This is a genomic window from Rhodanobacter geophilus (assembly GCF_040812275.1).
GTDB lineage: Bacteria > Pseudomonadota > Gammaproteobacteria > Xanthomonadales > Rhodanobacteraceae > Rhodanobacter_A > Rhodanobacter_A geophilus.
Genome location: NZ_JBFOHL010000013.1, coordinates 1 through 57,671 on the forward strand (window position 1 = coordinate 1; position 57,671 = coordinate 57,671).

Sequence of the window (57,671 nt, forward strand, 5' to 3'; positions counted from 1 at the left end):
GAACTCGGAAGTGAAACGCAGCCGCGCCGATGGTAGTGTGCACCTCGCATGCAAGAGTAGGTCACCGCCAGGGGCTTTATCCCTCAAACGCCCTCACCTTCCCCGGTGAGGGCGTTTGCTTTTCCTGGATCGCCGCTGCCATCGATGCAAGACCGGGATCGACGCGGGAACAACCAGGCAATGGCCTATCATCCACAGGCAGCCGATGACGGCGGCAGCGGAGCGCGATCTTGTTCGTACACGTCGAGACACGCCGGCGCCGGCAGCTGCAATGGGCCACGTTGCTGATTGTCAGCGTGTGCGTGCTGTGCTTTGTGTGGCTGGCCCTGCTGCCATTGCCGCGGCGGATCGCCGTGCTGCAGGAATGGGGCACCGTGCCGGCCAGCATCTTCAATGCGCACGAGCCGCTATGGCCGCAGCTGACCGATCCCTCGTTGCTGCGCTTGTTCACCGCGCTGTTCATCCACATCACCTGGTTGCACCTGCTCAGCAATCTGCTGTTCCTGGTGATCTTCGGGTTGCCAGGCGAGCGCACGCTGGGCTCGCTGCGCTTTCTGCTGTTGTTTGTGGTCGGCGGGATCGTGGCGAACCTGATCGGTGCGCTTTCGCTGGCTGGCGTGCGCCTGCCGATCATCGGCTGCAGCGGCGCGGTGTCGGCGGTGGTGGGCACTTATATGGCGTTGTTCCCGCGCGCGCGCCTGGGATTGGTGCTGCCGCTGGGCCTGTACTTGGAGTTCGTGCGGGTGCCGGCGTTCCTGCTGATCGGCATCTGGGTGCTGCTGCAACTGCTCTTCAGCTACGCCGGCCCCAGCTATGGGGCCTACGTGTGGTGGGCGCACATCGGCGGATTCGTGTTCGGCCTGGTATTCGCCCTGTTCTCGCGCGACGCGATCGCGCGGCGCCTGCGCCGCTGACTGTCAGTGACGATCGACGCCGGGCGACAGCCCATGACGGTGGGCGAAGCGGTATAGCAATCCACGCGCTATCGGCGTGGCCGCCACCTCGCGGAAGCAGTGCTGCGGATCGGACCCCTCGCGCCGCATGTCCGCGCGCTTGCGCTGGATGTAGGCGCGCATCACGTCGGCACTGAACTCCGGATGGAACTGCGTGCTGAGCGCATGCGGACCGTAGCGCAGCAGCTGATGCGGGTCGCGCGCGGAACGCGCCAGCACGATGGTGCCAGGCGGCGTTTCCAGCACGCTCTGCTCGTGCGTGGTATGGGCGCGGAAACTCGACGGCAGCCGGTCGGCCAGCGGATCGCTGGCGGCGGCGTCCAGTCGCTCGATCGATTGCGTGCCGATCTCGCGGCCGCCGTGGAGATAGTCGACGCGGCCGCCCAGCGCATGCGCCATCAATTGATGGCCGAAGCAGACGCCGAACAGCGGCAGGTCCGCGTCCATCGCATCGCGGATCCAGCCGGCCGCGCGTTCGCTCCAGGGCGCGCGTTCGGTGACCATCGCCGCCGAGCCGGTGATGATGGCCCCGGCCGCGGCCCGCGGTGGAGGCAATGCGTCGCCGGCAGCCACATCGACGACCTGCACGCGCTGCGGCGGCAACCGCGCGCCGAGCCGGAACCAGTGCGGGAAATCGCCGTGACGGGCACGGATCGCATCCGGCGCGCGGCCGGTGCGGATGATCAGGACGGGTTTCATGCGTTGCCGGATGGCTGGGGTTGGACGGGATCGTCGGGCGCTTCGATCGGTGGCAGTACCGCGAGCACTTCCTGCACCGTGGTAAGCCCGCGCGCCACCTGTTCGGCGGCGGAAATGCGCAGCGGACGCATGCCTTCGGCCAGCGCGGTCTGGCCGAAGTTGCCCAGTTCCAGCTGCGCCGCGATCAACCCGCGCAAGCGCGGGCTGATCGGCATCATCTCGTAGATGCCGGTACGGCCCATGAAGCCGGTGTTGCGGCATTCCAGGCAACCAACCGGTGCGCACACGGTTTCCGGCACGGGCAGCGGCCAGCCGTGGGTGAGCGCGGCCCATTCGTGCGGATCCTGCGCGGCTTCCCGCTTGCAGTAGGGGCACAGGGTGCGCACCAGTCGCTGCGCCACCACGCCGGTAAGGGTGGACTGGATCAGGTAGTGCGGTACGCCGAGGTCGAGCAGCCGCGTCACCGCACTGGGGGCGTCGTTGGTGTGCAGGGTGGAAAGCACCAGGTGGCCGGTGAGCGAGGCCTGCACCGCCATCTGCGCAGTCTCCAGGTCACGGATCTCGCCCACCATGATGATGTCCGGGTCCTGCCGCAGCAGGGTGCGCACGCCGGCGGCGAAATCGAGGTCGATCGAACTCTGCACCTGCATCTGGTTGAATTCGGGGGAGACCATCTCGATCGGGTCTTCCACCGTGCACACGTTCATCGCCGGCGTGGCGAGGTGCTTGAGCGTGGAGTACAGCGTGGTGGTCTTGCCCGAGCCGGTGGGGCCGGTGACCAGCACGATGCCGTGCGGCCGCTCCACCATGCGCCGCCACTGCACCGCCTCGCCCGGGGAGAAGCCGAGCTGGGCGAAGTCCTTCACCACCAGGTCGGGATCGAAGATGCGCAGCACCATCTTCTCCCCGAACGCCGTGGGCATGCTGGACACGCGCAATTCCACTTCGCGTCCGGTGCTGGAACGGGTCTTGATGCGACCGTCCTGCGGGCGGCGCTTCTCCGCCACGTCCATGCGCGCGAGGATCTTGATGCGCGCGGTCACCGCACTCATCACCGGCGGCGGCAGCTCGAACACCTTGTGCATCACGCCGTCGATGCGGAAGCGCATCTGCCCGGCCTCGCGGCGCGGTTCAAGGTGGATGTCCGAGGCGCGCTGCTCGAAGGCGTACTGCAGCAGCCAGTCGACGATGTGCACCACGTGGCGGTCGTCGGCACCGACCTCGCCGCTCTTGCCGAGCTCCACCAGCTGCTCGAAGTTGAGGATCGCCGAGGTGTCGTAGCCGCCGTTGGCCTTCGCGTCCTGCGCCAGCTGGATCGAGCGCTGTACGCCGTAGAACTCCTGCAGGTAGCGGTTGATGTCGATGGGACTCGACACCACGCGATGCACGTCCCGGCGCAGCATGTGCGAGAGATCGGCGGCCCAGGCCGCGTCGAACGGTTCGGCGGTGGCGAAGGTCACCTCGCCGGTTGCGGCCGCCACCGGCAGGATGCGGTGCCGCTGCGCATAGGCGTGGCTCACCACCTGGGTGACCGCGGCGACGTTGACCTTCATCGGATCGATCTTGAGATAGGGCAGGTCGGCGTGGCCGGCCAGCCATTCAACCAGGGCTTCCAGACTCAGCGGGCGCCCCGGCTCGCGCTGGTTCGGCAGCTTCGCGTTGGCGATCAGCACCAGCGGATGCAGCTCCACCGCGCTGCGGCCGGAACGCGAGCCCATGCGCACCTGCTTGGCATCGTCGGCCGTCACGTAACCGTCGACCACCAGCGCGGCCAGCAACTCGTCCAGTTCCAGCCGGCCGCGGCGGCCGAGCAGGCTTGCGATTTGAGGTGATGCGGCCATCCTCACGACTCCCCGGGGGGCGCGGTGCAACGGCGAAAAACCGCGCTGCGGCTATACTAACGCGCTTTGCTCACGGTCACGGAAAGCCATGTCCGCACGTACCTTCCAGGATGTGATCCAGACCCTCAACCGCTATTGGGCGGAACAGGGCTGCGTGCTGCTGCAGCCGCTCGACACCGAAGTCGGCGCAGGCACCTTCCATCCCGCCACCTTCCTGCGTTCGCTGGGCCCCGAGCCATGGGCCGCCGCCTACGTGCAGCCTTCACGGCGCCCTACCGACGGCCGCTACGGCGAGAACCCGAACCGCCTGCAGCACTACTACCAGTACCAGGTGGTGATGAAGCCGAACCCGGAGAACATCCTGGACCTCTATATCGGCTCGCTGAAGGAACTGGGCCTGGATCCGCTGGTGCACGACCTGCGCTTCGTCGAGGACAACTGGGAATCGCCCACGCTGGGTGCCTGGGGCCTGGGCTGGGAAATCTGGCTCAACGGCATGGAAGTCACCCAGTTCACCTACTTCCAGCAGGCCGGCGGCCTGGAGTGCCGCCCGGTGACCGGCGAGATCACCTACGGCCTGGAGCGCCTGGCGATGTACCTGCAGAACGTGGACAACGTCTATGACCTGGTGTGGACGGAAGGTCCGCACGGCAAGGTCACCTACGGTGACGTGTTCCACCAGAACGAAGTGGAGCAGAGCACCTACAACTTCGAGCACGCGAACGTGCCGGAACTGCTGCGCTGGTTCGATGTGTGCGAGGCCACCGCCAACCAGCTGATCGCCGCCAACCTGCCGTTGCCGGCCTACGAGCAGGTGATGAAGGCCAGCCACACCTTCAACCTGCTCGACGCGCGCCGTGCGATCAGCGTCACCGAACGCCAGCGCTACATCCTGCGCGTGCGTACGCTGGCACGCAGCGTGGCCGAGACCTACGTGGCGCAGCGCGAGAAGCTCGGCTTCCCGGGCCTGAAGAAGAACACCAGGGAGCAGGCCGCATGAGCGCCGCCAAGTCGCTGCTGATCGAACTCGGCACCGAGGAACTGCCGCCGAAGGCGCTGGACGAATTGTCCGCCGCCTTCCTGCGCGGCATCTGCGACGGGCTGGCCAAGCGCGGCATCACGGCCGCAATCGGTGAGGCGAAGGCGTACTGCTCGCCGCGGCGTTTGGCCATCCATGTGCCGCGCGTCGCCGCAATGCAGCCGGAACAGTCCGTCGAGCGCCGCGGCCCGGCGGTCAATGCCGCGCTGGATGCGCAGGGTCAGCCGTCCAAGGCGCTTGTGGGCTTCGCGCAGTCCTGCGGCGTGGATGTCGCGCAGCTGGAAAAGCTCGAGACCGACAAGGGTGCGTGGTTCGTGTTCCGTGCAGTGAAGCCGGGCCAGTCGCTCGCGTCGCTGCTGCCGGAAATCGTGGACGAGGCGCTCAAGGCCCTGCCGATTCCGCGTCCGATGCGCTGGGCCGACCATGACTACGCCTTCGTGCGGCCCGCGCACTGGCTGGTGATGTTGCATGGTGCGGACATCGTCGACGGCGAAGTGCTGGGGCTGGCCAGCGGCCGCAAGTCGCGCGGCCACCGTTTCATGCATCCGCAACCGGTGCACGTGGCCGACGCCGACGGCTGGCTTGATGCCATGCGCAGCGCAAAGGTGCTGGCCGACCCGGCCGAACGGCGTGAGCGCGTGCGTAATGAAGTGGCGCGCGTGGCGAAAGAAACCGGCGGCGTGCCGCGGCTGGACGATGCCCTGCTCGACGAGATCACGAACCTCACCGAGTGGCCGGTGGCGATCGCCTGCGATTTCGAGCGTGGCTTCCTTACCGTGCCGCCGGAAGCGCTGGTCACCACCATGGAGACCAACCAGAAATTCGTGCCGGTGTTCGACGCGGACGGCAGGCTCACCGAGCATTTCATCGGCCTCGCCAACATCGAATCGAGGCAGCCCGGCGAGATCCGCAAGGGCTACGAGCGGGTGATCCGCCCGCGCTTCGCCGACGCGAAGTTCTTCTGGGACGAGGACCTGAAGACGCCGCTGGCGAGTCATCAGGAGCAGCTCAAGAGCGTCACCTACCAGCAGGCACTGGGCAGCCTGTGGGACAAGAGCGTGCGCGTGGCCGAACTGGCGCGCATCATTGCCAATCGTGTCGGCATCGATGCGGGCGCCGCCACGCGCGCGGCCTCGCTATCCAAGTGCGATCTGTTGACCCGCATGGTGGGTGAATTCCCCGAGCTGCAGGGCGTGATGGGTCGCTATTACGCCAGCCATGACGGCGAACCGGCCGAGGTGGCCGTGGCGCTGGACAGCTACTACCAGCCGCGCTTTGCGCGTGACGGCATCGCGGCCGACAGACTCGGCCAGGTGCTGGCCGTGGCCGAGCGCCTCGACACGCTGACCGGCATCTTCGCGGTCGGGATGAAGCCCAGCGGCAACAAGGATCCGTTCGCCCTGCGGCGTGCCGCGCTGGGCCTGGCGCGCACCCTGATCGAGGGGCGGCTGGAGCTGGATCTGCGCGCGATGTTCGTCGAAGCGCTGGAGTTGCTGCCCGAGGCTGCCTTCGCGGCAGGCGTGAAGCCCGGCAAGGACGGCAAGCCGCCCGTGATCGATGTCGGCCAGCGGCGCGCCGCCCTGGCGAACGAGCTGGGCGACTTTCTGCTGGAACGCCTGCGCGGCTATTACGCGGAGCAGGCCTGCCCGGCCGAGGCCTACGAGGCCGTGCTCGCGGTACGGCCGGACACATTGCCCGACTTCGACCGCCGCCTGCACGCCGTGGTCGAGTTCGGCCGGCTGCCGGAAGCGGCAAGCCTGGCTGCCGCGAACAAGCGCGTGGCGAACATCCTGCGCAAGCAGGCCGAGGAGGGCGGGGCGCCGTTGCCGGACCAGGATGTGGATCCGGCACATTTCGAGAGTGATGCGGAGCGTGCCCTGGCCGGTGCACTCGCGGCGGCAGGCGAGGAGACCGTCGAGGCGCTGCGGCGTGGCGACTACACCAGCGTGCTGAAACGGCTCGCGCAGCTGCAGGCCCCCGTGGACACGTTCTTCGAGCAGGTGCTGGTGAATGCCGAGAATCCGGCGGTGCGCCGCAACCGTCTTGCCCTGCTGGGGCGGCTCAAGGGCGCGTTCGGCGCGGTGGCCGACATCGCGCTGTTGCGCGACTGAACGGTACAAACAAACGCGGCGGCCCGTTGGGGCTGCCGCGTCATGAAGCGTGCGCTGCAGCTCAGGCGATTTCGCACGATGACTTGGTCTGGCGGATGCGCTCGGCCAGCTGACGATTGAACTTCAGCATGGCAGTGGCATCCACGCTCGTACCATCGGCGCCCAGGATCTCGTAGAGGCTGCTGAGCATGTCGGTGTTGTCGGCCAGCGTCATCGGGCTGCTCGCCAACTCCAGCTCCGATTGCAGGATCTGCATGGCGGTATTCAGCCGGCGCGGGTCGACCGAGGCATCCGCATGCATGGGCAGGCGGGTGGTGTAGCCGATGCGGCCGCGTGCGCGATGCGGCGAGACGGTCTCGGAATTGTATTGCGGATCATCCCCGCCGTTGGCGCCCGGGTCGACCTGCAGGGCGCCTTCACCGGCCACCAGCCAGACCAGCGAGATGCCGAGCGTGCGGGCCAGGGTGACACAGCGCGCGCGCGAGGGATCGGTGTGGCCATCGCGCCAGCTGCGCACCACGCCTTCGGAAAAGCCGCACATGCGCGCGATTTCGGTGGCGCTGCCCACGCGCTGGATCAGCAGCTTGATGCGATCGGCAAAGGTGGACTGAAGAGGATCGTGCGTGAGTTTCTGCGTGTTCATGGCGGTAGACCGTGCTGGCAAAAGGGGGCGCCGCAAAATTTCACGACCGCACGGCGCCACGAGGCGGCAACATACGGGTTGTACGTGAAATTGATGCGATTTCTTGCGGGACGGTGGGGAAGTTCCGGCGCCCGCATGCTGTACCTGGGATCCCCGGGCGAAATCTTGTTGTTTGGAAAAGCATAAACGCCGCCAAGAAGTTCCGGTTGACCGGGACATAGGGTTGTTCCGCGTGTGTTCACGCAAGAATGGGGACGAATCAGCTTGACTTTCCCGCGACGATGCTTTTTGGGCTATCCTCAGAGTTTCCCCCGCGATGAAACCGTAGCGGTTCAGTGCCTGCCGGTTTCCGTGTCCGATCCAATTCAGTAACGAGGCTTACCCCATGCGCAAGATGGTTTTGTCGGTGATGTCGATGGCCGTGCTGGCCTTGGCCGGCTGCGGTTCGTCGACGTCGTCGCAGACGGAGGAAGGCGCCGCCAGCGCCAGTTCGACAGCCGCTGCCGCGGCCAGTTCCGTGAGTGGCACGATCACGGTGCGTGGCCCGATCCAGCCGTCGCCGAACGCGCAGCTTGTGATCAACCTGGTGGACGTGTCCTCCGCCCAGGCCGGTGCGGCGCCGGTGGCCAGCAAGATGGTCGCCTCGGGCGCCACCTTCCCCTATTCGTTCGAGCTCAGCTTCAAGCCCGGCGAGATCAACCCGGCCGACCTGTACGTGGTGAAGGCCATCCTCACCGATGGTGCCCGCCACTACGCCATGCCGATCCAGGCGCCGGTGCTGACCAAGGGCAACAAGAACCAGGCCACGATCGAGCTGGTGGCCGAGCAGACCCCGGCCGAGAAGGACCTGGCCGACTTCAACGCGCTGATCAAGCAGATCGGTGGCATGAAGGTGACCACCGGCACCAAGCTGGATCCGAATGCTTCGCGCGGCTGGCAGGTGTTCCGCCAGAATGGCGAGACGAAGGTGATCCGCGAACTGGTGGACTACGGCGACAAGGGCTTCACCAGCACCGATTTCGCCTACCGGAACGGCGCGCCGTGGGCGGCGGTGCAGCAGAAGAAGGCCAGCAAGGACGCCAAGCCGAGTTCGATCGAGCGCGCCAGCTGGACCGAGAACGGCATGGTGGTGATGCACGAGCAGCAGAGCGGCGACAAGACCGGACCGCTGGATGCCGATGACGCCAACAGCCTGCGCCAGCAGGCGCAGACCATCTACAACCTCGCCGGCGGCAACAAGAAGAAGTAAGCCACACCGACAAACCTGATTCATGAAAAAGGCCGGCATTGCCGGCCTTTTTCATGGATGTCTTCGCATGCGAGCATCCTGATTGCGAGGGTCAAACGAGCGGCCATCCATGGCCGCACTGCTCAGAAGGCGTACTTCAAGCCCAGGTTGACGCTGTTGTACTTCTGGCTGTTGTCGCTGAAGCGGCCGCTGTAGCCCACCCAGCCGCTGAGTCGCGTGTTGAATTGCGCGGACAGGCCGAGGTCGGCGGTGCCCCAGGTCGCGTCCGGCACATAGCCGGTGAGCGCGAAACTGCCGTTCATGCTGTTGAGACCCGCGGTGATGTCGCGCGCGTCCGCCTTGCTGTCGTGGTTCCAGGCAATCTCGGCATACGGTGCCAGCACGGTGCTGCCGGCCTGCCAGTGGCCCTGCACGCGCCATCCCAGCGTGCCGATCAGCGCGTTGCGTTGCTGGCGGCCAAACCACATCGCGGTGCTGTCGTCGCCGTTCTCGTTGTAGCCGTTGACCTTGATCGTCTGCCATTCGACGTTGGCGAACGGGCCGGTGCGCACGCTGCCGAGATCGATCCACCAGCCGCCGGTGAGGCCGCCGCCCAGGTGCGAACCGTCGGCCTTGCCGCTTTCGCCACGCGTGGCGGTGCCGATCGCGATCCGGCGGTCGATGTCGTTGAAGTTGGACTGGCCGAAGTTCGCGTAGCCGCCCACGTAGCCGCCGCCCTGGTGGTAGGTGACATAACCCAGGCCGCTCACGTCCTGCAGCTTGTAGCCGCCGCCGCCGGCAGTATCGGCGTTGCTTTGGCCCACGCCCAGCGCGATACCGGCGGAGATGTTGTCACTGGCGCGCACGTCCACACCCAGCGTGAGGTTGACGCCGTTGCTGGTGGCCTTCGGCGAGTCGCTCTGGGCGTCGAAGCGCTGATGCGCGTAGTCCACGTTGACGAAGGCGCGGGTGTCGCTGCCGTTGCCGTCGGCCAGCATTTCATTGCGGATCGCGCGGGTCTGCGCGGTGCTGGCGGCCAGCGGCGCCTCGCCGAGCAGGGAGATCTGGCCCGGCGCGGCGATTTCGGACAGCACGATCTGGGCCAGCATCGCGTGCGCGGCGGTGGTCGGATGCACGCCGTCGGCAAACAGGTAGCTCTGGTTGGTGCCCGGGGCGTAGGTCACCGGCGCCCCCGAACCCTGTGGGCCGCATTGCACGGAACTGCCGCTGCCGCCGGTGCAGGCCGGCGTGGTGACGTTGGTGAAACCGTAGGCCGAGGGGTTGGCGATCACCTCGCTGATCAGGCCATAGGTGTTCACCGGGATCACGTTGAGGCCCTGGCCGCTCAGCTGCCCCAGGCCCGTGTTCAAGGTGCTGTTGAACAGCACCGAAAGCTGGGTGGCGCCGGCCGAGGCCGCTGCACCGCCGGCCATGGCTTCGGGAGTCCTGCCGATGTTCGGCAGGTTGTAGACCACCACGTACTTGGCGCCGCTCGCCTGCATCTGGCCAAGCAGGCCGAGTTCGGTCTTGGCCGCGTTGATCGTGCCGGCGGCGAGTACATTCGAATCGGTGCTGGTGTCGGTCAGGTAGAAGATGTCGTTGGCGCCGCCCCACACCTCGTACAGCGCGTTGGCGTTGGCATGACCGCCGTTGGCCGCCAGATACATCTGGAACTGCTGCGGCAGGGTCGGTACGGGGGCAACGCCCTGCACCACGCCGGCGCCACCCCAGGCGTAATCGGTGCCACCCAGCAGCGACGCCTGGATCGGATCGCCGAGCCCGGCGGCGACCAGCTCCGAAGCCGTCTGGCCCGGATTGGTGGTGAAGCGCATCGGCGTCGGCGAGCCTTGGGAAAGCGAGATGTTGCCCGCGTCGCTCAGGCTGTCGCCGAACACGATGACCTGGCTGAAATCGGTGGCACTGGCGGCAGTGCTGAACAATAGGGCGGTGGCGATGGCGCCGACCAAGTGACGGGTACGAAGCATGGAAACACTCCCCATGGCCGGGATGGCCTTGTTAGCTGGACGTTACGGTAAGGCATTCCATACGGAACCGCATGCTGCAGCGCATCGCTGCGGCATGCGGCCCGACTGCCGGGCTTTCAGCGCTTGATCGCGCGCGCCAGCGCGTCGGCGAAGGCGCTGTTGGCGGGGGCTGGTGCCTGTTTTGGCGCGGCTCCCGGACGCGGACCGCGGTTGTCGCGTGCTCCGGGGCGGGCATCGCCGCCGGCGGGCTTGCCGCGCGCCTGGCCCGGCTCGTCGTCGAGGCGCATCGAGAGGCCGATGCGCTGGCGCGGGAGGTCCACCTCCATCACCTTCACCTTGACGATGTCGCCGGCCTTCACCGCGTCACGCGGGTCCTTCACGAAGGTATGCGAAAGCGCGGAGACGTGCACCAGGCCGTCCTGGTGCACGCCGATGTCGACGAAGGCGCCGAACGCGGCGACGTTGGTGACGCGGCCTTCCAGGATCATGCCGGGCTTGAGGTCCTTCACGTCCTCCACGCCTTCGGCGAAGCTGGGCGCGATGAATTCGGGACGCGGGTCGCGGCCCGGCTTCTCCAGTTCCTTGAGGATGTCGCGCACGGTGGGCACGCCGAATTTCTCGTCGGTGTAGGCCTCGGGTTTCAGGCCGCGCAGGAAGCCGGTGTCGCCGATGATGTTGCGCACCTCGCGGCCGCACCGGGCGATGATGCGCTCGACCACCGGGTAGGCTTCCGGATGCACCGCGGAAGCGTCCAGCGGGTTGTCGCCCGCGGGTACACGCAGGAAGCCGGCGCACTGCTCGAACGCCTTGTCGCCCAGCCGTGGCACCTTGAGCAGCGCCTTGCGGTTGGCGAACGGGCCGTGGGCGTCGCGGTGCTTCACCACGTTCTCGGCGACCGAAGCGGAAAGGCCGGCCACGCGCGACAGCAGCGCGGCGGAAGCGGTGTTCACGTCCACGCCCACCGCGTTCACGCAGTCCTCGACCTTCGCGTCCAGCGCACGGGCCAGCTTCACCTGGTTCACGTCGTGCTGGTACTGGCCCACGCCGATCGCCTTGGGCTCGATCTTCACCAGCTCGGCCAGCGGGTCCTGCAGGCGGCGCGCGATGGAGACGGCGCCGCGCAGGCTCACGTCGAGGTCGGGGAATTCCCTGGCCGCGGTTTCCGAGGCGGAGTACACCGAGGCGCCGGCTTCGCTCACCACGACCTTCGATAGCTTGTGCCCGGGATGGCTTTTGGCAAGGCCCTTGATCAGCTCGCCGGCCAGCTTGTCGGTCTCGCGCGAGGCGGTGCCGTTGCCGATCGCGATCAGGTCGACACCATGCTTCTGGCACAGCCGCGCCAGCGTGGCCAGCGACTCGTTCCATTGCCGGCGCGGTTCGTGCGGGTAGATGGTGTCGGTGGCGAGCAGCTTGCCGGTGGGGTCGACCACCGCCACCTTCACGCCGGTGCGGATGCCGGGGTCCAGGCCCATCACGGTCTTCGCGCCGGCCGGCGCGGCCAGCATCAGGTCCTTGAGGTTGTCGCCGAACACGCGGATCGCCTCGTCCTCGGCGCCTTCGCGCACGCGGCCGAACAGGTCCAGCGTGAGGTGCAGGTGCAGCTTCACGCGCCAGGTGAGGCGCACGGTCTCGCGCAGCCAGGCGTCGGCGGCGCGGCCGCGGTCGTGGATGCCGGCGTGCGCGGCCACGCGGCCCTCGCCCTCGGCATGGCCCTGCTCGGCATCCAGCGCGGGTTGCAGGTCGAGTTCGATGATGCCCTCGTTGCGGGCGCGCATCAGCGCGAGCAGGCGGTGCGAGGGGATCTTGCCGATCGGCTCGACGTGGTCGAAGTAGTCGCGGAACTTCGCGCCTTCGTTCTCCTTGCCTTCCACCACCCTGGCGCGGATCTGGGCCTTGTCCCACAGCCAGTCGCGCAACTCGCCCACGAGATGCGCGTCCTCGGCGATGGACTCCATCAGGATCGCGCGCGCGCCGTCCAGCGCGGCGCGCACGTCCGGCACCCCCTTTTCCGCATCGACAAATGATGCGGCAAAGGCCTCGGGCGATTGCGTGGGATCCTCGCGCAGGCCGGTGGCCAGCGGTTCCAGCCCCGCCTCGCGGGCGATCTGCGCCTTGGTGCGGCGCCTGGGCTTGTACGGCAGGTAGAGGTCTTCCAGGGTGGCCTTGGTCTCGGCGGCGAGGATGTCGGCCTTCAACGCATCACCGAGCTTGCCCTGTTCCTCGATGCTGGCGAGGATCGCGGCGCGGCGTTCCTCCAGTTCGCGCAGGTAGCGCAGACGCTCCTCCAGCAGGCGCAACTGGGTGTCGTCCAGTCCACCGGTGACCTCCTTGCGGTAGCGCGCGATGAACGGCACGGTGGCGCCGCCGTCGAGCAGCTCGACCGCCGCGCGCACCTGCTCGGTCCTGGCGGCGATGTCGTGGGCAATGCGTTGTTCGATGCTCTGCATGGGTGGATCGGTTTCCTTGCGGTGGAACGGACCGGCGCCTGTGGCCGGGCCGACGATGATAGCAAGCGGGTCCGCGGCACCCGGAAAGCAAACGGCGCCGGAGACTTCTCCGGCGCCGCGGCTTGGCAACAGGAGATCAGGCGCTGAACGAGCCGCCGTTTGCGCTGGGCTTCGCGGGAGCGTCCTTGAATTCGCTGGCGCGGCCGTTCAGTACCAGGGTGCCTGCGATCAGGTCGTGCAGGCCCTGCTTGCGGCGGGTGAAGGCCACCATGAGGAAGCCGATGAACAGGATCAATACGCTCAGGTATTTGGCAAAGAAGCGCCCGGTGGCGCGCAGGAAGCTGATGCGCGCGCCTCGCATGTCGGTGACACGGATGCCGAGTGCCAGTTTGCCCACGGTAGCCTGCCAGGCCGAGCTTTCGCAGAAGGCGAAATACAGCCAGGTCAGTGCCGTGGTCAGCAGGTTGTACGACCACATGCTGCTGTAGAGATGCCCATAGGCCTGCATGAACGGCGTGCCGCCGAGCATCTCCTGCTTCATCGCCTCCTCGGCCGCCGAGGCACCGAAAAACGTGCCTATCACCTTGAAAACGATGGTGAGCAGGATCAAGTCGAGGATGTAGGCGGCTACGCGCTTCCAGAAGCCGGCGTGATCCTCGAGTGCCGCGGCGGTGGTCTGCGGCAGGTTCTGCATCGGCGCGGCGGGCGCCGAGTAGGGGTTGCCGGCAGCAGCGGGGGCGGTACTGCGCACCTCGTCGGGAAACAGTGCCGACAGCGGCTGCCAGTCGGCGAGGCCTTCGCGCCAGGCCAGGTCACTGCCGCTGACCTGGCCGCTGCGCAGCCATTGCCGCACGTCTTCTTCCTTGTAGGGACCGTGGCGTTCGCCGTCCCGTCCGATCCAGATTTCCATCGTGCACACTCCTCGCGCTGGTGAGTGCGGGCATCATGCCACGGGTGCACGGCCATGGAGCGCGCCGGATGGCCCGATTGCTCAGGCGGCGTGGCGCTTCAGGTGCACCAGCAGCAGCGAGATCGCGGCGGGGGTGACGCCGCTGATGCGCGCGGCCTGGCCGATGGTGGCCGGCTGCGCGCGCTTGAGCTTGAGCAGCACCTCGGCGGACAGGCCGCGCACGGTGTCGTAGTCGAAGCTGGCGGGGATCGCGGTCTGCTCATGGCGGCGCTGGCGGGCGACCTCCTCGCGCTGGCGTTCCAGGTAGCCGGCGTACTTGGCCTGCACCTCGACCTGGGTCGCCACCTCGTCGTGCTCCACGGCGGGGCCGAGTCCGGCGACGCTGGCGAGTTTCGCGTAGTCCAGTTCCGGCCGCCGCAACAGGTCCAGCGCATTCGTTTCGCGGCTCAGCGCGATGCCGAGCTGGCGTTCGATCGCTGCACCCAGCACATTCGTCGGCGCAGCCCACAGCGCGCCCAGGCGTTGGGTCTCGCGTTCCACCGCCTCGCGCTTGGTACGCAGCGCGTCGTAGCGCTCCTGCGGCACCACCCCCAGCGCATGGCCGTGCCCGGTGAGGCGCAGGTCGGCGTTGTCCTCGCGCAGGTGCAGCCGGTATTCGGCGCGCGAGGTGAACATGCGGTAGGGCTCGATCGTGCCGTTGCTGGTGAGGTCGTCGATCAGCACGCCGACGTAGGCCTCGTCGCGGCGCGGATACCACGGCGCCTTGCCTTGCGCGCCGAGTGCCGCATTGAGGCCCGCAATCAATCCCTGCGCACCGGCCTCCTCGTAGCCGGTGGTGCCGTTGATCTGGCCGGCGAAGTACAGGCCGGGAATCGCCTTGGTCTCCAGCCACGGATTGAGGCCGCGCGGATCGAAGTAGTCGTACTCGATCGCATAGCCGGGGCGGGTGATGTGCGCGTGCTCGAAGCCCTTGATCGACTGCACCAGTGCCAGCTGCACGTCGAACGGCAGCGAGGTGGAGATGCCGTTCGGGTAGATCTCGAACGTGTCCAGCCCTTCGGGCTCGATGAAGATCTGGTGCGAGGCCTTCCCGGCGAAGCGCACCACCTTGTCCTCGATCGACGGGCAGTAGCGCGGACCCACGCCCTCGATCTGGCCGGTGTACAGCGGCGAGCGGTCGAGCGCGCCGCGGATCAGCTCGTGGGTGCGCTCGGTGGTGTGGGTGATCCAGCAGCTGACCTGGCGGGGATGTTCGTCGCGCGAGCCGAGGTAGGAGAACACCGGCGCCGGATCGTCGCCGCGCTGTTCCTCCAGCCCGCTGAAGTCGATGCTGCGCCGGTCGATGCGTGGCGGGGTGCCGGTCTTCAGCCGGTCCGCCGCCAGCGGCAGTTCGCGCAACCGCGCCGCCAGCGTGCCGGCCGGCGGGTCGCCGGCGCGGCCACCGGCGTACTGGGCGGGGCCGATGTGGATCTTGCCGGCGAGGAAGGTGCCCGCCGTGAGCACAATCGACCTTGCGCGGAAGGAAACGCCCATTTGCGTCACCACGCCCACGGCACGGCCGTTCTCCACGATCAGGTCGTCCACCGCCTGCTGGAACAGGTCGAGATTGACCTGGTTTTCCACAATGTGACGTATCGCGGCACGGTACAGGGCGCGGTCGGCCTGGCAGCGGGTGGCGCGCACGGCCGGGCCCTTGGAGGCATTGAGCGTGCGCCATTGGATGCCGGCCAGGTCCGCCGCATGCGCCATCGCGCCGCCCAGCGCGTCGATCTCCTTCACCAGGTGGCCCTTGCCGATGCCGCCGATCGCCGGGTTGCAGCTCATCGCGCCCACGGTTTCGATGCTGTGGGTGAGCAGCAGGGTGCGCGCGCCGGTGCGCGCGGCCGCCAGCGCGGCCTCGGTGCCGGCGTGGCCGCCGCCGATCACGATCACGTCGTAGGGAGTGGGGTGGAGCATCGTCTAGAACTGGCTGAAAACCGAAGGGGGGCCATGGTACTGCGCCAGCCTGGGCGGGATGCTTGGCATGCAAACTGCTTTACCCATGTCGCACTTTCATGGGCAGCGGCTGTGCGGGAACGCACGCCGGGATCGGGAGGACAGGGGCCTGATCGCGTGCCGTGAGAGGAAGCAGGACGGCGCCCCTCGGGGCGCCGTCGTTTTTTGAGCAGTGCGGCCATGATGGCCGCCCATTTGATTCCCGCAGTCACGGATGATCGCAAGGATGGCCCGCCCAAAGCACGAGACCCCGCACGAATGCGGGGTCTCGTCGTTCAGATCTGGCGCCCGGCGGTCTCAGGAACAGGGGGAATCCAGGATGACCGTATTGCCGGGCGCCAGAAACCGTGAAACTCGTGGGTGCTTGGCAGGTGTTTGCTGCCAGACCGTGGGTCGATATTCACCGCAGGCACGTGAACATGCGGTGACTGAAATGGAACTTTCTGCCGAGACATGGCAGGTGCTGACGTCCCGCGTCAGTCTCCGTTCGCAGCCCAGGCGCGCAGTGTGATGAAGATCACATTCTGGCACGGCCGATGCATTACCTCCGGCAACAGAGAAAACCGGGAGGAAACGTCATGGGCATCAACATCGACTTCGAGAAATTCTTTCCGCACCACGACCTGCTGATCGAGATCGGCCGGATCGAGATGGCGATGGAAACCCTGCAGGAGCGCGCCGAGAACGAGCGTGCGATGCTGCAGCCGCGGCTGGAGTCGCGCATCGTGCGGCTGCGCACGGCGCTGAAGAGCCTGCCGGCATGAGGCGGTATCACGGGGACGTGTGACGCGTGGCCTTGCGAAAGGCCATTGCAGCGGCGGCGCAAAGCCGCCGCTTTCGTTTCAGGCTCTGAGTTTCAGGCCTTGAGCATGTTGCCCAGGATCTCGGCGAGATTGCGCGAGAGCCCGTCGTGGGCAGACAAGGTGGCAAGTACGGCATGGGCCGCCTCGCGGCGCCGCGGTTCCAGCCGTTGCCAACCGTTGAACGCGGTGGCCAGCCGGGCGGCGATCTGCGGGTTCAGCGCATCCAGCGCCAGCAGGCGCTCGGCGTACAGCCGGTAGCCCGCACCATCCGCGCGATGGAAGCCGGTGGGATTGCCGCTGGCAAACGTGCCCAGCAGGGCGCGGGCGCGGTTCGGGTTCTTCAGGGTGAAGGCAGGGTCTGCCTCCAGCGCCTGCACGCGGGCCAGCGCGCCTTCGCCTGGCAACTGCGCCTGCAGGGCGAACCACTTGTCCAGCGCCAGCGGGTCGTTCGCGTAGCGGGCGCGATAGTGCGCCAGCGACTCGGTGCCGCGCACGCCATCGTGGCGCGCCAGCACGGCGAGTGCGCCGAGGCGGTCGGTCATGCCGGGTGCATCGCGGTATTGCGTGGCGGCGTGGTCGCAGGCGCTGGCCGGGTCGAGCAGCGCCAGCAGGTGCAGCACGCGCTGCTTCAGGCGGCGGCTGGCCTGGCTGGCGGCATCGAGCGCCGCCGTGGATTGCGCGGCCAGCGCGCGGTAGCGCGCGTCGAGCTTGCCGCCACCGATGCGCGCGGCGAGGCGGCGCTGCAGTTGCTGGCGCAACGCGTGGATGCGCGCCGGGTCGACCACGGACTCGCGTTCGGCCAGCTCGATCTCGCCCGGTGGGGTGAGCAGGTCGGCGAGCAGGGCCGCATCGAGCTGCGCATCGTCGAACAGGGCGGCCAATGCGTCGCACCAGGCCGCGACGGCTTGCGGGTCCGCATCATCGCGCAACGCGTCGCAGGCGCGCAGGGCCAGCTGCTGGCCGGCCTCCCAGCGGTTGAAGCCGTCGGGATCGTGGCCCAGCAGCAGCGCGAGTTCGGCCGGCGTGTAGTCGCATTCCAGGATCACCGGTGCCGAGAAGCCGCGCAGCAGCGAGGGCACCGGGCGCTCGGCCACGTCGCGGAACACGAAATGCTGCTCGGCTTCGGTGAGCACCACCACGGCTTCGGTGGCGGCCGTCTGGCCGTCCAGATGCAGCGGCAGCATGCGACCGTCGGCACCGAACAGCGCCAGCTTCACCGGGATCGGCAAGGCTTGCTTGTGCGGCTGCCCGGCGCCGGGCGGCGTGTACTGCGCCAAGGTGAGCGCGTATTCGCGGCGCGCAGCGTCGTATTCGCCATGTGCCTTGAGTCGTGGCGTGCCGGCCTGGCCATACCAGGCGAGGTAGGGCGTGAGGTCGATGCCGTTCGCCTCGCCCAGCGCGGCGAGGAAATCCTCGATGGTGGCGGCGCGGCCGTCGTTGCGGCTGAAGTACAGGTCGGTGCCGCGGCGGAAGCCCTCCGCGCCCAGCCGGCCGGCCAGCATGCGCACCAGCTCGGCGCCCTTCTCGTACACGGTGGCGGTGTAGAAGTTGTTGATCTCGCGGTACTCGGCGGGGCGTACCGGATGCGCCAGCGGGCCGGCGTCCTCGGGGAACTGGGCGCGGCGCAGCAGCGCGACGTCCTCGATGCGCTTCAGCGGCGCCGAGTTCATGTCGGCCGAGAAACTCTGCTCGCGGAACACGGTGAAGCCTTCCTTCAGGCTCAGCTGGAACCAGTCGCGGCAGGTGACGCGGTTGCCGCTCCAGTTGTGGAAGTACTCGTGCGCGACCACCGCTTCCACGCGACGGTATTCGTCGTCGGTGCTGGAGTCGGGGTCGGCCAGCAGGCACTTCGTGTTGAAGATGTTGAGGCCCTTGTTCTCCATCGCGCCCATGTTGAAGTCGTGGGTGGCGACGACATGGAACACGTCGAGGTCATAGTTGCGGCCGTAGGCCTGCTCGTCCCAGCGCATCGAGCGTTCCAGCGCGTCCATCGCGTAGTGGCAGCTGGCGATGGCGTCGGCCTCGGCCCAGATCTTCAGCTGCACGTCGCGGCCGTCCGCGGTGCGGTAGTCGCGCTCGATCTTTTCCAGCCGCCCGGCGACCAGCGCGAACAGGTAGCTGGGCCTGGGGTGCGGGTCGGCGAAGCGCGCCCAGTGGCGGCCGCCGGGCAGTTCGCCCGCGCCGTCCGGATTGCCGCCGGCCAGCAGCACCGGGAAGCGCGCGCGGTCGGCGCGCAGGGTCACGGTGTAGCTGGACTGCACGTCGGGGCGATCCGGGAAATACGTGATGTGGCGGAAGCCCTGCGCCTCGCACTGGGTGAGCAGGAAGCCCGTCTCGCGCGGGCCGGAAAGGTACAGGCCTTCCAGCGCGGTGTTCGCGGCGGGCAGCACGCGCACGCGCGTCTCCAGCACGCTGCCGTCGCGGGCGCCGTCCACCTCCAGCCCACCCTCGATGGTGCGGTACGCCGTGGCCGGCAGCGGCTGGCCGTCCAGCGCGATCGCCAGCAGTTCGAGGTTTTCGCCGTCGAGACGCAACGGCGCGTGCTGCGCGGGGTCGCGGCGCAGCAGCAGCTTCGCGGTCACCTCGGTGGCGTCGATGCCCAGCTCGAAGTCCAGTTCCACGCGCTCCACCCGCCAGGCCGGCGCCCGGTAGTCGGCGAGACGGATCGGCAGGCTGGCGGCGTCGGGACGTGCATTCATGCGGGCGGGACATCGGAGGTGGGGACGGATCAGGCTAACATGTGGAGTCTTTCCCCCGCCTTCAACCGGAGCTTGCGATGACGCGTTTCCACGCCGCCGAGGCCATGCTGGGCACGCAACCCGTGGTGCAGCTGGAGGATCGCGCGGGCGGCCGCCGCGTGCGCATCGCACGGCTCGGCGCCGCGCTGCTGAACTTCGAGGCGGAGGAGGGCGGTGCCTGGCACGACTACGCCGACGGCTACCGCAGCGATGCCGAAATCGCCGCCCACTCCGGCTCACGCTTCGCGATCATGGTGCCGTTCGGCGGCCGCATCGCCGACGCGCGCTACACCTTTGACGGCCAGGCGCAGGATCTGCAGCCCGGCGTGACCGGCGATGCGCGCGCCAGCCGGCACGGCTTCGTGCGCGGCACCACGTTCGACGTCGCCGCGCTCGCCGCGGACGAGCAACAGGCGCGGGTGACGCTGACCACCACGGCGATCCGTCCGCAACCGGGCTACCCGCACGCGATCGATCTCGCGGTGACGTTCACGCTGGGCGCTGCCGGCCTTGCGCTGGACGTGACGATGCGCAACGTGGGCGACAGCGCGGCGCCGTGCTTCTTCGGCTGGCACCCGTACTTCCGGCTGGCCGACGCCATGGTGGACGGCTGGGAGCTGGCGATTCCCGCCGAGACCCTGGTCCGCACCGGCGCCGACCTGATCGCGTTGCCGGGCGCGGCCGCCTACGTGGCGCTGGACGACGCGCCCGCGCTGGATTTCCGCGAGCCGCGCGTGATCGGCGACCACATCATCGACCAGGGTTACACCGACCTGCAGCCCGACGCCGACGGCCGCATCCGCACGCACCTGCGCGACCCGGCCAGCGGGCGCGCGCTGGTGGTGTGGCAGGAACATGGCCTGATGCATGCCTTCACCTCCGACACGATCAGCCGCGACCGGCGTCGCGCGGTCGCGCTGGAGCCGATGGAGTGCATGGCGAACGCGTTCAACCGGCCCGAATGCGCCGGCCTGATCCGGCTGTTGCCGGGCGCGGAACGGCGCTACCGCTGCGGCGTGGAGATCGTCACGCCATGAGCGCACTGCCGGATATCGACGCCGTCCGCGATGCCGCCGCGCGCATCGCGCCATACGCCACGGTCACGCCGGTGCTGCGCAACGCGACACTGGACGCGCTGGCCGGCGCCGAGCTGCATTTCAAGTGCGAGAACCTGCAGCACGGCGGCGCGTTCAAGTTCCGCGGCGCGTGCAACGCGGTGTGGTCACTGACGGACGAAGAAGCCGCGCGCGGCGTCGTCACGCATTCCTCCGGCAACCACGGCAACGCATTGGCGCTGGCCGCCGCCACCCGCGGCATCGCCGCGCATGTGGTGGTGCCCGAAGGCGCGGTGCAGGCCAAGCTCGACGCGATCGCGCGTGCCGGCGGCACGCTGCATCGCTGTGCGCCCAGCCAGGCGGCGCGCGAGGCGATGTGCGCCGAGGTGCAGGCGCGCACCGGCGCCGCACTGGTGCATCCCTATGCCGATGCGCGGGTGATGGCCGGGCAGGGCACGATCGCGCTGGAACTGCTGCGGCAGGTACCGGCGCTGGATGCGCTGATCACCCCCGTTGGCGGCGGAGGCCTGGCCGCCGGCGTGGCGATCGCCGCGCATGCACTACGGCCGGAACTCGCCCTGTTCGGCGCCGAACCGGCTGGCGCGGACGATGCGGCGCGCTCGCTGGCCGCGGGTACGCGCGTCACCAGCGTGGCGCCGGACACCCTGTGCGATGGTTTGCGCGCACTGGTGGGCGAACCGAATCTCGCCGCGCTGCGCGCGCAGCGCGTCGAGGTCATCACGGTGAGCGACGCGGAAGCCATCGCCGCGATGCGCCTGCTGTGGAGCGAGCTGAAGCAGGTGGTGGAAGTCTCCAGCGCCACCGTGCTGGCCGCGATCCTCGGGCAGCCGGGGCGTTTCGCCGGCAGGCGCGTGGGCGTGGTGCTCACCGGCGGCAACGTCGATCTCGACGCGCTGCCGTGGTTCGCCTGACTCAGGCTGCCGCGGATTCCTCGACGGCAGCGGAGTCCGTCGCCATGGCGGCCGGCGGTGTGGCGGCGCCCGGCAGGTGGTGCGCCAGCGCGTGCAGGTCGAGCTGATCGACCGGTACCGGGCGCAGGGTCACCGGATCGAACGCCACCTCGCCCGGCCTCCAGCCGTCCAGCCGGAACACCGTGCACAGGAAGCGCTTCGTCGAAGCCCAGTGCAGGCCGAGCAGGCCGTGGTTGTTGTCCGCGTCCACCACCGGATCGCCCACGCCGGTGGGGCGCGGCGGCTCGCCGTACAGCGCGGTGCCGAACAGCACGTCCCAGATCGACAGCACCTGGCCGAAGTTGCAGTTGTGCAGCTTCGGCCGCTCCGGATCCACCAGCATGTGGTGCAGGCGATGGAACTTCGGGTCGACGAACACGCGCTCGAACAGCCGGCCGAAACCCACGCGCGTGTTGGTGTGCGAGAAGTTCTGCACCAGCTCGCCCAGCAGCATCAGCCAGGCGAACTCGTCCGGGTCCACGCCCATCGCCAGGCCCACCACGGCGAGGATCATCGACTGGATGAAGCCGTCGATCAGGTTGCCGCGGTCGTTGGTCCAGCAGCTCATCTGCCGCGTGCTGTGGTGCATGCTGTGCAGCGCCCACCACCACGGCAGCGCGTGCTGGGTGCGGTGCATCCAGTAGTACGTGAAATCGTAGGCCACGTAGTACACGCCGAACAGCACGTAGGGGTGGCCGTTGAACCACGGCGCCCAGTGCGTGATCGCCAGCGGCGAGCCGGTGCCGGAGGTGGCCACGTCGGCGCCGCCGAGCAGATGGCTGAACGGCATCAGGATCAGGTAGGTGAACAGCGGGAAGATGCCCATCAGCATCATCACCGTGTAGTTGCGGTCCACCAGGGTGAGCTTGCGGTCGCTCCACTTCTCCGCGGGGAAGAAGGTTTCCAGCGGCCGGAAGAGGAAGCCGATGATGCCGATCTGCAGCGCCGCGATCAGCAGCGAGGCGGCGATGTCGCGCGGGTCGCCGGACAGCTTGCCCAGGTGCAGCAGGTCGAGCGCGGGCGCCACGGCATGGCTGCTCAGCCAGTCGACGAGGTGGGACCACAGTTGGAGCAGGGAAGGCATCGGCATATCGGCGAGGGACGACGCGTGAATGATATCGCCGCGGCCGCGTCGTCGCGCTGAACACCGTCGCGCGAATTTGCGGGGCGCTCAGCGCCGCAGGCGCACCCCGCTCACCGCGCACAGGCCCAGCAGCACGAAGGCGATGCCCACCCACTCCATCGTGCGCGGCCGCTCGTCGAGGATCAGCCAGGCCAGCAGCACGCCGACGATGGGCACGGCGAGGCTGCTCACGCTGGCCAGCGTGGTGGGCAGCCGGCGCAGCACGATCGACCACAGCCACCATGCCAGGCTGGAAGCCATCAGCACGCTGTAGGCCAGTCCCGTCACGAAGGCGCCGCTCCATTCGATGCTCCGCTGCGGCACCGCCAGCGCCACGATGCCAAGCGCCGCGCCGCCGGCCAGCATCTGCCACGCGGTGAGGCCGAGCGCGGAGACCGCACGCTGCCGGAACAGCCGCTTGCTCAGCACCGTGCCCGCGGCCCAGGCCGCGCCGCCGGCGATCGCCAGCCCGGTGCTGGTCGCGTTGCCCAGCCCGCGCCATGGCTCGATGATGCAGACGAGGCCCAACGCCGCCAGCAGCAGCCCCAGCCAGTGCCGTCCGCTGGGCTGCTCGCGCAGGATCAGCCAGGCCAGCAGCACCGCCCAGAACGGCATGGTGTAGGCCAGCAATGCCACGTGGCCCGCGCCGCCGCCCACCAGCGCCCACTGCTCCAGTCCCTGGAACGCCGCGGTCTGGCACAGGCCGATCAGGATCGTGGGCACGAGCGGCGGCGGCTGCAGCGATTGCCGCGCCAGCAGCATCGCGGCGAACAGCACCGCCGCGCCCAGCAGGTAGCGCAGCGCCGCGAAATCGAACGGCCCGGCATAGGCCAGCACCTGCTTCATCACCACCCAGCTGTAGGCCCACAGGCCGATCGTGGCGAGCAGCGCCAGCGCGGCGCCGCGTTGGGCAGGGGAGGAAGGCATGGGCGGCAGGCGTGTGGAAAGGCGCGAGTGTAGCGGCAGCTTGCGGACAGCGGCCGGGAAGGGTTCACTACCTCTCCCCGCGCCGAGCGCGCCAGCCGGGACCACCGCATGCACCGTTGCCACTGGGCCAGCGCCGACGACGCGCTGATGTGCGCCTACCACGACGCCGAGTGGGGCGTCCCGCTGCACGACGACAACGCACTGTTCGAATTCCTGTGCCTGGAAGGCGCGCAGGCGGGCCTGTCCTGGCGCACCGTGCTCGCCAAGCGCGACAACTACCGCAAGGCCTTCCACGGCTTCGACATCGCCCGCGTGGCGGCGATGAAGGACCGCGAGCTGGAGAAGCTGCTGCTCGATCCCGGCATCATCCGCAACCGGCTCAAGGTGACGGCGGCGCGCGACAACGCCATCGCCGCGCAAAAAGTGATCGCCGAATCCGGCAGTCTCGATGCGTACCTGTGGTCCTTCGTGGACGGCAAGCCGCTGCGCAACCGCTGGAAGGACAAGGGCGAGGTGCCCGCCAGCACGCCGCTGTCCGACCGCATGAGCAAGGAACTGAAGAAGCGCGGCTTCCGCTTCGTCGGCACCACCATCTGCTACTCGCTGATGCAGGCCACCGGCATGATCAACGATCACCTGGCCAGCTGCTTCCGGCACCGGGAGTGCGCTGCCCTGGCTTGAGGCGATGTGTCGAAGCTTGGCGCGTGCAGGCTGAATCCGGTCAGGGATGCGCCCCACAAGGGCGAGCAGGCGCTTCACCGCTTCGTGGGCACGGTTCGTCGCAGGCTGCTGGCGCTACGACCGTGGCGCCGTGTGCAATGGGTTCGCCCTACCACTGCACACGGAGTCCCCATGAAGAAGAGCGGATGGTTCGCCTTGCCACTGCTGGCCGTCTTCGCCGTCGCGGCCCAGGCCGCCACCCCGGCCGTGCCGGACGCCCAGGCGCAGATCGAACAGGTGGTCGCGAAGTTCCAGACGGCGCTGCTTGCCAAGGACAAGGCGGGCCTGGAAAGCCTGTTCATGCCCGCGGGCGGCGCCTGGTTCGAGGTGCTGGGCGACGACGCCTACCGCCAGCTCAGCGCGAAGCATCCGGGGGTGCCGCGCTTCCACGGCGACAGCCACCAGCGCTTCATCGATTTCGTCACCGGCGGCAAGGGCCGCATGGAGGAGAAGTTCGCCAACGTGCGCATCGAGACCGACGGCGCGATCGCCACGGTGTATTTCGACTTCGTGTTCCTCGCCGACGGCCAGCCCAACAACCGCGGTCACGAGGCCTGGCAGCTGGTGAACACCGGCGCGGGCTGGAAGATCAGCGCGATGGTGTATTCCAGCGACCCGACACAGCTGCGCTAGAGTGACGCGGCGGCAGGCCGGGTGCCTGCCGCCGATGCCGGAAACCCTTGCGCATGAGTCTTGCAGTGCCCGCCGCCCGCCGCGGCGCCGATGTTCCGTTCTGGCTGCCGCTGCTGGCGGGCCTGCCGCTGGTGCTGTGCATGGCGGTGATGGCGCTGCCCGAGCTGGGTCGCGGCCGTGCGCTGGATTTCCGCGTGCTGTACGCGGCGACCTATCTGCTGTGGATCGTGCCGATGGCGGCGGCGCAGCGCGGGCTGCGGCGGCACGGCGTGTCATGGTGGGTGGCGATTCCGGTGCTGCTGGCGCTGAGTTACGCGATGTCGCTGGCCAACAATGCGCTGGGCGAGCTGCTGGCGATCCGGCTCGGCGCGCTGCCGCGCTTCCAGTGGAAGTTCCTGTTCCAGCAGTTGGACAGTTGCTGGCTGGCGCTGATCGCCTTCGCCGCCGTGCATGCGGTGGTGGACCATTACGCGGCGCTGCAGGCCGAACGCAAGCGCGTGCGCGGGATCGCCGCGCAGGCGCGCGACGCCGAACTGCGCGCGCTGCGCTACCAGTTGCAGCCGCATTTCCTGTTCAACACGCTCAACGCGATCTCCGCCCTGGTGGCCGAATACCGCAATCCGGAAGCGAACCGCATGCTGGCGCGGCTCGGCGACCTGCTGCGCGCCACGCTGGACAGCGGCGAGGCGCACGAGGTGACGCTGGCCGAGGAGCTGGCACTGGCCGGGCATTACCTCGACATCGAGAAGGTGCGCCTGGGCGAGCGGTTGCTGCTGGACGTGCGCATCGGCCCCGACGTGCTGCAGCTGGCCGTGCCGCCCCTGCTGCTGCAGCCGTTGCTGGAGAACGCGATCCGCCATGGCATTGCGCCACGGATCGCACCCGGTCGCGTGGCGCTGGGGGTGGCGCGCGACGGCGAGACGTTGCGGCTGTCGCTGCGCAACGACGGCGTGCCCGTGGCGCCCGATGCGACGGGCGCGGGGACAGGCCCCGCCGCGATCGGCCTGCGCAACGTGCGCGAACGGCTGGCGCGCCTCTACGGCGAGGCGCAGCGCTTCGACTTCGCGCTGGCCGACGATGGCGGCTGCACGATCGACATCGCGCTGCCCTGCCGCGTCCTCGCGGCGCCCGTGGCGGAGCCGGCATGACCCTGCGCGTGCTGGTGGTGGACGACGAGCCGCTGGCGCGCGGCGGCGTGCGCGCGCGGCTGGCGATGCAGCCGGACGTGCAGGTGATCGGCGAATGCGCCGATGGCGACGCGGCGCTGGAAGCGATGCGCACGCAGCGCCCCGACCTGGTGTTCATCGACGTGCAGATGCCCGGGCTCAACGGCCTGGATGCGCTGGAACGCCTGCCGCCACCGGAGCGACCTCTGGCGATCCTGCTCACCGCGCACGCGCAGTTCGCGCTGCGCGCCTTTGCGGTGCACGCGCTCGACTACCTGCTCAAGCCGGTCGACGAGGATCGCTTCGCCGATGCGCTAGACCGCGCGCGGCAGGTACTGGCGCTGCGCCGGCGCGAACCGGTCGCGGTTCCTGCGGCATCGGCCTGGGCCAGCCGTTTCGAGGTGCGGCTGGGTCAGCGCGTGAAGCTGGTGGACGCGGCGCAGATCGACTGGATCGAGGCGCAGGGCGACTATGCCGGCCTGCACGCGGGCGGCCGCCTGCACCTGCTGCGCGAACCGTTGCAGCGGCTCGCTGCACGGCTGGACCCGGCGCAGTTCGCGCGCATCCATCGCTCGGCCATCGTGCGGCTGGACCGGGTGGCCGAACTGCAGGCGCTGTCCAACCGCGACAGCCTGCTGCGCCTGCACGACGGCACGCCGCTGCGTGCCAGCCGCACCTACGTGGACGCGCTGCGCGCGGCCTTGCTGGCGGTGGGCGCTTCGATCTGAGCGGTCGCCGGGGCGAAGCCGCCACGGGGGAGTACACGATGGGCGCCATGGGCGGCGCGGAAGCAGAGGGGGCGTGCGACCACGGCGCATGGGGCCGGCGGGATGCGGGCGTAAGGTCTTGCACTTCGCGACACGGTAGGATGCGGCGATGGGTGGCGCGTCGCCGCCCGTGCCATGCATCGGGTCGCGGATGAAGGGAAAGGCCACATCGTTCGACATTGCCCATCTCGCCGGGGTTTCGCAGTCCACGGTGTCGCGCGCCTTGCGCGGCAGTCCGCTGGTCAGCGAGGAGACCCGGCGGCGCATCCAGTCGGCCGCCGACACGCTGAACTACAAGGTGGACAAGAACGCCTCCAACCTGCGCCGCCAGCACACCGGCACGCTGGCGCTGCTGCTGTTCGAGGATCCCACCGCCGACGACTCGCACATCAACCCGTTCTTCCTGTCCATGCTGGGCTCGATCACCCGCGCCAGCGCGCAGCAGGGCTACGACCTGCTGATCTCGTTCCAGCAGTTCTCGCGCGACTGGCACGCCGACTTCGCCGGTTGCCAGAAGGCCGACGGGCTGATCCTGCTCGGCTACGGCGACTACCAGTCGCACCGCGACAAGCTGGAGAAGCTGGTGGCGCAGGGCACCCGCTTCGTGCGCTGGGGCGCGGTGCTGCCCGGCCAGCCTGGCGTATCGATCGGCTGCGACAACTTCGAGGGTGGCCGTACGGCCACCGCGCACCTGATCGGGCAGGGCTGCCGGCGCGTTGCCTTCCTGGGCGACGCCACGCCGCACTATCCGGAATTCCACGAGCGCTACCGCGGTTATGCCGACGCGCTGCGTGCGGCTGGCCTGGAGGTGGACGAGGCGCTGCAGGCGGACGCCGAGACCACGGAGCGTGCCGGCTACGAGGCGGCCGAACTGCTGCTGGAGCGCGGCGTGTCGTTCGACGCCGTGTTCGCCGCCAGCGACCTGATCGCGATCGGCGCCTTGCGCGCCCTGGCCGAGCGCGGCCTCGCGGTGCCCGGCGACGTGGCGCTGGCCGGCTTCGACGACATTCCGATGGCCAGCTTCGTCAACCCCGCGCTCACCACGGTGCGCCAGGACACCGGCAAGGCCGGCGAGGTGCTGGTCGAGCAACTGCTGCGGCTGATCCGCGGCGACGGCGCCGAAAGCGCGATGCTGCCGGCCGAGTTGAAGGTGCGGCGTTCGAGCCTGCGCCGGTAGCGCAGTCGCGGCGCAAGATCGTGCGGTCTCTGCCTTCGCATTTTCGCATTGCGGGGCATCCGCGGCTGGCATAACCTGCCCGGGCCGTCCACGCAATCGCGCGACAGGATCGCGTATCCCATGGGGCGCAACCAGTTCGAACAGGGGTCCATGCACGTCTTCGAGCGCATCACCGATGCGTGCGTGGCGCTGGACCGCAACTGGCGTTTCACCTACCTCAATGCGCAGGCCGGCGAACTGCTCGGCCGCCGCGCGGGGGAACTGGTCGGCCGGCACATCTGGACGGAATTCCCCAAGGACGCGGACTCGCCGTTCCGGCGGGCCTGTGAGCAGGCGATGGCCGAACAGCAGCCCCGGACCATCGAGGCCTGGTACCCGCCGCACGAGCGCTGGTTCGAGAACCACATCTATCCGTCGGCCGACGGCCTGACGGTCTATTTCCAGGACATCACCGGGCGCAAGCGGACCGAGCAGCAATTGCAGCAACAGCAGCGCCTGCTGGACCAGGCCCAGCAACTGGCCCGCGTCGGCAGCTGGAGCTGGGAGATCGCCGCCAACCGGGTCAGCTGGTCGGCCGAGCTGTACCGCATCTACGGTGTCGATCCGGCAAGCCATGCAGCCACCTTCGAGGCCTACCTGGAACGCGTGCATCCGGACGATCGCGAACGCGTGCGCCGCGTCGTCGAATGCGCGCTGCAGGATGGTGGCACGTTCGAGTTCGAGGAACGCATCCTGTGGCCGGACGGCGACGAGCGCGTGCTGCACAGTCGGGGTGTGGTGGAAGCCGACGCGGACGGCCGCGCCGTGCGCATGCTGGGGGCCTGCCAGGACATCACGGCGCGCAAGCGCGAGGAGCAGATGGCCGCCGGCCAGCATGAGATCCTGCTCGGCATCGCCGCGCAGCCGCCGCTGGTGGAAAGCCTGCAGCGCATCGCCCGCCTGCACGAGTCGCTGAACCCCGGCGCACTGTGTTCGCTGCAGCTGCTCGATGCCGATGGCCGGCGCGTGCTGCACGGCGCCGCGCCCAGCCTGCCCGAGGACTACAACCAGGGCATCGACCGGCTGGAGATCGGCGCGGCGCACGGCTCCTGCGGCACGGCGGCGTGGTGCGGCGAGCGGGTGGTGGTGGACGACATCGCCACCCACCCGTACTGGGTGAACTACCGCGAGCTGGCGCTGGCGCACGGGCTGCGGGCCTGCTGGTCGACGCCGGTGCCCGGCAACCACGGCGAGGTACTGGGCACGTTCGCGGTGTATTACCGCGAGCCGCGCGCACCGCGACCGGAGGAACTGGCGAACATCGACCGCATGCTGCCGATCGCCGGCATCGCGATCGAGAGCGACCGGCTGGTCGGGCGCCTGCGCGAGCGCAACCGTTTCTTCGAGATGTCGCAGGAGATCTTCTGCATCCTCGATCCGCGCAGCGAACGCCTGGTCCAGTTCAATCCCTCGCTGCCGCGCCTCGCCGGTTATGCCGCCGACGAGTTGAAGTCGCGCAGCTACCGGGAATTCCTGCGGCCGGAGTACGACGCCGCGGCGCCGGATCCGATCCTCGGGCCGGTCGGGGCGGACCGGCACGTCCAGGAGTTCGTCAATCGCTGCGTGGCGAAGGACGGCAGCGAGCATCTGCTGGAATGGACCGCGTTCGCCACGCCGGATGGCCTGATCTACGCCGTGGCGCGCGACGTCACCGCGCGCCGCCAGGCCGAGCGGGAACTGGCGCATGCCGCCAGCCACGATGCGATCACCAGCCTGCCACGCCGGCCGCTGCTGGAACACGCGCTCGCGGCGATCCTGCAGCAGCACCCCGCCACGCCGGCCTGGGTGGTGATGGTCGGTCTCGACCGTTTCCAGGTGGTCAACGAATCGGTGGGCCACGTGATCGGCGACGACGTGCTGCGGCGCGTGGCCGGCCGCCTGCGCGCGGCACTGGACGCGCAATGGCAGATCGCCCGCATCGCCGGCGACAAGTTCGCGGTGGCGGCGGGAGGCCTGGGGCGGGAGGCGGCGCTGGAGCTGGCCGAGCGCCTGCGGGGCGTGGTGGCGCGGCCGATCGAGGGGCAGGACTACCGTCTGCTGCTCACCGCCAGCGTGGGCATCAGCCATTCGCCCGAACACGGCGACACGCCGCCGACCCTGCTGCGCAGCGCCGAGGCGGCGATGATGCAGGCCAAGCGCGACGGTCGCGACCGCGTCGGCGAGTTCAGCGTCGCGCAGAAACAGGCATTGGAAGAACGCGTGCTGCTGGGCAGCCGCCTGCGCGACGCGCTGCGCCACGACGAGCTGGAGCTCTATTACCAGCCGCAGTACAGCGCGCTCGACCACGCGCTGACCGGCTTCGAGGCGCTGCTGCGCTGGAACTGCGGCGAGCTGGGCCGGATCCTGCCGGCCCGCTTCATCCCGGTCGCCGAGGCGCTGGGCCTGATGCCCGAGATCGGCGGCTGGGTGTTCGCGCAGGCGGCGCGGCAACTGCGCGCATGGCTGGATCGCGGCCATCGCGGCTTCACGCTGGCGGTGAACGTCTCGGCGCAACAGCTGCAGCATCCGCACCTGGTCGAGCAGGTGGCCGAGGCGCTGCAGCGCCATGCCGTGCCGCCGGCGATGCTGGACATCGAGATGACCGAGAGCGCGCTGATGGAGAACGTGGCGCGGGTCCGCCGCACGCTGACCGGCCTGAAGGAGCTTGGCGTGCGGCTGTCGCTGGACGATTTCGGCACCGGCTATTCCAGCCTCGCCTACCTGAAGCAGTTCCCGATCGACAAGCTGAAGATCGACCAGAGCTTCGTGCGCGACCTGCCCGACGATGCCGACGACGGTGCGATTGCGCAGACCATCATCGAGCTGGCCCACCAGCTGCGCATGCTGGTCGCCGCCGAAGGCGTGGAAACCCAGGCCCAGGCCGCCTTCCTTGCGGGCCTGGGCTGCGACGAGCTGCAGGGCAACGGCCTGGGCGCGGCGAGGCCGGTGGTCGATGCGGAGCGCTACTTCGCCGCGGCGCGGGGTGCGTCCTCGGCGTGACCGCCGGGATTCGTCTCAGCGGCTTCCGTCGCCGTCGTCCCGGCGCAGGAACAGCGGCAGCATCTTTGCCCACGAAGCCTGCTGGTGCCGGGCGCCGGGAAGCAGGTGGACGGCGGCGTCGGCCGTGGTGGCAAGCGCGTGCAGCGGCCAGCAGGCCAGCAGCAGCGCGAGCAGGCTGCCGCGGCGCGGCGGGCGCCTCATGCCGTGGCGTCGGCGGCCGCGGCGACCGCGCGCGGTTCCTGCACGCGCAGCGTGCACAGCCCCGCCAGCAGCAGACTGGCGCCGCCCAGCGCCAGCGCCCAGACCGGCTGGTCGTGGAAGAACCATTTCAGCAGCACGCCCAGCACGCTGGCCGCCATCAGCTGCGGGATCACGATGAAGAAATTGAAGATGCCCATGTAGATGCCCATCTTCGCCGCGGGCAGGTTGTCCGACAGCATCGCGTAGGGCAGCGAGAGGATCGAGGCCCAGGCGAAGCCCACGCCGACCATGGAGGCGACCAGCCAGTGCGGGTCGCGGATGAACAGGAACGACAGCAGGCCCAGCCCGCCCAGCCACAGGTTGATCAGGTGGCTCCAGCGCAGGCCGCAGGCGCGCACCAGCAGCGGGATCAGGATCGCGGCCAGCACGCCCACACCGTTGTAGGTGCCCATCAGTACGCCGGCCCAGTTCGCGCCCTCGTTGTAGGCGACCGAGGTGGTGTCGGTGCTGCCGTAGAAGTGGCCGGCGACGGCGGGCGTGGTGTTGATCCACATCGCGAACATCGCGAACCAGGAGAAGAACTGCACCCAGTTCAACCGGCGCATCGCCCGCGGCATGCCGTACAGGTCGCCCATGATCTGGCGCAGCACGCCTTGCCGGCGCGTGGTGTGCGCCAGCCAGGTGAACAGCACGCCGGCACCGGCCAGGCCGCCGGCCAGCAGATAAAGCTCCTCGCGCAGCGCGTAATGCCGGATCAGCGCCAGCAGCACGACGCCCAGCAGCAGGAACAGCGCGCCGGGCTTCCACGCGCCGGCCACGTCCGCCGGCTCTTCCGCCACGTGGCCGTCGGCGAACGACTCCAGCTGCTCCGGCGGGTACTCGCGCGTGCTGAGGATGGTCCACAGCATCGCGCCCAGCAGCACCGCCGCGCCGGCGTAGAAGGAATACATCACCGAATGCGGCACCGTGCCGGCCGGCGCGGTGTTGGCCACGCCGCAGCGGGTGAGCAGCCAGGGCAGGAACGAGGCCACCACGGCGCCCACGCCGATGAACACGCTCTGCATCGCGTAGCCCAGCGGGCGCTGGCGCGGCGGCAGCTGGTCGCCCACGAAGGCGCGGAACGGCTCCATCGACACGTTGAACGAGGCATCCATGATCCACAGCAGGCCCGCCGCGATCCACAGCGCGGGCGAGTTCGGCATCGCCAGCAGGGCCAGCGTGGCCAGCACGGCGCCGGCGAAGAAGTACGGCCGGCGGCGGCCGAAGCGGTTCCAGGTGCGGTCGGAGCAGTAGCCGATCAGCGGCTGCACGATCAGCCCGGTGAACGGCGCGGCGATCCACAGCACCGGGATCTGGTCCACGTTCGCGCCCAGCGTCTGGAAGATGCGGCTGACGTTGGCGTTCTGCAGCGCGAAACCGAACTGGATGCCGAGGAAGCCGAAGCACATGTTCCAGATCTGCCAGAACGACAGCTCGGGCTTGCGCGTCATGGAGCGCTCTCCGCGGCCGGTAACGGCACGATGCGCAGTGCGCCGACGTCCGCCTCGTTCAAGGGGCCGCTGCTGCCGCCCGTGCCGCCGGTGTAGTGCGCGTTGTGCGCGAGGAAACTCATGTTGAAGCCCTGTTCCAGCGCGAAGCGGCAATGCGCGCCCGCGCTGGCGCTGAACTGCGCGGTGGTGGAAAGCTGCTCGCCCGTGCTGTGCGGCATCACCACCGGCACGGTCTGCACCGGGCTGCCCTCGCAGCGGATCGCCAGCTGCTTCACCGCGGCGGTGACGCCGGTGTTGATCGGGCCGTGGTCGTTGCGGTAGCTGAGCGCCACCTGGTAGCGGCCGTCGGCGGGCGCGGTCCAGGCCCGCGGCCACGCGCCTTCGATGCTGCTGACCGGGCCCTCGCATTGCGGCGGGCTCTGCAGCGATTCGAGATCGTCGGCGCCCGCCTGCGTGACGCTGAAGCATTGCAGCGCGTCGGCGGCGGGCACCGCGAGCGTGCCGGCTATCGCGCCCACGCGCCGCCCGTTGAGGTAGAGCGTGCCCGGCGCGCTGCTGCGCACCTGCCAGTTCGCGCCGTCGCGCGTCACCTCCGGCGCGGCGGGCGCCACGGGCGCGAACGGCGGCACCTTGCTGTGCAGCGGCAGCTCGGGCACCTTGACCGCCTTCAGCAGCACCACGCTGTCATTGCCGTGCTGCTCGATGCGGTCGGCCACCAGCAGGTTGCCGTCCAGCTTCTGCGGACGCTGCAGGGTGATGTGGCGGCCCGGCAGCTGCAGGCTGATCGCGTCCTTGCTGCCGAACAGCATCGGCACCAGCGAGACGGGCAGCTTGGGTTCGACGCGGTCATCGTCGGTGAGGCCGAACACGCCTTCGCTCACCATCGCCAGGTAGCCGGCCACCGACCACAGCTGGCGCGGCGAATCCACCACCGGGCCGCTGAGCTTGCCGTCGTCCACGTGGGTGGACTCGGTGGTGAGCTCGTAGTTCTCCATGTTGGAGCCGGCCAGCGCGGCGCCGCGCATCACCGAGGTGATCTCGAACGCGATGTGCGCGGGATCGTCCAGCGTGCGCGCGGCGCGCAGCGCGTAGGCGCTCACGAACGGCCAGATCGCCCGGTTGTGGTAGATCGGCTGGTCGACGCGCTCGGGCCAGACCACCGGGCTACCGGCGGGCCACACCGGGTAGTTCGCCAGCGCCTGCCGCGCGTGCCCGGCGTCGGCCACGCCGCTGGTGATCGCGAGCGCGATGCCGAGCAGGTCATAGCTGTCGTAGGGCGTGCCGTCGCCGCCGAGGTAGCTCATGTACATGCCGCGGTCGGCGCGCCAGAAGCGCGCGTTGATCGCCGCCTTCAGGGCATCGGCCTGCGCCTGGTACTCCGCCACGCGCGCATCGTGGCGTTCGCCGGCCATGCGCGCGGCGAGCTGCAGCGCCTGGTAGTGCAGCACGTTGGTGGACAGCGCGTAGGACTGCGCGATCGGCACCATGTCGTTCGCCATCCACGCGGGATAGCTCTGCTCGCGCCAGTCGAGGAAGGACGTCTCGCCGCGGTACAGGCCCATGCCGGCATCGAAGGCGTAGCGGCGGTCCTGCGCCAGGGTGGCGGTGAGCGCCTGCCAGCTGGTGTCGGCGAAGGCGGGGTCGCCCAGCAGGTGGCGCGCGCCGAGGAACCACGCCACGCGGTCGGTGCTGACCGGCCAGCTGCCGCCCGAGCCGGTGTCCTGCATCGCGAACGGGCCTCTGGGCGCCTCGGGCACGCGGCTGTCGGAGAGCTTGAAGCGCAGGCCGTTGCGCGAGCGCGCGGCATCGAAACGCCACAGGCCCAGGTCCACCGCGTAGGACAGGTCGCGCGTCCACACGTAGTGCCACTTCGCGCCGGTCTCGAAGCAGGTGCAGGGGATGGGCTGGCCGTGGTCGAAGGCGTCGTCGCGGATCGAGCCGACCGAATCCTGGCGCAGGTCGTCCTGTGCCATCGCGTACAGGCCGTCGAACAGGGGGCTGGCGGTCTGCACGGCATACGGCGACGCGGGGATCGCGCGCCTGTCGTGTGCGGCCTGCAGCAGGAAGCCGCCGCCCGGCTGCACCGTCATGCTGGCGTTCTGGCCGCGCCAGTGCAGGCTGTCGTGCCACAGCGGGCCATGCGCGGCGGCGGTCAGCGCGAGCATCAGGCTGCCGAAGATGCTCATGCGGCGGCCCTCCGCCAAAGGTGGCGCGAGGTGGCGTGCGAGACGGTCTTGCTCATGTCGATTTTCCCTTGATCCGGCCGGCGGGCAGCGGCCTCATGCGCTTGCCCGCCGCCTGCGTGTCGGCGGCCCCCGTGGCCGGACCGCCGCATGTACGGCCATGCAGTCGGGTCCGGAACCAGTGTACGCAGATGCATGCGTGCTTGTGTGAGAGCCTGTCCAACGCCTCCACGGCGCGGGTCATGCGGAGACATTGAACAGGCTTGGGGAACCCCTCCGCCACGGGACGGAAGGGCGTGGTTCATTGCGCCAGGATCGCGCCGTAGTGGCCCTCCACGCTCACCGTGACGTTGCCGCCGCTGACGGTGTACTTGTTGCCGGTGAGCAGGTCGGTGACCTGGCTGCCGTTGGTCATGCTCAGCTCGTACACCGGCACCGTCACCGTTTCGGTATTGCCGGTGCCGTTGAGCACCACCGCGATGCGGTTGCCCTGGTCGAAACGACCGAACGCGTAGATGTCGTGGGTGTCGTCGGTGAGCAGGGTCATGAACGAGCCGGTGCGCAATGCCGGGTAGTCGTTGCGGATGCGGATCAGCTGCTGCGTCAGCGCCACCGCCGTGTTGCTGGTGGTGGCCTGGCTCCAGTCGAAGGTGCGGCGGTTGTCCGGGTCGGCGCCGCCCTGCATGCCGTATTCGTCGCCGTAGTAGATGGTGGGCGTGCCGACATAGGTCATCTGGAAGATCAGGCCAAGGTAGGTCTTCCAGATGTCGCCGCCGCAACGGGTGGCGAAGCGCGAGGTGTCGTGGCTGCCCAGGAAGTTGGTCATGGTCTGCTGCACGTCGATCGGCAGGTCGGCACGCGTGCCGTGCAGCCAGCTGTCGAGCCCGCTCGGGAGCAGCGAGGCGCTGTTGCCGCTTTCGTCCACGCCGCAGATCCACTCCGAGATCGGCTGGGTGAAGCCGTTGTAGTTCATCGCGCCGTCCCACTCGGCGCCGTCGTCCAGCCAGGACGAGGCATCGCCCCAGTATTCGCCGACGATGGTGGCGTTCGGGTTCACCGATTTCACCGCCGTGCGCAGCTCCTGCATGAGCTGGTGGTTGGTGGCGTCGCTGCCGTTGTTGCCGCCGGCGTCGAGGTACTGCGCCGCGTCCAGCCGCCAGCCGTCGATGCCGTAGGGCTGCGCCAGCCAGGTCTGCACCACCGAGCCGGAGTTGGCGTAGATCTGGTTGCGCGTGGCCGAGCCGCTGGCGCCGTAGTCCAGCTTGGGCATGCTGGGGATGCCGAAGAACGTGGAGTAGCTGCCGGGCCAGGTCTGGAAGGTGTAGTAGCTGTAGTACGGGCTGGACTGCGACTGGTAGGCGCCTTGATGCGGGCAGCTCAGCGTGCCGTAGCTCTGCGCGCCGAACCAGCAGTTGCTGTCGCCGCTGTGGTTGAACACGCCGTCCAGGATCACGTAGCCGGCCGGGCCGTTGCCGGCGCTGTGCACGTCGCTGACCAGCTGCTGCAGCGTGGCGTTGCTGCCGAAGGCCGGATCGACTGTGTAGTAGTCGGCGGTGTCGTACTTGTGGTTGGTGGGCGACTTGAAGATCGGGTTGAGGTAGATGATGTCGGCGCCCAGGGTGTTCTTGATGTAGCCCAGCTTCTGGTCGACGCCGGCGAGGTCGCCGCCGAAGAACACCTCGCTGTTGCAGCCGCTGACGTTGGCGGTGACGCCCGTGCCCCAGGCGTGCTGCTCGGTGGCGCAGCCGGCGTAGGTGTACTGGCCGTTGGTGACGTCGTTGCCGGTGTTGCCGTTGTAGAAGCGGTCGGGGAAGACCTGGTACATCACGCCGTTCTTCATCCAGGCCGGCGTCTTGAAGCCGGGGATGATGAAGAAATCGCCGGACGAGGGCTCGCTGCTGGTGATGCCGGCCGCGTTGTACCAGGCGGTGGCGCTGCCGTCGTTGATCTGGAAGCGGTAGTACTTCTTCGACGAGCTGGCGGGGATGGTGCCCTGCCAGAGGTCGTAGGTGCCGGTGGCGTCGTTGGCCGCCCAGTGCATCGCCACCCAGTGGAACTGGCCGTCGGCGCTGTCGTAGTACTTGATGTTGGCGCTGGTGATGTCGCCCTTGAAGGTGCGGAACGTGAGCGTCACCGCCGTGCTCGCCGTGGGTTCGGCGGCGCTGTCGTACAGCGGGCCCTGGTCGTGGAACAGGCCGGCCCATTCCACGTTGTTGTCATTGCTGGCGGCGCGCGCGGCAGTGCTCCACAGCGAGGCGCCGGACAAGGCCAGCGCCAGGCACAGGGCAAGCGGCAGCCGGTGCAGGCCGCGCGGATCGTGCTTCATCGGATGACTCATCGAAACCCCTCCCGTTCGGACTGGGCAGATGCCGTCGCGCTCGCCGGGCCCAGGGCCGGCAGCTCCTCGCGTGGCGGTGATGGAGGCCATGCATGGCCGCGAAGCTTCCGGACTCCCCGCGCCGCGCGGTCCGGCGCGGCGCGGTTCTCCCCCTGCGTGCTTCAGTGCGTGGCCGCCTGCAGCGTCAGCGCGCGCGCGGCGCCGGCATCGAGCTTGAGCACGGTGAGCTGGCCGTAGCGGTCGCTGGCGCTGCTCCAGCCTTCGCCGTCGGCGGCGGCCAGTTCGGCTGGCGTCGCGTAATGCCGCAGCGCGGTGCCTCCCGCCGCGACGTTTCCTGCCGCGATGCCGTGCACCCGCACCAGCCAATGGCGCAGCGCGGGGCGGTAGCTGCCCTCGGGTGCCGCGGCGCTGAAGCTCACCGTGGCGCCGCTGCGTTGCGTGGCGAGGCGCTGCCTGAAGTACGCGCCATCCGCGTAGGCGTAGGTCTCGCCGTCGTCGTCGTAATAGTCGAAATGGCTGGCCTCGGCGGCGGGGAACACGTCCACGTTCACCGTGGTGACCGGGTGCTGGCTGCTCCAGTCCATCACCGGCTGGGTGGGGATGATGGCGCCGGCGCGGACGAACAGCGGGATGTCGCGCCAGGTCTTCGCGTCCACCGGATAGGCTATGGTCTGGCCGCCCGGGTAGACCTTGCCGCTGGCCCAGTCCGTCCACGTGCCCGCGGGCAGGTAGATGCGCTTCACGGTCTGGCCCTGTTCGACCACCGGCGACACCAGCAGCCAGTCGCCGAACAGCCAGGCGTCCACGTCGTTGCGCGCCTGCGGGTCCTGCGGCCAGGCGAAGGCCAGCGGCTGCACCAGGCCCACGCCGGCGACGCTGGCGCGGTGCTGGTAGCTGTAGATGTAGGGCAGCAGCGCGTAGCGCAGGCGGATCGCGCGGGTCGCCGCCGCCTCGGCCACCGCGCCGTACTTCCACGGCTGGCGCTTCTCGCCCTCGGTGCCGTGCACGCGGAACACCGGCGTGAACGCGCCGAACTCGATCCAGCGTGCGTAGTTCTCGTCGGACGGGTGGCCCACGAAGCCGCCGCCGTCCATGCCCCACTGCATCTCGCCCACGTCGATCGCGCTGAGCATGCGCGGGCGCTGCGCGGCCATGCTGGCGAAGCCGGTCCTGATGTCGCCCGACCACAGGCCGTAGGCGTAGCGCTGCGCGCCCAGCCAGAAATCGCGGTTGATCGACCACACGCGCAGCTTCGAATACGCGCGCTGGCCGTCGTAGATCGCGCGCTGCATGTCGAGGAACTGGGTATTGCTCTTGGTGGTGTCGGCCTCGTCGTTCCACCAGCCCACGATGCCGGTGTCGAAGCTGTGCTTCAGCGCGCCGTTGAAGAACCAGGCGCGCGTGGCCGGCTTGTCGAAATCGAGGTCCTTCACCGGCTTGTGCGAGAAGTAGTCGGGGCTGACCTTCTCGCCGGGCAGCCACAGCTCGTGCGCGGTGGCATAGCGGCCTTCCACGGTATCCACGTGCACGCGCGGCTTCATGATGCCGGTCATGTGCACGCCGAGCGCATCCATGTCGGCCTTCAGCTTGCCGGTGGGGCCGTCGGGGAATTTCGCGGGGTTCCAGCTGAACTCGCCCCAGTCCTTGCCCCAGTCCTTCCAGTCGAAGTCGAAGGTGAAGGCATCCAGCGGGATGTGCTTGCTGCGGTAGGTGGCGATGATCTGCCGGAACTCGTTCTCGTCGATGCCCCACTGGCTGTTGATGAAGCCGTTCGCCCATTTCGGGAACAGCGGCGCATGGCCGGACAGGTCGGCCAGTTCGCCGAACAGTTGCGGCGGCGTACCGACCAGCAGATACGCATCCACCGCGGGCTTGGAAAGCTTGTCGACGACAAGGCGCGCGTCATGCAATGCGAAGTCGGCGCCATCGCTGTCCACCAGCACGCCCCAGCCCGTGGTGCTCCACACGAACGGCGCACCGGCGTGGCCTTGCTCGCCGGCCTTGGCCACCCACGTGCCGCTGCGCAGCAGGCCGACGGAGGCATCGGCGTCCTTGTCGTAGCCGGCAATGCCGTAAAGCGCGTCCGCCGGTGCGTGGCCCAGCACCACGCGGCCCTGCGCCAGCGCGGCAAGATCCAGCGTGAGCAACGGATGGTGTTGCGCATCCTGCAACGTGAGCGTGTTGGCTTGCTTGTTCCAGCGGGCGATGAAGCGCGCATCGGCCAAGGTGGCGCCGTCGCGATCGCGCAGCACGCGCACGTCGGTCACAGTCATCGGCCTGGCGTGCGGGTCGAGTACCAGCGTGGGTGTGTCGCCCGCTCCGGCAGGCAGCGCTTGCACATGCACGACGCCGTTGCCGGCCGGTTGCACCGATATCTGCGTAGTGCCGATGCGGAACGACAGGCCTGGCGAGCCGGCCCGAGTGGCGGCGGCCGGCGTGTCGGCAAGCGATGCCGCAGGCAGGGCGAGCAGCAGGAGGGCGGCGAGAGCGAGGGAGGGTTTGCCGTATCGTGTCGTCATTGCAGCACCACGCTGGTGTAGGCCGGCACGCTCAGCGTGCTGTCGTGGATCGCCGTGCCGGGGCCGGTCTGCTTCAGCACGCGGGTGAAATGCGGTTCGCCGGGCACGTCCAGCGCCATCGTCTGCGTCGTGCCGGAAAGGTTGTGCACCACCAGCACGGTGTCGCGGCCGTCGGTGCGTTCCCACGCGGCAAGGTGGTCGCTGGCCTCGGGGTAGGCGCGGAAGCCGCCGTCGTGCAGCGCAGGTACCTCGCTGCGCCAGTGGATCAGCCGCGTGTAGAAATGCAGCAGCGAATGCGGGTCGGCCTGTTCGGCCTCGACCGAGACGGCCGCGCCGTTGGCGGGGTCGGCGGCTTCCCAGGTGGTCTCGCCCTTCGCCCTGGTCGCGCGCTGCCAGCGCATCGGCTCGCGCAGCGCGGGGTCGGGTTTCTTGCCCAGCGTGCCCAGCTCCTCGCCGTAGTAGACGTACGGCTCGCCCGGCAGGGTGAGCAGCATCGCGGCGGCCGTGCGCATGTGCTGCGGGTTGCCGTCGAGCTGGCTCATCACGCGCTCCTGGTCGTGGTTGGACAGGAAGGGCGCATCCTTGATCGTCTTGCCGCCGACCGCCTGGTAGGCGGCATAGGTGCGGGCCAGCGTGGGGCCCAGGCCCTGGTTGCGCTCGCTCTTCGCGGCGTCGATCAGCTGCACCGCCAGCGGGAAGTTGAACACCGCGTCCAGCGGCTTGAGGTAGGGCGCGAGCATGGTGGCCGCGGGCTGGGTCACCTCGCCGACCAGGTAGGTGTGCGGGTTCACCGCGGCCAGGCCGCGGCGGTATTCGTTCCACCAGTCGAGGTTCTTCGCCAGTGCGGCGGGGTCGTCCACGTCCCAGGGGAAGTTCTCGTAGATGTGCCGGGCGGCGTCGAGGCGGAAGCCGTCCGCGCCCTGCTTCAGCCAGAACTGGCCGGCCTTGATGATCGCGGCGCGCACCGCCGGGTTGTCGTAGTTCAGGTCGGGCATGCTCGACGCGAAGATGCCGAGGTAATGTTGTCCGGGAGCGGCTTGCTTGCCCGCCGCCTGCCAGGCGCGGGTGCCGGCGGCGCTGGCGCTTTCCAGGTCGGTGTACTTGTCGGCCCAGGTGTACCAGTCGTGGTAGGGGCTGTTCGGGTCCAGCGCGGCCTTGAACCATGGGCTCTGGTCGCTGGTGTGGTTGACCACCATGTCGATGATCACGCGGATGCCGCGCTTGTGCGCCTCGTCCGCCAGGTGGCGGAAATCGGCCAGCGTGCCGTATTGCGGGTTCACCGCCTGGTAGTCGGTGACGTCGTAGCCGTGGTAGCTGGGCGAGGGGTTGATCGGCATCAGCCAGATGCCGCTGACGCCCAGCGACTGCAGGTAGTCGAGCCTGGCGGTGACGCCGTTGAGGTCGCCGATGCCGTCGCCGTTGGTGTCGTACCAGCTGCGCACGAAGATCTCGTACCACACGCCGGAAGGTGCCTGTACCGATTTCCCGGCCGTGGCCGGCGCGGCGGCTTGCGCCGGCAACGTCGGCAGCAGCAGCGCGGCGGACAACAGGAGAGCGAGACGACGGGGGAATTTCATGATGCCTCCGGCAAGAAAGTGGCGACCTGTATTCGTCAGGCCTCGATGGGCGTGGGTGTGCCGCAGTGGCGCGCCACGAACTCGTGGTGCGGCGGCAGCATGCCCACTGCGCGGCCGACCAGGGTGCGGACGTCGGTGAGGAAGTGGTCGAGCTGCTGCTCGTCCAGCTCGTCGGCCAGCGGGTGGTGGCGCGCCGGTTCGATGCGCTGGCCCAGCAGCACCTGCAGCCAGCCCGTTTCCGCGAACAGCTCGTCGCCCTCGCGGAAGATCATGCCGGTGCGCCGGAACAGCTCGATGCGGTGCGCCAGTTCCGGCGGCACCTCCATCGCGCCGCACTGCCGCCAGAACGGCGTGTCGGTGCGCTCGGTGGCCTTGTAGTGCAGGATCAGGAAGTCGCGCACCCGCTCGTATTCGAAGCGGGTCTGGCGGTTGTACTCGTCGATCAGTTTCTGGTCGCAGTGGCGGTCGGGGAACATCGCCAGCAGGCGGTTCACGCCCGATTGCACGAGGTGGATGCTGGTCGATTCCAGCGGCTCCATGAAACCGGCGGCGAGGCCCAGCGCGAGGCAGTTGCGGTTCCACGCCAGCTTGCGCATGCCGGTGACGAAGCGCAGCGGGCGGGGATCGCCCAGCGGCTCGGTTTCCAGGTTCGCCAGCAGTTGCGCGGCGGCCTCGTCGTCGCTGATGAAACGGCTGCAGTACACGTGGCCGTTGCCGGTGCGGTGCTGCAGCGGGATGCGCCATTGCCAGCCCGCGGTACGCGCGCTGGCCTGGGTGTACGGGCGCATCGGCCCGCCCGGCGCGCTGCCCACCGCCAGCGCGCGGTCGCACGGCAGCCAGTGCTGCCAGTTCTCGTAGCCGGCCTGCAGCGCGCCCTCGATCAGCAGGCCGCGGAAGCCGGAGCAGTCGATGAAGAAGTCGCCCTCGACCGTCGCGCCGCCGTCGAGCAGCAGTGACTCGATGTGGCCGTCCCCGGCGCGCAGGCGCACGTCGACCACCTTGCCCTCGATGCGCTGCACGATGCCGGGCCTGATGTGTTCGCGCAGGTACTGGCCGTACAGCGAGGCATCGAAATGGTAGGCGTAGCGGATGCCGCCCAGCGGGCTGTTCGGCACCGTGTCCATCCGCGCGAAGCGGCTCGCCGCGGCGGCGGCCGCGTTGAGCGAGTGGGCCCACAGGCTCTGCGCGCCGGGCCGGCCGCGGCTGCGCAGCCAGTAGTGGTGGAACGGCGTCAGCCCCAGCGGCAGGCCGAAGTCGCCGAAGGCGTGGATGTAGGAATCGCCCAGCCGCCCGAAGTCGTTGAGCTGCACGCCCAGCTTGAAGGTGCCCTGCACGGCACGCAGCATGTCGTCCTCGTCGATGCCGAGGAAGCGGTTGACGTGGAGGATCTGCGGGATCGTCGCCTCGCCCACGCAGACGGTGCCGATCTCGGCCGATTCCAGCAGCCGGATCTCCAGCTGCGAACCCAGTGCGCGGGCCAGGAGGGCCGCGGTCAGCCAGCCGGCGGTACCGCCACCCACGATCACCAGACGCCGAATGCGCGAATCACTCATGTCGTCACCCTAGTCGATTCCGTCGCCATCCATGGAACCTCCGTGCGCGTGTCGGTACCGTCGAAAAAAGGCCCCGCTGGTTTGCACGCAGCGGGGCACGGGGAGTACGCAGAACCTTGCGTGTTGCCGCTTACTGGAACTTGTACGAGACACCCAGCGAGTAGGTGCGGCCGTAGCGTTCCCAGGTCAGCACCTGGCGGGGGTCGTTGTTCTGGAACGTGGTGAAGATCTTGTTCGACAGGTTCGAGCCCGTCGCGATCAGGGTCAGGCCCTTGAACGTGCCGTGATCGAACGTGTAGCTCGCCTGCGCGTCGTAGGTGCTGCCGCCCTTCAGCGTCTGCTCGATGCGCGTGGCGCTGATGCCAGACACCTCGCCCAGGAAGTCGGAGCGGTAGCTGTCGCTGATGCGCGCCTCGAAGCCGTTGTGCTGGTAGTAGATCGTGCCGTTGGCGACCCACTTGGACAGGCCCGGCACGGTGATCGGCGTGGCATTGCCGGCGTACACCAGCGAGCTCTTGGTGCGGTTGGCGGTGAGGATCGTGCCGAAGCCGTCGAGTACCGGGGTGAGCAGGTTGAACGGCAGGTTCAAGGTGCCCTGGAGGCCTTTGACGTAGCCGTGGCCGTCATTGGTCGGGCCGGTCACGATGCCGTAGGGGGTGCCCAGCTCGCTCAACTGCGTCGGGCTCAGGGTGAACGGCAGGAAGGAGCTGAAGTCGTACAGGAAGGACGAGTTCGGGTTGATGTAGTCGTGCAGGTCGATGAAGTAGCCCGACACCGAGAAGTAGCCGCCACCACCACCGCTGCGGCACAGCTCCGAGTTCTTCTGGTCGGCGGAGTTGCACTGGTAACCCGATGCCGGCCCCGAGAAGTAGTGCTCGTAGCTGACGTTGTAGTTGTCGGCCATGGTGGGCGTGAGCTTCGGGTTGCCGCCGGAGGCGCTGAAGTATGCCTGGTTCGGGTTGGTGCTCTCCAGGAGGGTGACGTTGCCGCTCACTCCCAGGCCGGCGTTCATCTGGTCCATGCGCGGGCGGGCCAGGGTGCGGGCGGCGCTGACGCGCAGGTCGTCGTTGTCGGTGAAGCCGAAGATCAGGTTCGCGCTGGGCAGGTAGCGGGTGTAGCTGGTGCTGCCGGACACCGGGATCAGCTCGATCGCGTTGCCGGTGATGGCGCTGCCCGGCGCCACGCGCTCGCCTTCCGCACGCTGCGCGGTGTGCTGCATCTGCATGCCGAAGTTGCCGCGCAGGCTGATGCCGCCCAGGTTGGTGTCGAGGTTGAACTGGATGTACGGGGTGAAGACGTTCTCATGCGTCTTCCAGTTCGGCGGCGTGCCGGTATTGGAGCCGAACGTCGGCACGTTGACCAGGCTGCCGTTGTCGATCAGGGCGAACGGGTTGTAGCAGAGCTCCGGGCCGATGCCCATCCACGACAGCGGATCGCAGCTGCTGCCGCCCTGGATCGGCGCAGTCTCGACGGCGCTGCCGCCGCTGATGGTGCCGCCGCCCAGGGTCAGGAAGGCCTGGTCGATGTTGTAGGACTTGTTGCGGTTGCTGTTGCTCACGCCGAACTCCATGCTGGAGAACGGGCCGCTGGCGAAGCTGCGCTCCACCGCGATGCGCACGTTGGCCAGGTAGTCGACGGTGCGCGGCGCATTGATGAAGCCGGCCTGCACCACGTCGCTGCCTGCGCCCCAGCCCTGCGGGTCGGTCAGCATCACGCCCTGGGTGTAGTCCAGCGACGGGCTGAGGTAGAGCATGCCGTTGCTGAGCTCGTTGAAGCCCACCGTGTCGAGCGCGCCGCCGCTGGTGCCGTAGCCGGTGCCGGAATAGCTCTCGAGGTCGACGTCATGGCGGGTGGCGCGCGAATAGTTCGCGTCGGCATCCACCGACCAGTTCTCGTTGATGGTGAACTTGTTGTCCCAGTTGAAGTTGTAGACCCGGGCGCTGGTGCTGTTGTAGTCGTTGCGGACCACCGGCTTGACGTTGGTATAGGTGCCGTTTTCGACGAAACCGTTGGACACCGAGCCCGGTGTCATGGATGCCACTCCCTCCGACCCGTATCCCAGCGGGAGCTCCATGCCCTTGGCCTGCTGGGTTTCCTTGAAGTTGTCGTAGGTGAGGTCGATGGTGCCGGTGTAGAACTCGTTCGGCTGCCATTCCACGGTGGCGAGCACGCCGTTGCGCTTCATCGAGTCGGTGATGCCGTAGTTCTTCGAGCCGCCGATCACCCCGTTCCCGTTCGGATCGGTCGCGTAGCCCCACGGCGCCTGGTGCTCGATCTGCGAGGGGTTGTCCTCCAGATCCACGCCCAGGGTCACGCCCAGGGTGTGGTTGGCGAACTGGTCCACCCACACGCCGTTGAAGTTGTGGCCGGAATTGCTGACGCCCGGGCCGTTGGCCAGCTGGGACATGTCGTTCCAGATGTACTTGGCGTTCACCGCCGCCTCGGGGCCGGACTTGTCCAGCGGGCGGATCGTGTGCATGTCCACCGTGCCGGTGAGGCCCTGGCCGATCAGGTCGGCCTGCGGGCTGAGGTGCACCACCACGTTGTCGAACCAGCTCGACGGGTACTGGTCGAACTGCACGTCGCGGTTGTTGGAGGTGGAGACCTGCTGGCCGCCGTTGATCAGGGCGGTGGAGAAGTCGGGGCCGAGGCCATGGATGGTCAGCACCTGCGGGCGACCGTCCACGGTCTGCACCGCGAGGCCGGGCAGGCGGCCCAGCGTGTCGGCGATGGAGGTGCCGGGCAGCTTGCCGACCTGCTCGGCGGAGACCGCCTCGACGATGGAGTCGGCGTTCCTCTTCAGCGCGGTGGAGTTCTCGATGCTGCTGACGAAGCCGTTCACCTGCACGGCCTGCATCTGCTTCGCCTTTTCCTTCTTGTCACGCGGGGACAAGGGATTCGTGCTGGTGGTCTGGTCGCTGGTGCTCTGCTGGGTGTCCTGCTGCTGCGCGGCGGGCGCCGGCGCGGTGGCGGCGCTGGCCACGGCGCACGTGCCAAGGCAGGCCGATGCGATCGCCATGGCCAGCAGCTTGTGTTTCATCAACATGTCTCGTCTCCCCACGAATTGGTCGTTGTCGTTGTCGCGGCGTGAACCGTCCGGCGATTCCATCGACGGCTTCGTCAGCAACCGGCTTGCGCCCGTGCCCCCCGTCGCGTGATTGCATGGTAGGGCGGCGTTTTCGGCGCGAACGATTCGTGCATACGTATTCATGGCGCGGCGCAAACTCCTTCGCTGCGACGCAGCATCGCGCCGCCGCGCGACCGGGCGCGGCGTGGCGCGTGGCGCGCAAAGCCGCGGCACGCCTGCATCCGCGCACGGAGGCGCCGCCGGCACGAAATCGTTTGGACGTCCATTTGTTGCAGGCTCATGACGCGGCTGCAGCATCCATGAATACGTATGCAGCACTGTGCGGGATCGGCATGCCCTGCCACTAAGCTGGGCGCCGTTCGATGGCGGGCGGCCCCGGAAGGCCGCCCGCTCACGTCACGGGGCCCAGCAATGACTGACACACCATGGTGGCGCGGAGCCGTCATCTACCAGATCTACCCGCGCAGCTTCCTCGACACCGACGGCGACGGCGTGGGCGACCTGCCCGGCATCATCGAGCGGCTCGACTACGTGGCGGGGCTGGGCGTGGACGCGATCTGGATCGCCCCGTTCTTCCGCTCGCCGATGGCGGATTTCGGCTACGACATCGCTGATCCCTGCGACGTCGATCCCCTGTTCGGCACGCTCGCCGACTTCGACCGCCTGCTGCGCGAGGCGCATGCGCGCGGGCTCAAGGTGATGATCGACCAGGTGCTCAGCCATACCTCGGCAGAGCACGCCTGGTTCGGGGAGAGCCGGCAGAGCCGCGACAATCCGAAGGCCGACTGGTATGTGTGGGCCGACGCGAAGGAAGACGGTACGCCGCCCAACAACTGGCTGTCGATCTTCGGCGGACCGGCCTGGCGCTGGGAACCGCGGCGCGGCCAGTACTACCTGCACAACTTCCTCGCCGCCCAGCCCGACCTCAACTTCCACAACCCGGAAGTGCGCGCGGCGGTGCTGGACAACCTGCGCTTCTGGCTGGACCGCGGCGTGGACGGCTTCCGCCTCGACTCGATCAACTTCTGCTTCCACGACGCGCAGCTGCGCGACAACCCGGCCAAGCCCAAGGCGCAGCGCACCGGGCGAGGCTTCAGCGCGGACAACCCCTACGCGTTCCAGTACCACTACTACAACAACACGCGGCCCGAGAACCTCGCCTTCCTCGGCGAACTGCGGGCGCTGATGGACCGCTATCCCGGCATCGCCACGCTGGGCGAAATCTCCTCGGAGGATTCGCTGGCCACGATGGCCGAATACACCAGCGGCCATCGCCTGCACATGGGCTACAGCTTCGAGCTGCTCACCGACGACTTCAGCGCCGCCTACATCCGCGACACCGTGCGCGCGCAGGAGGCGAAGATGGCCGAAGGCTGGCCGTGCTGGGCGATCTCCAACCACGACGTGGAGCGCGTGCTCAGCCGCTGGGGCAATGGCGATGGCTCGGCCGCGATGGCGAACCAGCTCACCGCGCTGGTCTGCTCGCTGCGCGGTTCGGTCTGCGTGTACCAGGGCGAGGAGCTGGGCCTCACCGAGGCCGAACTGCCCTACGAGGCGCTGCGCGATCCCTACGGCATCGCGTTCTGGCCCGAGTTCAAGGGCCGCGACGGCTGCCGCACGCCGATGCCGTGGAATGACGGCGAGCACGCCGGTTTCAGCCGCGCCACGCCGTGGCTGCCGGTGCCGCCCGAACATCGCGCGCTGGACGTGGCGCGCCAGCAGGTCGATCCCGCTTCCGCGCTCAACGGCTATCGCCGCTTCGTGCATTGGCGCCGCGGGCAGCCTGCGCTGCGCAGCGGTGCCATACGTTTCCTCGACACGCCCGAGCCGGTGCTGGCCTTCGTGCGCGAGCTGAGCGGGGAACGGGTGCTCGTCGTGTTCAACCTGTCCGCCGCGCCGGTGGAGTTCGCGTTGCCGCTGCCCGGAACGCTGCAGCCGCTGCAGGGCCACGGCCTGGTGGCGGGCACGCTGGACGGCGAGCGCCTGCGCCTGCCCGCCAACGGCAGCCTGTTCGCGCGGATCGGGTAGGGCGTCGCACTGCTGCCAGCCGCTGGCAGCAGCGATGGCCGGGCGGGATGGGTTTTGCGCGCGGGCGCAGGCATCATGGCGATCCGTCCCCCTCGGTCTCCCGCTTCGTGTCCGCGCACACCTCCCGTGCTTCCGTGCTGTTCGCGGTCGGCGTGCTGCTGGTCAGCATGGCCTCGTACCAGCTGGGCGCCGCGCTGGCCAAGCAGTTGTTTCCCATGGTCGGCGCACAAGGCGCCACCGCCTGCCGGCTGGGCCTGGGTGCGCTGATCCTGCTGCTGGTGCGGCGGCCCTGGCGCTCGTGGCAGCGTGGCCGCGACCTGCGTGCGCTGTGGGGCTACGGCCTGTCGATCGGCGCGATGAACCTGGTGTTCTACATGTCGCTGCGCACGATTCCGCTGGGCATCGCGGTGGCGCTGGAATTCACCGGGCCGCTGGCGCTGGCCCTGTTCGGCTCGCGCCGCCTGCTGGATTTCGTCTGGATCGCGCTGGTGGTGGCGGGCCTGCTCCTGCTGCTGCCGCTGCGCGGGCAGGCGCATGCACTCGATCCGGCCGGCGTGCTGTACGCGCTGGCCGCCGGCGTGGGCTGGGCGTGCTACATCGTGCTGGGCCAGCGCGCCGGCAGTGCGCATGGCGGCGACGCGGTGACCTGGGGCACCTCGATCGCGGCGCTGCTGGCGATCCCGGTCGGCGTGGCGCATGCCGGCAGCGCGCTGTTCAATCCCGCGCTGCTGCCGTTCGCGCTGGGCGTGGCCGTGCTCAGTTCCGCCCTGCCGTATTCGCTGGAAATGGTGGCGCTGACCCGCCTGCCGACACGCAGCTTCGGCACCCTGCTGAGCCTGGAGCCGGCCTTCGCCGCGCTGACCGGCGTGGCCCTGCTCGGCGAGCGGCTCGGCCTGCTGCAGTGGCTGGCGATCGCGGCGATCATCGTCGCCGCCGCCGGCACCGCGCTCAGCGTGCGCAGGCCGGTGGCGGAGCCGCTGGTGAATTGAGTGTGGGGTATTCCCCCCTCGCCCGCTTGCGGGAGAGGGGTTGGGGAGAGGGGCTTCTGCTTCCGCGTGTACGTAAGATTCAAAGCGGTTTCGTCCACCTGCCGGCGGCCGAGTTCCTTTCTCTTTGTATGCCCACGCACCCGCAGGAGCGCGGGCGAACCGCGAAGCTGGCCCGCAAGGGCGGAGGGCAGGAGGCCCGGCAAGCGCCAACCGGGGTGTCGTTTCCTCTTGGTTACTTCTCCTTTGGACAAGCAAAGGAGAAGTAACTCGGGCGCCGGCAGGCGCTCGAAGCCGCTTTGTTGCTTGCGACGAATCCAGGTCGTTTGCGACCAACGCAACGCCAACCACGCCACAACGCCAACATCAGCGCCACAACGCCAACATCAGAATGGATGCCCGCGTCCGCGGGCATGACGCCACACGGGGTGCGCCTCAGCGCCGCCGCGACCCCTTCAGGCTGCTGAGCGAGAAGCTGGCCATTTCGCCGCCGCCGGGCAGGCGGCGCGACTGCCCTGGCGGCGGACCCCAGGCATGCGCGGTCACCACTTCCCAGGTGGCGGGAATGCGGCCGTCCACGCGCATCGCCTCGTAGGCGGCGAGCATGGCGCGGTAGTGCGACTTGCCGGTGAGGTGGCGTTCGCGCGCGGCGTCGGCGTGGGTGGCGCCCAGTCCGCGCAGTTCCTCCAGCAGCTTGCGCGGTTCGCTGTAGGTGAGCGTGTAGCGCTCCACGTCCAGCACCGGGTCGCGCAGGCCCGCGTTGAGCACCGCGTCGCCGATGTCGTGCATGTCGAGGAAGCGGCTGACATGGGAATGGCCGTCCACCGCGGCCCAGGCCGCGCGCAGTTCCTTCAGCGTGTCGGGGCCGAAGGTGGTGAACGCGAGCAGGCCGCCGGGCTTGAGCACGCGCGCGCATTCGCCGAACAGGGCGGCGAGGTCGGTGATCCACTGGAAGCACAGGTTGGAGTGCAGCACGTCCACCCTGTGGTCGGGGAAGGGCAGCGCGGTGGCCTCGGCGCAGACGCGGCGGAACGGCTTCAGCCAGCCGCTGTGCGCCTTCGCCGCGCGCAGCATCGGCAGCGCGAGGTCGACCGCGATCACCTCGGCCTTGGCGTAGCGCTGCTTCAGCAGCGCGGTGCCGCGGCCGGTGCCGGCGCCCACGTCGAGCACGCGTTCCGGCGTTTCCAGGTAGAAGCCCAGGCGATCCAGCAGCGACTGCTGCACCTCGCGCTGCAGGGCGTCGTGCTGCTCATACGTGCGCGCCGCGCGGCCGAAGTTGCGGCGCACCTGGCCGCGGTCGAGGTGGAAATCACTCATTGAAGCCGCACTCATCGGGGCCGTGCTCATGAAAGCCGTCCAGCAAGGGCTGCAGCGCCTGCGCCAGTTCGTCGGCGTGCGCGACGAACGGCGCGTGGCCGGCGTGTTCGATCTGCGTGTAACTGCCTCGTGCCTGGCGTGCGGACCATTCCATCGCCTGTGGCGGCACCAGTCGGTCGCGCCGGCCGGCGATCCATGCGCTGGGCTGGCGCAGCGAGGGCAGTCGCGTGCGCAGATCGCTGGTTTCGAGGATGCGGATGCCTTCCTGCAGCACGCGCAGGTCGGGTTCGCCGCGCGCGAAGGTGACCTCGCGCAGGTGGCGCAACGCGGCGCGCGGATCGGCGCTGCCCATGGCTTCCAGCGCAAGGAAGCGGTCGATGGTGGCGTGGTAATCGGTTTCCAGGTCCAGCGCGAGCTGGTGCACCAGCGCCGCGTCGCTGCCCCAGGTCCAGCTCTCGTCGCGCGCGAACTTCGGCGTGGCGCACAGCATCGCGAGGCCGCGCACGTGCTGTGGGTGCTCCAGCGCCGCGGTGAGTGCGACCAGGCCGCCCAGCGACCAGCCCAGCCAGAGTGCCGGCGGCGTGGCGGCGGTGATCGCCGCGGCGCAGGCATGCGGCTCCAATGACAGGCCGCAGTCGCGCGACCAGCCGTGGCCGGGCAGGTCCACCACATGCATCGTGCAACGATCGGCCAGCGCCTCGACCAGTGGCGCCAGCACGCCGCCGTGCATCGCCCAGCCGTGCAGCAGCACCAGCGGCACGGGGCCGTGGCCGAGCTTTTCGATGTAGAGGCTCATGCCCCGCCCCAATGGAGCAAGGCGCCTTTTGCGTTCGCCTCCCCTCCCCTTCGGGGAGAGGATCGAGGTGAGGGGCGGGTGCTTGCGGGAATGTTGTTCGGAGCCTGCCCCGATGTGGGCTCATCGCCAGCGTGTCCCCTCACCCCTGCCCTCTCCCCGGAGGGGAGAGGGAGTGAACTTGCGGGGGCGAGGTTTGCATCCACCGCCCCGCGCCCGTCGAACACGAAGCAGTCGCCCTGCCAGTGCGCGCCGTCGGTGAGCTCAAGGTATTTGAGGATGCCGCCTTCGAGCTGGTGCACGCGCTCGATGCCCAGTTCCTGCATGTGCAACGCGGCCTTCTCGCAGCGGATGCCACCGGTGCAGTACGACACCACGGTCTTGCCCGCGTAGCGGGCGCGGTCGGCGGCCACGGCGGCGGGGAAGGCGGTGAAGCTGGCGAGCCGGTAGTCCACCGCCTGCGCGAACTTGCCCACGGCGGTTTCGTAGTCGTTGCGCGTGTCCAGCATCAGCACGTCGCGGCCGTCGTCGTCATGGCCCTGGTCCAGCCAGCGCTTCAGCGTGGGCGCATCCACCGCCGGCGCACGGCCGCCTTCGGGGCGGACCGCCGGCATGTGCATGGTGATGATCTCCTTCTTCAGCCGCACGCGCAGGCGGCCGAACGGCACGCTGCCGGAGATCGACTCCTTCGCTTCCAGCCCGGCGAAGCGCGTGTCCGCGCACAGCCACGCCATGAACGCGTCCACCGCCTCGCGCGGGCCGGCGAGGAACAGGTTGATGCCCTCGGGCGCCAGCAGCACGGTGCCCTTCAGTGCCAGCGCGGCGGCGCGTTCGAGCACGCGCTCGCGCAGCGCGGGCAGGTCGTCCAGCGCGACGAAGCGGTAGGCGGCGAGGTTGACGATGTTCATGGGGACAAGGCGGCGTAGCGACCCGCCATTATACGTGGCCACCCGCACCGATCCGCCGCGGCAGCGTGGCCAGCGCATCCAGCAACAGGTCGACGTGCTTGTCCTCGTGTGCCGCTGACAGCGTGATGCGCAGTCGCGCCTGTCCCTGCGGCACCGTGGGCGGGCGGATCGCGGTGACCAGCAGGCCATGCTGTTCCAGCGCCTGCGCGGCATCCAGCGCAGCCCGCGCATCGCCGAGCAGCAGGGGCTGGATCGCGCTGGGCGAGTCCGTCAGCGGCAGGCCGAGTTGCGCGGCGCCGGTGCGGAAACGGGCGATCAGCGACTGCAGTTTTCCGCGGCGCCAGTTTTCGCCGCGCGCGATCGCCACGGCGGTGCAGGCCGCGGCCGCCAGCGCGGGCGGCATCGCCGTGGTGTAGATGTACGGTCGCGCGAACTGCAGCAGGCCGTCGACCAGCGCGGCAGAACCGGCTACGAAGGCACCGCTGCAACCCAGCGCCTTGCCCAGCGTGGTCATCAGCACCGGCACCTCGCGCGGGCCCAGGGCCGCGGCCGCCACGCTGCCGGCGCCGTCCGCACCCAGCACGCCGAGGCCGTGCGCGTCGTCCACCATCAGCGTGGCGCGTTCGCGGGTGCATGACGCGGCGAGTCCGGTGAGCGGCGCCACGTCGCCGTCCATGCTGAACACGCCGTCGGTGGCGACGAGCGCGGCGGCATCCGGCCGGCTCGCCAACTGGCGCGCGGCGGCTTCGATGTCGGCATGCGGATAGCGCTTCAGTTCGGCGCCGGCCAATCGTGCTCCGTCGAGCAGGCAGGCGTGGTTGAGCTTGTCCTGCACGCACACGTCGCCAGGCGCGAGCAGGGCCTGCAGCACGCCGAGGTTGGCCATGTAGCCGGTGGAAAACAGCAGCGCTCGCTCGCGCCCCATCCAGTCGGCCAGCGCCTCTTCGAGTTGCGCGTGCTCGCGGCGATGGCCGCAAACCAGGTGCGCCGAGCCGCTGCCCACGCCTTCGTCATCGGCGGCGCGCTTGAGCGCGGCGACCAGCTGCGGGTGCTGCGCGAGCCCGAGGTAGTCGTTGCTGCAGAAGCCGAGCAGGCGGCGGCCGTCGCTTTCCAGCCACGGGCCTTCGACGTGCTCGATGGTGCGCAGGCGGCGGCGCAGGTTCGCGTGTTCGCGTTCGGCCGTCTGGATGGCCAGGCGTTCTAGCAGATCAGCACGGGTCATGGAAATTCGCGGCTGAAGAGCGACCCCACCCCAACCCTCCCCTGCAAGCAGGGGAGGGAGGTGAGCCTGTGCTCCTCCCTTGCTTGCGGGGAGGCGAGGAGGGGGTGCTTCATGCTGCTGCACTGCACCCGCAGCCATGCCCGCAACCCGCCGGTGCCGCCTTCATGATGTCCGCGTGCGCCGTGCCCGCTTCCTCCACCACTTCCATCGCATGCAGGTCGAGGCGGCGGAACAGCGCGCGGTCGTGTTCGGTATCGGGGTTGCCGGTGGTGAGCAGTTTCTCGCCGTAGAAGATCGAGCCCGCGCCGGCGTGGAAGCACAGCGCCTGCACCGCGTCGTCCATCTGCTGGCGGCCGGCGGAGAGGCGCACGATGGACAGCGGCATCAGGATGCGCGCCACCGCGATGGTGCGCACGAATTCGAACGGGTCGAGCTTTTCCGCGTTGCCCAGCGGCGTGCCCGGCACCGGTACCAGCTGGTTGATCGGCACCGAGTGCGGGTGCTCGGGCAGGTTGGCCAGCGCCTGCAGCAGGCCGGCGCGTTGCGCGCGCGTCTCGCCCATGCCGACGATGCCGCCGCAGCAGGTCTTCAGGCCGGCGTCGCGCACCTGCTCCAGCGTCTGCAGGCGATCCTGGTATTCGCGTGTGTGGATGATCTCGCCGTAGAACTCGGGCGCGGTGTCGATGTTGTGGTTGTAGTAGTCGAGGCCGGCGTCCTTGAGCTGCCGCGCGTGGCCGTCGCCGAGCAGGCCCAGCGTGGCGCAGGTTTCCAGGCCGAGGTCCTTCACCGCGCGCACGATCTCCGCGACCTTGGGGATGTCGCGGTCCTTCGGCCCGCGCCACGCCGCGCCCATGCAGAAGCGGCTGGCGCCGGCGGCCTTGGCGGCCTTCGCACGTGCCAGCACATCGTCGACTTCCATCAGCTTCTGCGCCTGCACGCCGGTGTCGTAGCGCGCCGCCTGCGGGCAGTAGGCGCAGTCCTCGGGGCAGCCGCCGGTCTTGATCGAGAGCAGGGTGGACACCTGCACCGCGTTCGGGTCGTGGTGCTCGCGGTGGATGGTGTGCGCGCGATGCAGCAGCTCGTTGAACGGCAGCGCGAACAGCGCGGCGACCTCGTCGCGGCTCCAGTCGTGGCGGATGAGGGCTTCGGGCATGGCGGGCTCCGGTGGGGACGCGCCAGTCTGGGCGGCACGCCCGATATCGTCAACCTGCGGCTGCGTATCCGGGGTTGACGGGCGGTGGCCGACGGAAAACGAAGGGCGGCCTGCGGCCGCCCTTGTCGATGCCTCGCGTGGTGCGGGCGAGGCCTACTTGCTCCGCAGCGCCTTCACCTGGTCGGCGGTGACCGGCTTGCCCTGGTTGCCCCACGATGTGCGCTCGTGGTTCGCAATGTCGGCGATGTCGGCGTCGTTCAAGCTGGCCGCGAACGGCGGCATCGGCGCCGCGTAGGTGGTGCCGTTGATTGCCTCGCCGTGCAGGCCGTGCAGGATGGTGCCGAGCTGTTTGGTCGGGTCGGCATCCAGCACGGCGGCATTGCCCTTGAGTGGCGGGAAGGTGCCGGGCAGGCCTTCGCCGGTGGCCTGGTGGCAGGCCGCGCAGTTGGCGGCGTAGAGCTGCGCGCCGTGCTCCGCATTGAACGCGTAGGGGCCGGTGGCGGCGGGCGGCGGGGTGGCCGCGCTCTCGGGCGCCTTGGTGATCTGCGGCGTCGCGACGGCCTCGCCGTTGGGCGCGAGTACCTGCAGCACACCTTGCGCGCCCAGCTGCATGTGCGCCATCGCGTGGTCCACGAACGGATACTTGCCCGGCTCGTCGAGCCTCAGGTCGAAGATCGCGCCTTCGCCCGGCCCCACGCTGTAGGTCGATACGCCGTCGATCGCCTGCGCCGGGTTGCCGCCCGGGTACACCTTGTCGAAGATCGCGCCAATCACGTGGAACGCGCTCCACAGGCTGGGGCCGGCGTTGACCACGTACAGGCGCACCAGGTCGCCGGGCTTGGCGGTCAGCGGATGGTCGCGGTACTGGAATGCGGCGCCGTTGAACACCACCTCGTCCGGGCGCATCTCCTGCATCTTGTCGTAGTTGGCGCCCATCAGCTTGCCGGCCACCTGCGAGGTGTACCACTCGCCCTGCACCAGCACGTAGCTCTCCTGCGCCGGCGGCAGCGGCGTGGCCGGGTCGACGATGATCGCGCCGTACATGCCGTTGGCGATGTGCAGCAGCACCGGCGGCGTGCCGCAGTGGTACAGGAACGCACCCGGCACCTTCGCCACGAACGAAAACTTGATCGATTCGCCCGGCATCAGCTCCACGTAATGCAGGCTGGGCGGGGTGATCGCGCTGTGGAAGTCGATCGAGTGCTGCATGGTGCCGCGGTTGGTGAAGGTGACGTTGACCGTCTGCCCCTGGCGCACGTGGATCACCGGGCCGGGCACGGTCTTGCCGAAGGTCCAGGCTTGGTACTGCACGCCGCTGGCAATCTCCACCGTGTCGTTGCTGGAGACGATGTCCACGTCCACGCTGTCGCCCGCGGCCACCGGCGGCAGGCTGGCGTCGTGCGCCTTCTCGATCGGCGTCGTCGCGGCCAGCGACAGTGGCGTCACCGCGGCGGCGGCCGCCACCGGCGTCGGCGACTTCACGTGCAGCGCGCTGTGCAGGCCGGCCAGCAGCAACGCCGCCAGCACCAGCACGCCGGCCAGCGCCGGCCCCTGCACGCGCCACGACAGGTGCTTCACTTCGTCCGGCCGGATCGCCGTGTTCCACTCGGAGAATTTCCGCCAGCCCGGCCAGCGGCTCTCGATCAGGTAGTCCAGGCTGTACGGGCTGGGGCCGGAGCGCTGGTTGATCACGATCAGCGCCGCGAACACCAGCACGTAGCTGATCGCCGCGCCGATGTTGTTCGCGCCCACCGAATAGGGGCCGCCGAAGCCTTCGGCGGTGCTCCACACCAGCAGGCTGAACAGGATGCCCACGATGTAGGTGGTCTTGCGCGCGAAGCCCAGCAGCAGGGCCAGCGCCAGCGCCGTCTCGGCGATGCGCGTGGCCCACACGAAGAAACCGACATGCGGCGTGACCAGGCCGATCCACAGCTGGAACCACCAGGCCGACCAGGCGGGCTGCCCGGTCGCGGCGTTGTGCAGGTAGCCCACGTAGTGGCTGGCGAAATCGGCGGTCCACGTCAGCGCGGCGCTCACGGCCCAGATCACGCCGAAGGCCACGCGCAGCGCGGTGCCGGCGATGGCCGGCCAGGTCGAAGTGGCGGATTTGCCGCCGTCGGACACGGTCATGCGGAACCTCCTGGAACGGACGAGCGTTGGCGGAAGAATGCGGTGTCGATGCCCCGGCGATCGACTGCGCCCGAGTGTACGGCCGCGGCGTGGGTTTGGCGTGACAGGCTGCGACGCGTTGCCGCTACCATCGACCGCAGGAACGGGAGGGCGCATGGACAAGGCAAGCCTGCTGCAACCCTGGCATGTGCTGTCGCGCTGGTTGCTGCCACTGCGCTGCCTGCTGTGCGCTGCGCCGGGCGCGGATGGCACGGACTTGTGCGCGGCCTGCGCCGCCGAGCTGCCGCGCAACCGCAGCTGCTGTGCGCGCTGCGCCCTGCCGTTGCCCGTGCCCGCCGTGTTGTGCGGCGAATGCCAGCGCCACGCGCCGCCGTGGCAGGCCGCATGGGCGCCGTTCCGCTACGGCTGGCCGCTGGACCGGCTGGAGTCGCGCTTCAAGTTCGGCCGCGACCTCGCCGCCGGCCGCGCACTGGCCACGCTGTGGCAGCGCGAGCCCATGCCGCTGCCGCAACCCGCCCTGCTGCTGCCGGTGCCGCTGCATCGCGCGCGCCTGCGTGGGCGTGGCTACAACCAGGCGCTGGAGCTGGCGAAGCCGCTGGCGCGCCACTTCGGCGTGCCGTTGCGCCACGACGTGCTGCAGCGCCAGCGCGGCACAGCGGCGCAGACCGAACTGGATGCCGTGGCCCGCCGCCGCAACGTGCGTGGCGCCTTCACCGTGCGTGCGGGTGTCGCGCTGCCCGCCCACGTGGCGATCCTCGACGACGTGATGACCACCGGCGCCACCCTCGCCGAATGTGCCCGCGTGCTGAAGCGGGCCGGCGTGGCGCGGGTGGACGTGTGGGCGCTGGCGCGTGCGCCGTCGCCGCGCGGCTGACGCCCGATTCCCGAGCTGCCAAAGTCGCGCCGAGCGGCGCTAGGATGGCAGCCGGCCGATACAGCCTGCCGCCTGCACCCGCTTCGGGAACGGTGAATGTATCAGCGGCACACCACGGACCCTTCGTCATGGCGAACGGATCGGCAACGCAGGCACCGATGCACCCACTTCGTTCGCCACGAAACGGAGGATTCCACATGCGCAATCATCTCGACGCCAAGCTCATGGCGAAGCAGCTGCGTCAGCGGCTGGCGGAGAAATCGATCGAACTCGGTCACGGCGAATGCCTGGAACTGGTTGCGGCCCAGTTTGGCTATGCCGACTGGAACATGCTCGCCGCGCGCATCGCGCTGACCAGGCAA

The 57,671-nt window shown here is 69.1% G+C and carries 41 protein-coding genes (1 of these 41 running past the window's edge); 17 read left to right on the forward strand and 24 right to left on the reverse strand.

Features of this window, described 5'->3' with window-relative positions:
• The first annotated feature begins 230 nt into the window (after positions 1-230).
• Complete coding sequence (locus ABQJ56_RS13975; RefSeq protein WP_367845625.1) at positions 231-914, forward strand: rhomboid family intramembrane serine protease; 684 nt, start codon at positions 231-233, stop codon at positions 912-914.
• A gap of 3 nt (positions 915-917) precedes the next feature.
• Here ABQJ56_RS13975 and ABQJ56_RS13980 read toward each other — a convergent pair whose 3' ends face one another.
• Both ABQJ56_RS13980 and tfpB read right to left on the reverse strand, forming a co-directional pair.
• On the reverse strand, positions 918-1,652 hold the full coding sequence (locus ABQJ56_RS13980) for a glutamine amidotransferase (protein WP_367845626.1): 735 nt from the start codon (positions 1,650-1,652) through the stop codon (positions 918-920).
• Positions 1,649-3,493 carry a type IV pilus assembly ATPase TfpB gene (gene tfpB, locus ABQJ56_RS13985; RefSeq protein ID WP_367845627.1) on the reverse strand — a complete coding sequence of 615 codons (1,845 nt, stop codon included), beginning with the start codon at positions 3,491-3,493 and terminating at the stop codon, positions 1,649-1,651. The genes ABQJ56_RS13980 and tfpB overlap by 4 nt, the downstream gene beginning before the upstream one ends.
• Before the next feature lie 88 nt (positions 3,494-3,581).
• Between tfpB and glyQ the strand changes: the two genes are divergently transcribed.
• Positions 3,582-4,493: a glycine--tRNA ligase subunit alpha gene (gene glyQ / locus ABQJ56_RS13990; RefSeq protein WP_367845628.1), complete on the forward strand. Its 912-nt coding sequence runs from the start codon at positions 3,582-3,584 to the stop codon at positions 4,491-4,493.
• Positions 4,490-6,643 carry a glycine--tRNA ligase subunit beta gene (glyS, locus tag ABQJ56_RS13995; RefSeq protein ID WP_367845629.1) on the forward strand — a complete coding sequence of 718 codons (2,154 nt, stop codon included), beginning with the start codon at positions 4,490-4,492 and terminating at the stop codon, positions 6,641-6,643. The genes glyQ and glyS overlap by 4 nt, the downstream gene beginning before the upstream one ends.
• Before the next feature lie 61 nt (positions 6,644-6,704).
• Here glyS and ABQJ56_RS14000 read toward each other — a convergent pair whose 3' ends face one another.
• Positions 6,705-7,286 carry a helix-turn-helix domain-containing protein gene (locus ABQJ56_RS14000; RefSeq protein WP_367845630.1) on the reverse strand — a complete coding sequence of 194 codons (582 nt, stop codon included), beginning with the start codon at positions 7,284-7,286 and terminating at the stop codon, positions 6,705-6,707.
• Positions 7,287-7,671: 385 nt separating this feature from the next.
• On the opposite strand from ABQJ56_RS14000, the gene ABQJ56_RS14005 reads away from it, so the two are divergent.
• On the forward strand, positions 7,672-8,535 hold the full coding sequence (locus ABQJ56_RS14005) for a YbaY family lipoprotein (protein WP_367845631.1): 864 nt from the start codon (positions 7,672-7,674) through the stop codon (positions 8,533-8,535).
• A gap of 122 nt (positions 8,536-8,657) precedes the next feature.
• Here ABQJ56_RS14005 and ABQJ56_RS14010 read toward each other — a convergent pair whose 3' ends face one another.
• The 4 genes from ABQJ56_RS14010 to mnmG all read right to left on the reverse strand — a co-directional run bounded on the left by ABQJ56_RS14010 (position 8,658) and on the right by mnmG (position 15,812).
• Complete coding sequence (locus ABQJ56_RS14010) at positions 8,658-10,499, reverse strand: autotransporter domain-containing protein (RefSeq protein WP_367845632.1); 1,842 nt, start codon at positions 10,497-10,499, stop codon at positions 8,658-8,660.
• 116 nt (positions 10,500-10,615) lie between these two features.
• The gene (locus tag ABQJ56_RS14015; protein ID WP_367845633.1) at positions 10,616-12,946 is read right to left on the reverse strand and encodes a Tex family protein; all 2,331 of its coding nucleotides are present in this window, start codon (positions 12,944-12,946) and stop codon (positions 10,616-10,618) included.
• Between the two features lie 136 nt (positions 12,947-13,082).
• The gene (locus ABQJ56_RS14020; RefSeq protein WP_367845634.1) at positions 13,083-13,856 is read right to left on the reverse strand and encodes an RDD family protein; all 774 of its coding nucleotides are present in this window, start codon (positions 13,854-13,856) and stop codon (positions 13,083-13,085) included.
• Between the two features lie 81 nt (positions 13,857-13,937).
• Complete coding sequence (mnmG, locus tag ABQJ56_RS14025; protein WP_367845635.1) at positions 13,938-15,812, reverse strand: tRNA uridine-5-carboxymethylaminomethyl(34) synthesis enzyme MnmG; 1,875 nt, start codon at positions 15,810-15,812, stop codon at positions 13,938-13,940.
• A 617-nt stretch (positions 15,813-16,429) separates the two neighbouring features.
• On the opposite strand from mnmG, the gene ABQJ56_RS14030 reads away from it, so the two are divergent.
• Positions 16,430-16,615, forward strand: a complete 186-nt coding sequence (locus tag ABQJ56_RS14030; protein ID WP_367845636.1) for a hypothetical protein — start codon at positions 16,430-16,432, stop codon at positions 16,613-16,615.
• 92 nt (positions 16,616-16,707) lie between these two features.
• On the opposite strand, the gene pepN is transcribed toward ABQJ56_RS14030, so the two are convergent.
• The gene (pepN, locus tag ABQJ56_RS14035) at positions 16,708-19,353 is read right to left on the reverse strand and encodes an aminopeptidase N (protein ID WP_367845637.1); all 2,646 of its coding nucleotides are present in this window, start codon (positions 19,351-19,353) and stop codon (positions 16,708-16,710) included.
• A 77-nt stretch (positions 19,354-19,430) separates the two neighbouring features.
• Between pepN and ABQJ56_RS14040 the strand changes: the two genes are divergently transcribed.
• Together ABQJ56_RS14040 and ABQJ56_RS14045 are read left to right on the forward strand one after the other, a co-directional pair.
• Complete coding sequence (locus tag ABQJ56_RS14040; protein WP_367845638.1) at positions 19,431-20,429, forward strand: aldose 1-epimerase; 999 nt, start codon at positions 19,431-19,433, stop codon at positions 20,427-20,429.
• Positions 20,426-21,379, forward strand: coding sequence for a pyridoxal-phosphate dependent enzyme (locus ABQJ56_RS14045; protein WP_367845639.1), 954 nt, complete (start codon positions 20,426-20,428; stop codon positions 21,377-21,379). The genes ABQJ56_RS14040 and ABQJ56_RS14045 overlap by 4 nt, the downstream gene beginning before the upstream one ends.
• A gap of 1 nt (position 21,380) precedes the next feature.
• Here ABQJ56_RS14045 and ABQJ56_RS14050 read toward each other — a convergent pair whose 3' ends face one another.
• Together ABQJ56_RS14050 and ABQJ56_RS14055 are read right to left on the reverse strand one after the other, a co-directional pair.
• The gene (locus ABQJ56_RS14050; protein ID WP_367845640.1) at positions 21,381-22,502 is read right to left on the reverse strand and encodes a sterol desaturase family protein; all 1,122 of its coding nucleotides are present in this window, start codon (positions 22,500-22,502) and stop codon (positions 21,381-21,383) included.
• An 87-nt stretch (positions 22,503-22,589) separates the two neighbouring features.
• Positions 22,590-23,468, reverse strand: coding sequence for a DMT family transporter (locus tag ABQJ56_RS14055; RefSeq protein WP_367845641.1), 879 nt, complete (start codon positions 23,466-23,468; stop codon positions 22,590-22,592).
• 108 nt (positions 23,469-23,576) lie between these two features.
• Between ABQJ56_RS14055 and ABQJ56_RS14060 the strand changes: the two genes are divergently transcribed.
• From ABQJ56_RS14060 to ABQJ56_RS14085, 6 genes are all read left to right on the forward strand, one after another.
• Positions 23,577-24,149, forward strand: a complete 573-nt coding sequence (locus ABQJ56_RS14060) for a DNA-3-methyladenine glycosylase I (RefSeq protein WP_367845642.1) — start codon at positions 23,577-23,579, stop codon at positions 24,147-24,149.
• 171 nt (positions 24,150-24,320) lie between these two features.
• On the forward strand, positions 24,321-24,821 hold the full coding sequence (locus tag ABQJ56_RS14065) for a nuclear transport factor 2 family protein (protein ID WP_367845643.1): 501 nt from the start codon (positions 24,321-24,323) through the stop codon (positions 24,819-24,821).
• A 53-nt stretch (positions 24,822-24,874) separates the two neighbouring features.
• Positions 24,875-25,969, forward strand: a complete 1,095-nt coding sequence (locus ABQJ56_RS14070; protein WP_367845644.1) for a sensor histidine kinase — start codon at positions 24,875-24,877, stop codon at positions 25,967-25,969.
• A complete protein-coding gene (locus ABQJ56_RS14075) occupies positions 25,966-26,715 on the forward strand; it encodes a LytR/AlgR family response regulator transcription factor (RefSeq protein ID WP_367845645.1) in 750 nt (249 codons plus the stop codon). Before ABQJ56_RS14070 ends, ABQJ56_RS14075 begins: the two co-directional genes overlap by 4 nt.
• A 190-nt stretch (positions 26,716-26,905) precedes the next feature.
• On the forward strand, positions 26,906-27,931 hold the full coding sequence (locus ABQJ56_RS14080) for a LacI family DNA-binding transcriptional regulator (protein WP_367845646.1): 1,026 nt from the start codon (positions 26,906-26,908) through the stop codon (positions 27,929-27,931).
• Positions 27,932-28,051: 120 nt separating this feature from the next.
• Complete coding sequence (locus ABQJ56_RS14085; protein ID WP_367845647.1) at positions 28,052-30,949, forward strand: sensor domain-containing protein; 2,898 nt, start codon at positions 28,052-28,054, stop codon at positions 30,947-30,949.
• Positions 30,950-30,964: 15 nt separating this feature from the next.
• Here the strand turns inward: ABQJ56_RS14085 and ABQJ56_RS14090 are convergent, their stop codons facing one another.
• The 8 genes from ABQJ56_RS14090 to ABQJ56_RS14125 all read right to left on the reverse strand — a co-directional run bounded on the left by ABQJ56_RS14090 (position 30,965) and on the right by ABQJ56_RS14125 (position 45,850).
• Positions 30,965-31,150, reverse strand: coding sequence for a hypothetical protein (locus tag ABQJ56_RS14090; RefSeq protein ID WP_367845648.1), 186 nt, complete (start codon positions 31,148-31,150; stop codon positions 30,965-30,967).
• Entirely contained in the window at positions 31,147-32,640 is a 1,494-nt protein-coding gene (locus ABQJ56_RS14095) for an MFS transporter (RefSeq protein WP_367845649.1), read from the reverse strand. Before ABQJ56_RS14095 ends, ABQJ56_RS14090 begins: the two co-directional genes overlap by 4 nt.
• Complete coding sequence (locus ABQJ56_RS14100; protein ID WP_367845650.1) at positions 32,637-34,826, reverse strand: alpha-L-rhamnosidase-related protein; 2,190 nt, start codon at positions 34,824-34,826, stop codon at positions 32,637-32,639. The genes ABQJ56_RS14095 and ABQJ56_RS14100 overlap by 4 nt, the downstream gene beginning before the upstream one ends.
• A 298-nt stretch (positions 34,827-35,124) precedes the next feature.
• Positions 35,125-37,161 (reverse strand): glycoside hydrolase family 13 protein, encoded by a 2,037-nt coding sequence (locus tag ABQJ56_RS14105; RefSeq protein WP_367845651.1) that lies wholly within the window; start codon positions 37,159-37,161, stop codon positions 35,125-35,127.
• A gap of 161 nt (positions 37,162-37,322) precedes the next feature.
• Positions 37,323-39,680, reverse strand: coding sequence for a glycoside hydrolase family 31 protein (locus ABQJ56_RS14110; RefSeq protein ID WP_367845652.1), 2,358 nt, complete (start codon positions 39,678-39,680; stop codon positions 37,323-37,325).
• Positions 39,677-41,257, reverse strand: coding sequence for an alpha-amylase family glycosyl hydrolase (locus ABQJ56_RS14115; RefSeq protein WP_367845653.1), 1,581 nt, complete (start codon positions 41,255-41,257; stop codon positions 39,677-39,679). The genes ABQJ56_RS14110 and ABQJ56_RS14115 overlap by 4 nt, the downstream gene beginning before the upstream one ends.
• A gap of 35 nt (positions 41,258-41,292) precedes the next feature.
• Entirely contained in the window at positions 41,293-42,810 is a 1,518-nt protein-coding gene (locus ABQJ56_RS14120; protein ID WP_367845654.1) for a tryptophan halogenase family protein, read from the reverse strand.
• A 130-nt stretch (positions 42,811-42,940) separates the two neighbouring features.
• The gene (locus tag ABQJ56_RS14125) at positions 42,941-45,850 is read right to left on the reverse strand and encodes a TonB-dependent receptor (protein ID WP_367845655.1); all 2,910 of its coding nucleotides are present in this window, start codon (positions 45,848-45,850) and stop codon (positions 42,941-42,943) included.
• Positions 45,851-46,309: 459 nt separating this feature from the next.
• Between ABQJ56_RS14125 and ABQJ56_RS14130 the strand changes: the two genes are divergently transcribed.
• Positions 46,310-47,926 carry an alpha-glucosidase family protein gene (locus tag ABQJ56_RS14130; protein WP_367845656.1) on the forward strand — a complete coding sequence of 539 codons (1,617 nt, stop codon included), beginning with the start codon at positions 46,310-46,312 and terminating at the stop codon, positions 47,924-47,926.
• 107 nt (positions 47,927-48,033) lie between these two features.
• Complete coding sequence (gene rhtA, locus ABQJ56_RS14135; protein WP_367845657.1) at positions 48,034-48,915, forward strand: threonine/homoserine exporter RhtA; 882 nt, start codon at positions 48,034-48,036, stop codon at positions 48,913-48,915.
• Positions 48,916-49,347: 432 nt separating this feature from the next.
• Here rhtA and bioC read toward each other — a convergent pair whose 3' ends face one another.
• The 6 genes from bioC to ABQJ56_RS14165 form a co-directional block, all read right to left on the reverse strand.
• A complete protein-coding gene (bioC, locus tag ABQJ56_RS14140) occupies positions 49,348-50,229 on the reverse strand; it encodes a malonyl-ACP O-methyltransferase BioC (RefSeq protein WP_367845658.1) in 882 nt (293 codons plus the stop codon).
• Positions 50,222-51,025: a pimeloyl-ACP methyl ester esterase BioH gene (bioH, locus tag ABQJ56_RS14145; protein ID WP_367845659.1), complete on the reverse strand. Its 804-nt coding sequence runs from the start codon at positions 51,023-51,025 to the stop codon at positions 50,222-50,224. Before bioH ends, bioC begins: the two co-directional genes overlap by 8 nt.
• Complete coding sequence (locus ABQJ56_RS14150; protein ID WP_367845660.1) at positions 51,022-51,930, reverse strand: sulfurtransferase; 909 nt, start codon at positions 51,928-51,930, stop codon at positions 51,022-51,024. The genes bioH and ABQJ56_RS14150 overlap by 4 nt, the downstream gene beginning before the upstream one ends.
• 28 nt (positions 51,931-51,958) lie before the next feature.
• Positions 51,959-53,152 (reverse strand): 8-amino-7-oxononanoate synthase, encoded by a 1,194-nt coding sequence (gene bioF / locus ABQJ56_RS14155; RefSeq protein ID WP_367845661.1) that lies wholly within the window; start codon positions 53,150-53,152, stop codon positions 51,959-51,961.
• 109 nt (positions 53,153-53,261) lie between these two features.
• Positions 53,262-54,305 (reverse strand): biotin synthase BioB, encoded by a 1,044-nt coding sequence (gene bioB / locus ABQJ56_RS14160; RefSeq protein ID WP_367845662.1) that lies wholly within the window; start codon positions 54,303-54,305, stop codon positions 53,262-53,264.
• 153 nt (positions 54,306-54,458) lie between these two features.
• Positions 54,459-56,435, reverse strand: coding sequence for a multicopper oxidase domain-containing protein (locus tag ABQJ56_RS14165; RefSeq protein ID WP_367845663.1), 1,977 nt, complete (start codon positions 56,433-56,435; stop codon positions 54,459-54,461).
• 154 nt (positions 56,436-56,589) lie between these two features.
• Between ABQJ56_RS14165 and ABQJ56_RS14170 the strand changes: the two genes are divergently transcribed.
• Together ABQJ56_RS14170 and ABQJ56_RS14175 are read left to right on the forward strand one after the other, a co-directional pair.
• Positions 56,590-57,309 (forward strand): ComF family protein, encoded by a 720-nt coding sequence (locus ABQJ56_RS14170; RefSeq protein WP_367845664.1) that lies wholly within the window; start codon positions 56,590-56,592, stop codon positions 57,307-57,309.
• 197 nt (positions 57,310-57,506) lie between these two features.
• Positions 57,507-57,671: the start of a glyoxalase superfamily protein gene (locus ABQJ56_RS14175; RefSeq protein WP_367845665.1), read on the forward strand. 432 nt of this gene lie beyond the right edge of the window; 165 of the gene's 597 nt are visible here — the first part of the coding sequence; it begins with the start codon at positions 57,507-57,509; its stop codon lies beyond the right edge, outside the window.

Bases quoted from the DNA above. Each gene is read 5' to 3' on its own strand.
- ABQJ56_RS13980 (WP_367845626.1), bottom strand. From the start codon at position 1,652: ATGAAACCCGTCCTGATCATCCGCACCGGCCGCGCGCCGGATGCGATC.
- tfpB (WP_367845627.1), bottom strand. From the start codon at position 3,493: ATGGCCGCATCACCTCAAATCGCAAGCCTGCTCGGCCGCCGCGGCCGG.
- glyQ (WP_367845628.1), top strand. From the start codon at position 3,582: ATGTCCGCACGTACCTTCCAGGATGTGATCCAGACCCTCAACCGCTAT.
- glyS (WP_367845629.1), top strand. From the start codon at position 4,490: ATGAGCGCCGCCAAGTCGCTGCTGATCGAACTCGGCACCGAGGAACTG.
- ABQJ56_RS14000 (WP_367845630.1), bottom strand. From the start codon at position 7,286: ATGAACACGCAGAAACTCACGCACGATCCTCTTCAGTCCACCTTTGCC.
- ABQJ56_RS14005 (WP_367845631.1), top strand. From the start codon at position 7,672: ATGCGCAAGATGGTTTTGTCGGTGATGTCGATGGCCGTGCTGGCCTTG.
- ABQJ56_RS14010 (WP_367845632.1), bottom strand. From the start codon at position 10,499: ATGCTTCGTACCCGTCACTTGGTCGGCGCCATCGCCACCGCCCTATTG.
- ABQJ56_RS14015 (WP_367845633.1), bottom strand. From the start codon at position 12,946: ATGCAGAGCATCGAACAACGCATTGCCCACGACATCGCCGCCAGGACC.
- ABQJ56_RS14020 (WP_367845634.1), bottom strand. From the start codon at position 13,856: ATGGAAATCTGGATCGGACGGGACGGCGAACGCCACGGTCCCTACAAG.
- mnmG (WP_367845635.1), bottom strand. From the start codon at position 15,812: ATGCTCCACCCCACTCCCTACGACGTGATCGTGATCGGCGGCGGCCAC.
- ABQJ56_RS14030 (WP_367845636.1), top strand. From the start codon at position 16,430: ATGGGCATCAACATCGACTTCGAGAAATTCTTTCCGCACCACGACCTG.
- pepN (WP_367845637.1), bottom strand. From the start codon at position 19,353: ATGAATGCACGTCCCGACGCCGCCAGCCTGCCGATCCGTCTCGCCGAC.
- ABQJ56_RS14040 (WP_367845638.1), top strand. From the start codon at position 19,431: ATGACGCGTTTCCACGCCGCCGAGGCCATGCTGGGCACGCAACCCGTG.
- ABQJ56_RS14045 (WP_367845639.1), top strand. From the start codon at position 20,426: ATGAGCGCACTGCCGGATATCGACGCCGTCCGCGATGCCGCCGCGCGC.
- ABQJ56_RS14050 (WP_367845640.1), bottom strand. From the start codon at position 22,502: ATGCCTTCCCTGCTCCAACTGTGGTCCCACCTCGTCGACTGGCTGAGC.
- ABQJ56_RS14055 (WP_367845641.1), bottom strand. From the start codon at position 23,468: ATGCCTTCCTCCCCTGCCCAACGCGGCGCCGCGCTGGCGCTGCTCGCC.
- ABQJ56_RS14060 (WP_367845642.1), top strand. From the start codon at position 23,577: ATGCACCGTTGCCACTGGGCCAGCGCCGACGACGCGCTGATGTGCGCC.
- ABQJ56_RS14065 (WP_367845643.1), top strand. From the start codon at position 24,321: ATGAAGAAGAGCGGATGGTTCGCCTTGCCACTGCTGGCCGTCTTCGCC.
- ABQJ56_RS14070 (WP_367845644.1), top strand. From the start codon at position 24,875: ATGAGTCTTGCAGTGCCCGCCGCCCGCCGCGGCGCCGATGTTCCGTTC.
- ABQJ56_RS14075 (WP_367845645.1), top strand. From the start codon at position 25,966: ATGACCCTGCGCGTGCTGGTGGTGGACGACGAGCCGCTGGCGCGCGGC.
- ABQJ56_RS14080 (WP_367845646.1), top strand. From the start codon at position 26,906: ATGAAGGGAAAGGCCACATCGTTCGACATTGCCCATCTCGCCGGGGTT.
- ABQJ56_RS14085 (WP_367845647.1), top strand. From the start codon at position 28,052: ATGGGGCGCAACCAGTTCGAACAGGGGTCCATGCACGTCTTCGAGCGC.
- ABQJ56_RS14090 (WP_367845648.1), bottom strand. From the start codon at position 31,150: ATGAGGCGCCCGCCGCGCCGCGGCAGCCTGCTCGCGCTGCTGCTGGCC.
- ABQJ56_RS14095 (WP_367845649.1), bottom strand. From the start codon at position 32,640: ATGACGCGCAAGCCCGAGCTGTCGTTCTGGCAGATCTGGAACATGTGC.
- ABQJ56_RS14100 (WP_367845650.1), bottom strand. From the start codon at position 34,826: ATGAGCATCTTCGGCAGCCTGATGCTCGCGCTGACCGCCGCCGCGCAT.
- ABQJ56_RS14105 (WP_367845651.1), bottom strand. From the start codon at position 37,161: ATGAGTCATCCGATGAAGCACGATCCGCGCGGCCTGCACCGGCTGCCG.
- ABQJ56_RS14110 (WP_367845652.1), bottom strand. From the start codon at position 39,680: ATGACGACACGATACGGCAAACCCTCCCTCGCTCTCGCCGCCCTCCTG.
- ABQJ56_RS14115 (WP_367845653.1), bottom strand. From the start codon at position 41,257: ATGAAATTCCCCCGTCGTCTCGCTCTCCTGTTGTCCGCCGCGCTGCTG.
- ABQJ56_RS14120 (WP_367845654.1), bottom strand. From the start codon at position 42,810: ATGAGTGATTCGCGCATTCGGCGTCTGGTGATCGTGGGTGGCGGTACC.
- ABQJ56_RS14125 (WP_367845655.1), bottom strand. From the start codon at position 45,850: ATGAAACACAAGCTGCTGGCCATGGCGATCGCATCGGCCTGCCTTGGC.
- ABQJ56_RS14130 (WP_367845656.1), top strand. From the start codon at position 46,310: ATGACTGACACACCATGGTGGCGCGGAGCCGTCATCTACCAGATCTAC.
- bioC (WP_367845658.1), bottom strand. From the start codon at position 50,229: ATGAGTGATTTCCACCTCGACCGCGGCCAGGTGCGCCGCAACTTCGGC.
- bioH (WP_367845659.1), bottom strand. From the start codon at position 51,025: ATGAGCCTCTACATCGAAAAGCTCGGCCACGGCCCCGTGCCGCTGGTG.
- ABQJ56_RS14150 (WP_367845660.1), bottom strand. From the start codon at position 51,930: ATGAACATCGTCAACCTCGCCGCCTACCGCTTCGTCGCGCTGGACGAC.
- bioF (WP_367845661.1), bottom strand. From the start codon at position 53,152: ATGACCCGTGCTGATCTGCTAGAACGCCTGGCCATCCAGACGGCCGAA.
- bioB (WP_367845662.1), bottom strand. From the start codon at position 54,305: ATGCCCGAAGCCCTCATCCGCCACGACTGGAGCCGCGACGAGGTCGCC.
- ABQJ56_RS14165 (WP_367845663.1), bottom strand. From the start codon at position 56,435: ATGACCGTGTCCGACGGCGGCAAATCCGCCACTTCGACCTGGCCGGCC.
- ABQJ56_RS14170 (WP_367845664.1), top strand. From the start codon at position 56,590: ATGGACAAGGCAAGCCTGCTGCAACCCTGGCATGTGCTGTCGCGCTGG.